Annotated in this window: 56 protein-coding genes and 1 other RNA gene (2 of these 57 only partly in view); 23 read left to right on the top strand and 34 right to left on the bottom strand. The window is 69.1% G+C overall.

The window, feature by feature from the left end; all coding sequences use genetic code 11:
• Positions 1-548, top strand: the 3' portion of a protein-coding gene (locus LPC10_RS12060) for an SDR family oxidoreductase (RefSeq protein WP_231346876.1). Its footprint begins 322 nt before the window's first position; the window shows 548 of its 870 coding nt (coding positions 323-870); the start codon falls outside the window, past its left edge; the stop codon is at positions 546-548.
• Between the two features lie 177 nt (positions 549-725).
• Here the strand turns inward: LPC10_RS12060 and LPC10_RS12055 are convergent, their stop codons facing one another.
• The 7 genes from LPC10_RS12055 to glnA all read right to left on the bottom strand — a co-directional run bounded on the left by LPC10_RS12055 (position 726) and on the right by glnA (position 9,199).
• Positions 726-2,690, bottom strand: coding sequence for a PAS domain-containing methyl-accepting chemotaxis protein (locus LPC10_RS12055; RefSeq protein WP_231346875.1), 1,965 nt, complete (start codon positions 2,688-2,690; stop codon positions 726-728).
• 128 nt (positions 2,691-2,818) lie between these two features.
• Positions 2,819-3,592, bottom strand: a complete 774-nt coding sequence (locus tag LPC10_RS12050) for an NUDIX domain-containing protein (protein WP_370644705.1) — start codon at positions 3,590-3,592, stop codon at positions 2,819-2,821.
• Positions 3,543-4,046: a DUF983 domain-containing protein gene (locus LPC10_RS12045; protein WP_231346873.1), complete on the bottom strand. Its 504-nt coding sequence runs from the start codon at positions 4,044-4,046 to the stop codon at positions 3,543-3,545. The genes LPC10_RS12050 and LPC10_RS12045 overlap by 50 nt, the downstream gene beginning before the upstream one ends.
• 23 nt (positions 4,047-4,069) lie before the next feature.
• A complete protein-coding gene (rnr, locus tag LPC10_RS12040; RefSeq protein WP_231346872.1) occupies positions 4,070-6,415 on the bottom strand; it encodes a ribonuclease R in 2,346 nt (781 codons plus the stop codon).
• A gap of 157 nt (positions 6,416-6,572) precedes the next feature.
• Complete coding sequence (locus tag LPC10_RS12035; protein ID WP_231346871.1) at positions 6,573-6,911, bottom strand: hypothetical protein; 339 nt, start codon at positions 6,909-6,911, stop codon at positions 6,573-6,575.
• Positions 6,912-7,055: 144 nt separating this feature from the next.
• Positions 7,056-7,634 carry an NADPH-dependent FMN reductase gene (locus LPC10_RS12030; RefSeq protein WP_231346870.1) on the bottom strand — a complete coding sequence of 193 codons (579 nt, stop codon included), beginning with the start codon at positions 7,632-7,634 and terminating at the stop codon, positions 7,056-7,058.
• Positions 7,635-7,789: 155 nt separating this feature from the next.
• On the bottom strand, positions 7,790-9,199 hold the full coding sequence (gene glnA / locus LPC10_RS12025) for a type I glutamate--ammonia ligase (RefSeq protein ID WP_108940274.1): 1,410 nt from the start codon (positions 9,197-9,199) through the stop codon (positions 7,790-7,792).
• A 589-nt stretch (positions 9,200-9,788) separates the two neighbouring features.
• On the opposite strand from glnA, the gene LPC10_RS12020 reads away from it, so the two are divergent.
• On the top strand, positions 9,789-10,835 hold the full coding sequence (locus LPC10_RS12020) for a glutamine synthetase beta-grasp domain-containing protein (protein WP_231346869.1): 1,047 nt from the start codon (positions 9,789-9,791) through the stop codon (positions 10,833-10,835).
• A gap of 185 nt (positions 10,836-11,020) precedes the next feature.
• On the opposite strand, the gene LPC10_RS12015 is transcribed toward LPC10_RS12020, so the two are convergent.
• A complete protein-coding gene (locus LPC10_RS12015; protein ID WP_231346868.1) occupies positions 11,021-11,950 on the bottom strand; it encodes a glutaminase in 930 nt (309 codons plus the stop codon).
• An 85-nt stretch (positions 11,951-12,035) separates the two neighbouring features.
• Positions 12,036-12,374, bottom strand: coding sequence for a P-II family nitrogen regulator (locus tag LPC10_RS12010; protein ID WP_009866062.1), 339 nt, complete (start codon positions 12,372-12,374; stop codon positions 12,036-12,038).
• 184 nt (positions 12,375-12,558) lie between these two features.
• Between LPC10_RS12010 and LPC10_RS12005 the strand changes: the two genes are divergently transcribed.
• Positions 12,559-14,094, top strand: a complete 1,536-nt coding sequence (locus tag LPC10_RS12005; protein ID WP_231346867.1) for an NAD(P)H-hydrate dehydratase — start codon at positions 12,559-12,561, stop codon at positions 14,092-14,094.
• Here the strand turns inward: LPC10_RS12005 and LPC10_RS12000 are convergent.
• From LPC10_RS12000 to gap, 7 genes are all read right to left on the bottom strand, one after another.
• The gene (locus LPC10_RS12000) at positions 14,091-15,494 is read right to left on the bottom strand and encodes an amino acid permease (RefSeq protein WP_231346866.1); all 1,404 of its coding nucleotides are present in this window, start codon (positions 15,492-15,494) and stop codon (positions 14,091-14,093) included. The two genes, LPC10_RS12005 and LPC10_RS12000, sit on opposite strands and share 4 nt — an antisense overlap.
• A 32-nt stretch (positions 15,495-15,526) precedes the next feature.
• Complete coding sequence (locus tag LPC10_RS11995) at positions 15,527-16,600, bottom strand: tetratricopeptide repeat protein (RefSeq protein ID WP_231346865.1); 1,074 nt, start codon at positions 16,598-16,600, stop codon at positions 15,527-15,529.
• 71 nt (positions 16,601-16,671) lie between these two features.
• Complete coding sequence (locus tag LPC10_RS11990; RefSeq protein WP_231346864.1) at positions 16,672-17,337, bottom strand: thiamine phosphate synthase; 666 nt, start codon at positions 17,335-17,337, stop codon at positions 16,672-16,674.
• A 7-nt stretch (positions 17,338-17,344) separates the two neighbouring features.
• Positions 17,345-18,412, bottom strand: a complete 1,068-nt coding sequence (gene fba / locus LPC10_RS11985; RefSeq protein WP_108940267.1) for a class II fructose-bisphosphate aldolase — start codon at positions 18,410-18,412, stop codon at positions 17,345-17,347.
• Between the two features lie 268 nt (positions 18,413-18,680).
• Entirely contained in the window at positions 18,681-19,883 is a 1,203-nt protein-coding gene (pgk, locus tag LPC10_RS11980; RefSeq protein ID WP_231346863.1) for a phosphoglycerate kinase, read from the bottom strand.
• 120 nt (positions 19,884-20,003) lie between these two features.
• Complete coding sequence (locus LPC10_RS11975; protein ID WP_231346862.1) at positions 20,004-20,516, bottom strand: hypothetical protein; 513 nt, start codon at positions 20,514-20,516, stop codon at positions 20,004-20,006.
• A gap of 113 nt (positions 20,517-20,629) precedes the next feature.
• Positions 20,630-21,637 (bottom strand): type I glyceraldehyde-3-phosphate dehydrogenase, encoded by a 1,008-nt coding sequence (gene gap / locus LPC10_RS11970; RefSeq protein ID WP_108940264.1) that lies wholly within the window; start codon positions 21,635-21,637, stop codon positions 20,630-20,632.
• A gap of 462 nt (positions 21,638-22,099) precedes the next feature.
• Between gap and LPC10_RS11965 the strand changes: the two genes are divergently transcribed.
• From LPC10_RS11965 to LPC10_RS11935, 7 genes are all read left to right on the top strand, one after another.
• Complete coding sequence (locus LPC10_RS11965) at positions 22,100-22,420, top strand: DUF4164 family protein (RefSeq protein ID WP_231346861.1); 321 nt, start codon at positions 22,100-22,102, stop codon at positions 22,418-22,420.
• A 23-nt stretch (positions 22,421-22,443) separates the two neighbouring features.
• Positions 22,444-22,812: a cell division protein ZapA gene (locus LPC10_RS11960; RefSeq protein ID WP_231346860.1), complete on the top strand. Its 369-nt coding sequence runs from the start codon at positions 22,444-22,446 to the stop codon at positions 22,810-22,812.
• 139 nt (positions 22,813-22,951) lie between these two features.
• A non-coding RNA gene (ssrS, locus tag LPC10_RS11955) (6S RNA) lies at positions 22,952-23,108 on the top strand.
• Complete coding sequence (locus LPC10_RS11950; RefSeq protein ID WP_231346859.1) at positions 23,098-23,688, top strand: 5-formyltetrahydrofolate cyclo-ligase; 591 nt, start codon at positions 23,098-23,100, stop codon at positions 23,686-23,688. The genes ssrS and LPC10_RS11950 overlap by 11 nt, the downstream gene beginning before the upstream one ends.
• 10 nt (positions 23,689-23,698) lie before the next feature.
• On the top strand, positions 23,699-24,520 hold the full coding sequence (locus LPC10_RS11945; protein ID WP_231346858.1) for a TIGR00282 family metallophosphoesterase: 822 nt from the start codon (positions 23,699-23,701) through the stop codon (positions 24,518-24,520).
• A 136-nt stretch (positions 24,521-24,656) separates the two neighbouring features.
• Positions 24,657-25,649 (top strand): MotA/TolQ/ExbB proton channel family protein, encoded by a 993-nt coding sequence (locus LPC10_RS11940; RefSeq protein ID WP_231346857.1) that lies wholly within the window; start codon positions 24,657-24,659, stop codon positions 25,647-25,649.
• Between the two features lie 94 nt (positions 25,650-25,743).
• Entirely contained in the window at positions 25,744-26,757 is a 1,014-nt protein-coding gene (locus LPC10_RS11935; protein ID WP_231346856.1) for a peptidoglycan -binding protein, read from the top strand.
• Positions 26,758-26,904: 147 nt separating this feature from the next.
• On the opposite strand, the gene LPC10_RS11930 is transcribed toward LPC10_RS11935, so the two are convergent.
• Entirely contained in the window at positions 26,905-27,912 is a 1,008-nt protein-coding gene (locus tag LPC10_RS11930) for a D-cysteine desulfhydrase family protein (protein ID WP_231346855.1), read from the bottom strand.
• 18 nt (positions 27,913-27,930) lie between these two features.
• Positions 27,931-29,811 (bottom strand): ABC transporter transmembrane domain-containing protein, encoded by a 1,881-nt coding sequence (locus LPC10_RS11925; RefSeq protein WP_370644704.1) that lies wholly within the window; start codon positions 29,809-29,811, stop codon positions 27,931-27,933.
• A gap of 292 nt (positions 29,812-30,103) precedes the next feature.
• On the opposite strand from LPC10_RS11925, the gene rpmE reads away from it, so the two are divergent.
• Positions 30,104-30,358, top strand: a complete 255-nt coding sequence (gene rpmE, locus LPC10_RS11920; protein WP_108940255.1) for a 50S ribosomal protein L31 — start codon at positions 30,104-30,106, stop codon at positions 30,356-30,358.
• 227 nt (positions 30,359-30,585) lie between these two features.
• Here the strand turns inward: rpmE and LPC10_RS11915 are convergent, their stop codons facing one another.
• Entirely contained in the window at positions 30,586-31,119 is a 534-nt protein-coding gene (locus LPC10_RS11915; RefSeq protein WP_231346853.1) for a DUF1465 family protein, read from the bottom strand.
• 630 nt (positions 31,120-31,749) lie between these two features.
• Between LPC10_RS11915 and rpmH the strand changes: the two genes are divergently transcribed.
• From rpmH to LPC10_RS11885, 6 genes are all read left to right on the top strand, one after another.
• Positions 31,750-31,884, top strand: a complete 135-nt coding sequence (gene rpmH, locus LPC10_RS11910) for a 50S ribosomal protein L34 (RefSeq protein WP_012253788.1) — start codon at positions 31,750-31,752, stop codon at positions 31,882-31,884.
• Positions 31,885-31,955: 71 nt separating this feature from the next.
• Positions 31,956-32,471, top strand: a complete 516-nt coding sequence (gene rnpA, locus LPC10_RS11905) for a ribonuclease P protein component (RefSeq protein WP_231346852.1) — start codon at positions 31,956-31,958, stop codon at positions 32,469-32,471.
• Positions 32,464-34,314, top strand: coding sequence for a membrane protein insertase YidC (gene yidC, locus LPC10_RS11900; RefSeq protein ID WP_231346851.1), 1,851 nt, complete (start codon positions 32,464-32,466; stop codon positions 34,312-34,314). Before rnpA ends, yidC begins: the two co-directional genes overlap by 8 nt.
• A gap of 118 nt (positions 34,315-34,432) precedes the next feature.
• Positions 34,433-35,092, top strand: coding sequence for a ribosome biogenesis GTP-binding protein YihA/YsxC (gene yihA / locus LPC10_RS11895; RefSeq protein ID WP_231346850.1), 660 nt, complete (start codon positions 34,433-34,435; stop codon positions 35,090-35,092).
• On the top strand, positions 35,089-35,460 hold the full coding sequence (locus LPC10_RS11890; protein ID WP_231346849.1) for a DUF423 domain-containing protein: 372 nt from the start codon (positions 35,089-35,091) through the stop codon (positions 35,458-35,460). The genes yihA and LPC10_RS11890 overlap by 4 nt, the downstream gene beginning before the upstream one ends.
• 35 nt (positions 35,461-35,495) lie before the next feature.
• Positions 35,496-36,083 carry a hypothetical protein gene (locus LPC10_RS11885; protein WP_231346848.1) on the top strand — a complete coding sequence of 196 codons (588 nt, stop codon included), beginning with the start codon at positions 35,496-35,498 and terminating at the stop codon, positions 36,081-36,083.
• A gap of 6 nt (positions 36,084-36,089) precedes the next feature.
• On the opposite strand, the gene LPC10_RS11880 is transcribed toward LPC10_RS11885, so the two are convergent.
• From LPC10_RS11880 to LPC10_RS11865, 4 genes are all read right to left on the bottom strand, one after another.
• Complete coding sequence (locus LPC10_RS11880; protein WP_231346847.1) at positions 36,090-37,529, bottom strand: short-chain fatty acid transporter; 1,440 nt, start codon at positions 37,527-37,529, stop codon at positions 36,090-36,092.
• A 142-nt stretch (positions 37,530-37,671) separates the two neighbouring features.
• Complete coding sequence (locus LPC10_RS11875) at positions 37,672-38,346, bottom strand: metallophosphoesterase family protein (RefSeq protein ID WP_231346846.1); 675 nt, start codon at positions 38,344-38,346, stop codon at positions 37,672-37,674.
• Between the two features lie 113 nt (positions 38,347-38,459).
• Positions 38,460-41,084, bottom strand: a complete 2,625-nt coding sequence (clpB, locus tag LPC10_RS11870; RefSeq protein ID WP_231346845.1) for an ATP-dependent chaperone ClpB — start codon at positions 41,082-41,084, stop codon at positions 38,460-38,462.
• 230 nt (positions 41,085-41,314) lie between these two features.
• Positions 41,315-42,112: an MOSC domain-containing protein gene (locus LPC10_RS11865; protein ID WP_231346844.1), complete on the bottom strand. Its 798-nt coding sequence runs from the start codon at positions 42,110-42,112 to the stop codon at positions 41,315-41,317.
• Between the two features lie 136 nt (positions 42,113-42,248).
• Between LPC10_RS11865 and LPC10_RS11860 the strand changes: the two genes are divergently transcribed.
• On the top strand, positions 42,249-43,028 hold the full coding sequence (locus LPC10_RS11860) for an MOSC domain-containing protein (RefSeq protein WP_231346843.1): 780 nt from the start codon (positions 42,249-42,251) through the stop codon (positions 43,026-43,028).
• 6 nt (positions 43,029-43,034) lie between these two features.
• Here LPC10_RS11860 and LPC10_RS11855 read toward each other — a convergent pair whose 3' ends face one another.
• A complete protein-coding gene (locus LPC10_RS11855; RefSeq protein WP_108940244.1) occupies positions 43,035-43,259 on the bottom strand; it encodes a hypothetical protein in 225 nt (74 codons plus the stop codon).
• A gap of 308 nt (positions 43,260-43,567) precedes the next feature.
• Here LPC10_RS11855 and argB point away from each other — a divergent pair, with 308 nt between their 5' ends.
• The 3 genes from argB to LPC10_RS11840 all read left to right on the top strand — a co-directional run bounded on the left by argB (position 43,568) and on the right by LPC10_RS11840 (position 45,728).
• Entirely contained in the window at positions 43,568-44,464 is an 897-nt protein-coding gene (gene argB, locus LPC10_RS11850) for an acetylglutamate kinase (protein WP_108940243.1), read from the top strand.
• An 89-nt stretch (positions 44,465-44,553) separates the two neighbouring features.
• Complete coding sequence (locus tag LPC10_RS11845; protein ID WP_231346842.1) at positions 44,554-45,300, top strand: pyrimidine 5'-nucleotidase; 747 nt, start codon at positions 44,554-44,556, stop codon at positions 45,298-45,300.
• Positions 45,297-45,728: a metallopeptidase family protein gene (locus LPC10_RS11840; protein WP_231346841.1), complete on the top strand. Its 432-nt coding sequence runs from the start codon at positions 45,297-45,299 to the stop codon at positions 45,726-45,728. The genes LPC10_RS11845 and LPC10_RS11840 overlap by 4 nt, the downstream gene beginning before the upstream one ends.
• A gap of 92 nt (positions 45,729-45,820) precedes the next feature.
• On the opposite strand, the gene LPC10_RS11835 is transcribed toward LPC10_RS11840, so the two are convergent.
• The 5 genes from LPC10_RS11835 to LPC10_RS11815 all read right to left on the bottom strand — a co-directional run bounded on the left by LPC10_RS11835 (position 45,821) and on the right by LPC10_RS11815 (position 49,749).
• On the bottom strand, positions 45,821-47,053 hold the full coding sequence (locus tag LPC10_RS11835) for a peptide ABC transporter permease (protein ID WP_231346840.1): 1,233 nt from the start codon (positions 47,051-47,053) through the stop codon (positions 45,821-45,823).
• A gap of 128 nt (positions 47,054-47,181) precedes the next feature.
• Positions 47,182-47,712: a DUF2937 family protein gene (locus tag LPC10_RS11830; protein WP_231346839.1), complete on the bottom strand. Its 531-nt coding sequence runs from the start codon at positions 47,710-47,712 to the stop codon at positions 47,182-47,184.
• Between the two features lie 67 nt (positions 47,713-47,779).
• Positions 47,780-48,040, bottom strand: a complete 261-nt coding sequence (locus LPC10_RS11825) for a hypothetical protein (RefSeq protein ID WP_231346838.1) — start codon at positions 48,038-48,040, stop codon at positions 47,780-47,782.
• A 10-nt stretch (positions 48,041-48,050) separates the two neighbouring features.
• Positions 48,051-49,058, bottom strand: coding sequence for a WD40 repeat domain-containing protein (locus tag LPC10_RS11820; protein ID WP_231346837.1), 1,008 nt, complete (start codon positions 49,056-49,058; stop codon positions 48,051-48,053).
• A gap of 16 nt (positions 49,059-49,074) precedes the next feature.
• Positions 49,075-49,749, bottom strand: a complete 675-nt coding sequence (locus LPC10_RS11815) for a YoaK family protein (RefSeq protein ID WP_231346836.1) — start codon at positions 49,747-49,749, stop codon at positions 49,075-49,077.
• A 267-nt stretch (positions 49,750-50,016) separates the two neighbouring features.
• On the opposite strand from LPC10_RS11815, the gene LPC10_RS11810 reads away from it, so the two are divergent.
• Positions 50,017-50,436: a response regulator gene (locus LPC10_RS11810; RefSeq protein WP_231346835.1), complete on the top strand. Its 420-nt coding sequence runs from the start codon at positions 50,017-50,019 to the stop codon at positions 50,434-50,436.
• 36 nt (positions 50,437-50,472) lie between these two features.
• Complete coding sequence (locus LPC10_RS11805) at positions 50,473-50,817, top strand: photosystem reaction center subunit H (RefSeq protein ID WP_231346834.1); 345 nt, start codon at positions 50,473-50,475, stop codon at positions 50,815-50,817.
• Here LPC10_RS11805 and LPC10_RS11800 read toward each other — a convergent pair whose 3' ends face one another.
• From LPC10_RS11800 to LPC10_RS11780, 5 genes are all read right to left on the bottom strand, one after another.
• Entirely contained in the window at positions 50,818-51,690 is an 873-nt protein-coding gene (locus LPC10_RS11800; protein ID WP_231346833.1) for a hypothetical protein, read from the bottom strand.
• Between the two features lie 81 nt (positions 51,691-51,771).
• Entirely contained in the window at positions 51,772-52,452 is a 681-nt protein-coding gene (bioD, locus tag LPC10_RS11795) for a dethiobiotin synthase (protein ID WP_231346832.1), read from the bottom strand.
• A gap of 237 nt (positions 52,453-52,689) precedes the next feature.
• Entirely contained in the window at positions 52,690-53,463 is a 774-nt protein-coding gene (locus LPC10_RS11790; RefSeq protein WP_108940231.1) for a ferredoxin--NADP reductase, read from the bottom strand.
• A gap of 168 nt (positions 53,464-53,631) precedes the next feature.
• Complete coding sequence (locus LPC10_RS11785) at positions 53,632-54,564, bottom strand: ring-cleaving dioxygenase (protein ID WP_231346831.1); 933 nt, start codon at positions 54,562-54,564, stop codon at positions 53,632-53,634.
• Positions 54,565-54,747: 183 nt separating this feature from the next.
• A protein-coding gene (locus LPC10_RS11780; RefSeq protein ID WP_108940229.1) for a pitrilysin family protein crosses the window boundary here: on the bottom strand, positions 54,748-55,604 show its 3' portion. 427 nt of this gene lie beyond the right edge of the window; only the last 857 of its 1,284 coding nucleotides appear in the window; the start codon falls outside the window, past its right edge; it ends in the stop codon at positions 54,748-54,750.

The raw sequence follows: 55,604 nt of genomic DNA, 5'->3' as shown, positions 1-55,604 counted from the left end.
GCGATCACGGCGGCGCCTGGATCGACGAAACGACGCCCGCGGCCCCGAAAAGCGCCCGCTCCCGCGGCCGCCTCGAAGTCGAGAACGCTTGGCTTGCACTCGGCGCCGAGACGGGCAAGGCGGTGCAGGTGTTTCGCCTCTCAGGCATCTACGGCCCCGGCCGCAACCCGATCGTGAAGCTGCGCGAGGGCCGCACCCAGCGCATCGTCAAGCCGGGTCAGGTGTTCAACCGCATTCACGTCGACGACATCGCCGCGACGCTCGCCGCCTCGATCGAGCGCCCGCGGCCCGGCGCGGTCTACAACGTCACCGACGACGAACCGGCCCCGCCGCAGACGGTGACCGAACACGCCGCCGCGCTGACGGGCCTGCCACTACCGCCCGAAATCGATTTCGAGACCGCAGACCTCAGCCCGATGGCGCGCAGCTTCTATGGTGAGAACAAGCGGGTGCGAAACCGCCTGATCCGCGAGGAGCTCGGCGTGCAGCTCGCCTTCCCAACCTATCGTGAAGGGCTGGCCGCACTGGTCGCCGACGCGCGCGGGTGAGCACGCTTCCAGAGGCTCTGGCATCCGTTTGACGGGTTCGGCGCGTTCATTCGTCCTCGCGAGGCGAAGCCGAAGCGATCCAGGGCGCGACATCTCCGAAAAGTGCGGAGCCCTCGATTGCCACGGCTTCGCCTCGCAAGGACGAAGAGACACCGAAGCGATCAACCGAACATTGGATCAGACGAACTGAACACCAATGTCCCCGGCGGCGCGACGCGTGACGCGACAGCGCCGGGACGGCTCACCGTCGATGTGGAGCGAGAAATTCTCCGGCAGGTCGGCGGCCTCGAGCGCCAGCTTGGCGCCGCCCTCCGAGATGTTGAGCACGGTGCAGGGCAGGCTCTGCGGCTCCCCCGCCCTCCGCCCCCGCTCCGCCACGAAGGCGACATGGCCTGAGATCGACGTGCGGAGGCGCTCTTCGCTCCGTCGCTCCTCCAAACCGACATTCCAGGCATCGAGACGGCTCGCGAAATCCGCCACGCTCGCGGCGGTGGCCTGCATGTCGGTGCTGACCTGACCGGAGGTCGCCTGCTGCCGCGCGCTGTCCGCCGTCGTCTGCGCGATGAAGCCCTGCACCGTATCGACCACGGCGGCGGTCGAGACCAGGGCCGTGCCCACGTCCCGCGAAACCGACTGCATGGCGCCGATCTCGCCGGTGATGCGGGCGGTGGCCGAGCGCGCCTGCTCGGCAAGGCTCTTCACCTCGGTGGCGACGACGGCGAAGCCGCGGCCGGCCGCCCCGGCGCGGGCTGCCTCGATCGTGGCGTTGAGGGCGAGCAGGTTGATCTGCTCGGCGATGCCCGTAATGATCTCGACCACGCCGGTCATCGCGGCCGCCGCATCGTCGAGCTTCGCCGAGAGCGCGCCGGCGGCGCTCATGCGGCTCTGGATGTCGCCGACCGCCTCGTGCGAGCGACTCATCTGTGCGGCGATCGAGGCCGAGATCCGGTGCATCTCCTCGGAGGCGTCCGCCACCGCCCGCACCCGGCCCAGCGTCTGCTCGGCCATGGCGAGGGCGCTGGCGCGTACCGCCATGCTCTGGCTGATGTCGAAGGCGTATTTCACCACCCTGAACGGGCGCCCGGCCGCGTCGAGAACCGGATTGTAGGACGCCTGGATCCAAACCTCGCGGCCGTTCTTGCCGACCCGCTGGTAGACGGCGGAGGTGAATTGTCCCGCCCGCAGCGTCGCCCAGAATTGAGCGTAGGCCGGGCTCGCGGCGTAATTGGGCGTGACGAACATCCGGTGATGCCGGCCCTGAACCTCGGGCAGGGTGTAGCCGAGCGCATCCAGGAAGTTGTCGTTGGCATCGAGGACGGTGCCGTCCATGTCGAACTCGATCACCGCCTGCGAGCGGCGGGCCGCCTCGACCTTGCCCGCCATGTCGGCGGCGGCGCGCTTGGCCTCCGTGATGTCCGAGGCGTACTTCACGACCTTGAACGGACGTCCGGAGGGATCGAGGATCGGGTTGTAGGTCGCCTGGATCCAGACCTCGCGACCGTCCTTGCCGACGCGCAGGAACTCACCGGCCCGGTACTCGCCGCGGGCGAGCGCCTCCCAGAAGGCGCGGTATTCGGCGGAGCCCGCCTCGTCCCGCGTCACGAACAGGCTGTGATGGCGCCCTTCCACCTCGTGCGCCGCGTAGCCGAGAGCGTCGAGGAAGTTGGCGTTGGCGCTGCGCACCGTCCCGTCGAGGTCGAACTGGATCACCGCCTGCGAGCGGCCGATGGCGGCGATCTGGCCCGCCGTTTCGGCGGCGGCGAGGCGTTCGGTCGTTACATCGAGGGCGAATTTGACGATCTTCTGGACCCGGCCGGCGGCATCGAGAACCGGGTTGTAGCTCGCGCGGATCCAGATTCTGCGCCCGTCCTTGGCGAGGCGGCCATAGGCCGCCGTCTGGAACGCGCCGCCCCGCAGGCTCTGCCAGAACGCCTCGTAGGCGGCGCTGCCCGCCTCCTGCGGGTCGACGAACAGCCGGTGATGACGCCCGCGGACTTCGGCGAGCGTATAACCCATCAGCTCGAGGAAATTGTCGTTGGCGTCGAGCACCGTCCCATCGACGGCGAAGGTGATCACCGCCTGCGAGCGTTTGAGCGCATCGAAGACGGATGCGGCATCGGAGCGACGAAAGGCATTGAGCATCGACAGTCAGGCTCCGACAATTATCCTAAACTGCCTGATCGGTCTTAAGAAACTCCTGTTCGTTTGCGCACAATCCAGTAGAGGCATGGGCTGCGGCGAGGCCCGCCTAGGGTGCAGACCGTCGCCGCTCAGATCTCCTCCCGCACCCCCTTCCCGTGGCGCTCGAAGTAGAACGGGATCGGCCGGTAGGGCGGGAAGCCCGCTTCCGCCGCCGCCTCCAGATCGTCGAGGATCACGCGGGTGATGCGCGGCAGGTCGAGCTTGCGCGCGGCCGTGAGATCGACCCAGGCGAGTTCGGTGAGTTCGGCGTCCAGGCCGACAATGCCGGGCCGCTCCATCGCCACCGCCTTGCGGTCCACGGCGAAGAAGCGGGTGTCGAAGCGGCGCACGCGCTTGGGCGGCGTGATCGCCCGCGCCACGAGATGCAGGGCTTCGAGGTCGGGCATCACGCCCGCCTCGCGAAAGGCCTGCCACGCCCCCTCCGGCGCCGTCTCCGGCGGACCGTAATCGCGGGTGCCGATGAGGAGGCCGGTCTCCTCGTAGGTCTCGCGGATTGCGGCCAGCGCGAGGGAGCGGCCGAGATGGTGCGGGGCTCGGGGCAGCTTAGCGCGCAGTGCGTCGTCAGCCCGCTGCGACAAGGCCCCGGCCACCGGCATCTGCCGGTCCGAGGCCTCGATGCGCCCGCCGGGAAACACGAACTTGCCGCCCATGAAGGCGAGGCCGGCATGGCGCCGGCCCATCAGCACCTTCAGCCGCTTCCGGGAGCGATCGAGGAGGATCAGCGTCGCGGCATCGCGGGGGCGTAAGGGCGCGGGGCGAACCGGAGCGTCGGACGGATCGGGCCTATCCGAGTCAGACCGTTCCAAGTCTTGGGGCGTCGCTCGCGCTGCTTCCTGCCTCACCGCCGCGTCTCTCCCCCGTGCCGGGTCCGCCAAGACTCCCACCAAGTGCCGGAGGCGCCTTGCCGAAACCGTGCATGCCGAACGTGTATTGCAGGCCGATCACCGCGCCCTTGACCGGCTGGAGCAGGCCCAGTGCCATAACGAGGGTGAGCAGCGGCCACACGGTCAGCGAGATCCAGAGCGGCACGTCGTAGCCCATCTCGATCTCGAGCACGAGGTAGCCGATGATGTGGCCCACGAGGAAGATCACGAGATAGGGCGGCAGATCGTCGGCCCGGTGCCCTTCCATCTCCAGGCCGCAGGCCTCGCAGGCCGGCCGCACCTTGAGGAAGCGCCCGAACACATGCCCCTGCCCGCAATGCGGGCAGCGGTTGAGGAAGCCGCGGGCCATGGCCGGGACCAGCCGCGTCCGCTCCTGGGGAGCCGGAGCCGGAGGGGAGACGTAGGTTTCCATGGCCGGACTCTAACCCCTTCCGCTCAGCGGCGCGAGCCGCGATGGCGCCGCGCCGCGTCGCCCTCGGACGCGGAAGCCTTGCCGGAGCGCGCCTTGCCCTTCGACGCCTTCACGCCGACTTTGCCCGGCTTCGCCTTGAACCCGCTCCGCTTGATCCCGCTGCCCTTGGCGCCGGAGCGACTGCGGCCCTCCGACAGGATTTCGAAGCGAAGCGCACCGGCCACCGCCGCCGCCTCGACGAGGCGGACCTCGACGGTGTCGCCGAGGCGGTAGGTCTCGCCGCTGCGGTCGCCGACGAGGGCGTGCAGGGCCTCGTCGTGGCGGTAGTATTCGTGGCCGATGGTGGAGACCGGCACGAAGCCGTCGGCCCCGGTTTCCGCGAGCTTCACGAACAAGCCCGAGCGCGTCACGCCGGAGATCCGCCCCGAGAAGGTCGCGCCGACCCGGTCGGCAAGGTAGCCGGCGATGAGCCGGTCGATGGTCTCGCGCTCGGCCGCCATCGCCCGGCGCTCGGCCGCCGAGATCTGCTCGGAGACGGCGTCGAGCATGCCCGGCGTGGTGTCGCCGGCCAAGCCGTCCTTGCCCAATCCGCAGGCACGCACGAGCGCGCGGTGGACGATAAGATCGGCGTAGCGGCGGATGGGCGAGGTGAAGTGGGCGTAGCGGCGCAGGTTGAGGCCGAAATGGCCTAAATTCTGTGCAGCGTAAATCGCTTGTGCCTGCGAACGCAGCACCACTTCGTTGATAAAGGGCGCGTGCTCACTCTCGGCCACCTGGGCGAGGATGCGATTGAATAGGTCGGGCCGCAGCGCCCCAGCCTTGGTCATCTTGATGCCGACGGAGGCGAGCACCTCCCCGAGCGCGCGCATCTTCTCCAGGGCCGGCTCGTCATGGACCCGGTAGATCAGCGGCGAGCCCGCCTTCTCCAGGGTCTCGGCCGCCGCGACATTGGCCTGGATCATGAACTCCTCGATCAGCCGGTGCGCCTCCAGACGCTCCGGCACGATCACCCGATCGACACCGCCCTCCGCATTGAGCAGCACCTTGCGCTCGGGCAGATCGAGGGCGAGCGGGCCGCGGGCATCGCGCGCCCGCTTCATCGCCTCGTAGGCGGCGTAGAGCGGGCGAAGCGCCGTCTCCAGGACCGGCCCGGACTTCTCGTCCGGCTGGCCATCGATCGCCGCTTGCGCCTGCGCATAGGCGAGCTTGGCGTGGGAGCGCATCAGGATGCGGTGGAAGCTGTGGCTCCGCTTCACCCCGTCCGCGCCGATGATCATTCGCACGGCCAGCGCCGGGCGGTCCTCGCCCTCGCGCAGCGAACAGAGATCGTTCGAAATGCGTTCGGGCAGCATCGGCACCACCCGGTCGGGAAAATAGACCGAGTTGCCTCGCAGCAGCGCCTCGCGGTCGAGGGCCGAATCCGGCCGGACATAGGCGGCGACATCCGCGATCGCGACGGTGACGATGAAGCCGCCCGCATTGGCCGGATCGGGATCGACCTCGGCCATCACCGCGTCGTCGTGGTCCTTGGCGTCGGGCGGGTCGATGGTCACGAGCGGCGCCTCGCGCCAATCCTCGCGGCCGCGCTTGGTCGCGCGTTTGGCCGCATCCGCCTCCGCCAGCGCCGCGGCGGGGAAGACGTGCGGGATGTTGTGGAGATGGAGCGCGATCAGGCTCACCGCCTTCTCGGAGCCGAGGGTTCCGAGCCGCTCGGTCACGCGCCCGCGGGGCAGGCCGAAGCGGGTCTCGCGCTCCACCGCGACGCTGACGAGATCGCCGTCGCGCGCTTCGCCCTCCTCGCCTGCGGGAATCGCAATCTCTTTCCCTTGCGACTTCTTCTCGACGGGCAGCAGGCGCCCGCCGTCGCGGCCGGCTCGGTAGATGCCGATCACCTCCGCGCGGTTCTTGCCGATCACCTTGATGACGCGGCCGGTGTAGCGGCCGGGCGCCTCGGGGTCCGGCGCAACGCGGATCAGGGCCCGGTCGCCGAGGCCGGGGGCCGGGCGATGGCCCTTGCGGCCGGCGCGCGGGATCTCGACGGCGATCTTCGGCGCCTCGCCTTCGCCCTCCCACTGCGCCGGGCGGGCGATCAGGTCGCCGTCGCGGTCGCGGGAGACGATGTCGGCGAGGACGACGGGCGGCAGGCTGCCGCCTTTTCGCAACCCGCCGCGGTCGCGCTCCAGGGCGCCGTCGGCCTCGATTTCCTTCAGGATCGCCTTGAGGCCGATCTTGTCGGCGCCCGAGATGCCGAAGGCTTTGGCGATCTCGCGCTTGCCGACCTTTCCGGGCGTCTCGGCCACAAAAGCGAGGATCTGCTCGCGGGAGGGAAGAGCGGGGGCACCCGCCTTCGGATTGATGCGTCTGGCCAAGGAGTCGGGCTCGCCGCGCCGGCCCGGAAGGGCCCGACGCGCTGAAAGATCGAGAATCGGAGAGACCGTGAAGGGTCCCGATGTCCGGTAAAGATGGGCTCTCGCAGCGCGCAGGACAACGTTTCGGCGTGACCCGTGAACAGGTTCGGCCCCGCGCTCAGCCGGTCGAGGCCGATTTTCGGATCGTTTCGACGGCCGCGTCTACGTCGAATCCTTCGCTCGTTAGGTCTTTGAGAGTGAAGGGCGCGGTCTGCGGCAGGGTCAGATTGACCCGCCCCTCCTCCGGTCGAAGCTCGGGCGCCTCCGCCGCGCCGACCGCGAGGGTCCAGGCGCCGTCGATCCGCACGGCCTCCGCTCGCGGCGGATCGGCGGTGAGCGCCGCGAGCTTTTCGGCGGCCGCCTGCCGGAACGCGAGGCTCCTTCCGTCATCGGAGACGAGCGCCGCCTTGATCAACTCGGCCAGCGCGTCCCTGACCCTGTCCACACTCGCGTTCATGCGCTCTTCGTCTCCCGGTTGATGCCTTTCGAGGAGAGCAAACGGAGTGCCGCGTGCGCGGTTCAGAGTGACCCACACAACGCACGACCTCTGACCGTCGTTGGTCTGGCAATCACGGCTCAACGCGAGTTTTATGAGAGACACTCAGTACGGCGTACCGCCCTCGCGCTTCGCCTGCAGCGCCTCGGCATACCACGTCAACTCGTCGAGGAACTTCTTGGCGGCCCGTCCGAGCCAGTCCTCGGCCGGCTCGCCCGCCTCGCTCAACGCCTTCTGGATGCGCGGGATCGGCAAGAGCGAGGGAATGCTCGGCGTGCCGAGTTCGGCCAGCATCGCTCGCAACTGCATCGCGGCGCGCACACCGCCGTACTGCCCGGCCGAGTAGCAGCAGATGGCCGAAGGCCGCCAGAAATACTCTTCCAGAAAGTGGTCGAGGGTGTTCGACAGCGCGGGTGGGATCGAGTGGTTGTACTCGGCCGAGACCACGACGAAGGCATCCGCCTCGCGAAACAGCGTCGCCAGCCGCTCCAGAGGCTCGGGCGCCTCGCCCTTGGGATACTCCTTGTACATCCGGTCGAGGAGCGGGAGCTTCAGCTCGGCCGGATCGACCAGCGGCGCCGCGTGGCCGCTGGCTTCGAGTTGCCCGATGAGGAAGCGGGCGGCACGGATGCCGGCGCGGTCCGCACGCACGGAGCCGAGGATCACGGGGATTGTGAGAGGCATGGGCAGAGCTCCCGATTCAAGCGAGCCTACTCGCTCTCCTCCGTCCGCTGTCGTCAAGCATTCACGCGCGCCGCCGCCGTATGCTCACCGCATAAAAAAGGCACCGGAGCCTCGAAAGCTCCGGTGCCGAATGCACAACGCTGCGCAAAAAAATCTTACAGCGAGTAGTAGTTCACGAATTCGATCGGGTGCGGGGTCATCTCGTAGCGCAGCACCTCGGTCATCTTCAGCTCGATGAACGAGTCGATCTGATCGTCCGAGAAGACGCCGCCGGCTTTGAGGAAGGCGCGGTCCTTGTCGAGGTTCTGCAGCGCCTCACGAAGCGAGCCGCAGACGGTCGGGATCTTCTTCAGTTCGCGCGGCGGCAGGTCGTAGAGATCCTTGTCCATGGCGGGACCCGGATCGATCTTGTTGATGATGCCGTCGAGGCCGGCCATCAGCAGCGCCGAGAAGGCGAGGTAGGGGTTGGCCATCGGATCGGGGAAGCGGACCTCGACGCGCTTGGCCTTCGGGTTCGTCGTCCACGGAATCCGGCAGGAGGCCGAGCGGTTGCGGGCCGAGTAGGCCAGCAGCACCGGGGCCTCGTAGCCCGGCACCAGACGCTTATAGGAGTTGGTCGACGGGTTGGTGAAGGCGTTCAGCGCCTTGGCGTGCTTGATGATGCCGCCGATGTACCACAGGCATTCCTGGCTGAGGTCGGCATACTTGTCGCCGGCGAAGAGCGGCTTGCCGTCCTTCCAGATCGACTGGTGCACGTGCATGCCCGAGCCGTTGTCGCCGTAGACGGGCTTCGGCATGAAGGTGGCGGACTTGCCGTAGCTCTGCGCCACGTTGTGGATGCAGTACTTGTAGATCTGCATGTGGTCGGCGAGCAGCGTCAGCGTGTCGAACTTCATGCCGAGTTCGTGCTGGGCCGAGGCCACCTCGTGGTGGTGCTTCTCGACCTTGACGCCCATCGACTGCATCGCGGCCAGCATCTCGCCGCGCATGTCCTGGGCCGAATCCTGCGGCGGCACGGGGAAGTAGCCGCCCTTGGTCTGCACCCGGTGGCCGAGGTTACCGCCCTCGTAATCGGTGAAGCCGTTGGTCGGCAGCTCGGTCGAGTCGAGCTGGAAGCCGGTATGGTAGGGATCGGCGCCGAACTTCACGTCGTCGAACACGAAGAACTCGGCCTCGGGGCCGACATAGATGGTGTCGCCGATGCCGGTGGAGCGCAGATAGGCCTCGGCGAGCTTGGCGGTCGAGCGCGGGTCGCGGGCGTAGGGCTCACCGGTCGAGGGCTCCAGCACGTCGCAGACGATCGACATGGTGGAGGCCGAGAAGAACGGGTCCATGCAGGCCGTGACCGGATCGGGCATCAGCAGCATGTCGGACTCGTTGATCGCCTTCCAGCCGGCGATCGACGAGCCGTCGAACATGGTGCCGTCGGTGAACATCTCCTCGTCGATCAGGGAGACGTCGAAGGTCACGTGCTGCCACTTTCCGCGCGGGTCGGTGAAGCGGAAGTCGACGTACTTGACGTCGTTGTCCTTGATGGCCTTCAGCACATCGGCGGCCGTAGTCATGCTGTACGTCTCCTCGGCAAAATCTCAGAGCGGGCGGTGAGCCATCCGCCGGGTTCGGGCGCGGGTCTAGCCGGTCCGTACCTGCGGCGCGAGGGGCTGATCGGGAAAGCGGCGGGAAAGAAGAACCTCTCGAAGGAGCGGCGCGGCGTCCGCGGCTTCGTTCCTGATCCGGATACCGCCCCCTCTCGTGCCCTGGCCGGTCCCGCCGACCGGCGCGGACGATATCGTTCGCGCTTCCCCGTTGCCACCCGTCAGAGGGGAAAAAATCCACGTGATCGCGGGACGTTCGGGACGTTTCGTTCCCGATCGTGCCGCTGCGGCGGTCAAATGTGCCGCACCGAGGTATGTGACGATACGGCGACGATTGGCACGCGACATGCTTGGGGCTGGCCGGAGCGTCCGCCTGCACAGCGGGCGCTCGGGGGTCGGGCTGGCGCCCTGCTCGCTCGATGGATCGGCGTTTCGGATGCGGCGGGGGAGGACACCCGCCGGACGCTAGGGGTCCAGCGGGGGTTCAGGCTCTCAATGGCGCCGGTTCCGGAAAAAGGTTTCGTCAGGACACGGATCCTCAAGGTACGAGAGACTCGGAATGACCAAGTTTAAGCTCGAGTACATCTGGCTCGACGGCTACACGCCCACTCCGAACCTGCGCGGCAAGACGCAGATCAAAGAGTACGACAGCTTCCCGACCTTCGAGCAGCTCCCGCTCTGGGGCTTCGACGGCAGCTCGACCCAGCAGGCCGAGGGCTCCTCCTCCGATTGCGTGCTGAAGCCCGTGCGCCACTTCCCCGACCCGGCCCGCACCAACGGCGTGCTCGTGCTGTGCGAAGTGATGATGCCGGACGGCAAGACCCCGCACCCGTCGAACAAGCGCGCGACCGTGCTCGACGATGCCGGCGCGTGGTTCGGCTTCGAGCAGGAGTACTTCCTCTACAAAAACGGCCGCCCGCTCGGCTTCCCCGAGACCGGCTACCCCGCCCCGCAGGGCCCGTACTATTGCGGCGTCGGCGCCTCGAATGTCGGTCCCGTGGCCCGCAAGATCGTCGAGGAGCATCTCGACCTGTGCCTGGCCGCCGGCATCAACCACGAGGGCATCAACGCCGAGGTGGCCAAGGGCCAGTGGGAATTCCAGATCTTCGGCAAGGGCTCCAAGAAGGCCGCCGACGAGATGTGGATGGCGCGCTACCTGCTCCAGCGCCTGTGCGAAACCTACGAGATCGACATCGAGTACCACTGCAAGCCACTCGGCGACACCGACTGGAACGGCTCGGGCATGCACTGCAACTTCTCGACGACGTTCATGCGCGAGACCGGCGGCAAGGATTACTTCGAGGCCATGATGGCGGCCTTCGAGCGCAACCTCGACGACCACATCGCCGTCTACGGCCCCGACAACCACATGCGCCTGACCGGCAAGCACGAGACGGCGCCGTGGAACAAGTTCTCCTACGGCGTGGCCGACCGGGGCGCCTCGGTGCGCGTGCCCCATTCCTTCGTCAACAACGGCTACAAGGGGTACCTTGAGGACCGCCGCCCGAACTCCATGGGCGACCCCTACCAGATCGCCTCGCAGGTGCTGAAGACGATCTCCGAAGTTCCGCTTCCCGCCGAAGCGGTGCAGAAGGCCGTCGCGTAAGGACTTTCGACGCCGAATATCGAAGTTTGAGACAGGCCGCTCCCGCCGCAAGGCGGGGGCGGTTTTTTGTTGCAGCGCTTCGCACCGTCATGGCGAGCGACAGCGAAGCCATCCAGGGCGCGACTTGCCCGGACGATACGGAGCGCTGGATTGCTTCGGCTACGCCTCGCAACGAGAGCCGCGGCTCAAACGCCGAAGATCGACCAACCCGTCCGTTTCACCAGCATCTCCAGGGCGATGCGCCCGAGATGCGAATTGCCTGCGGCGTCCAGCCCCGGCGACCAGACGCAGATCGCGGCCTTACCCGGCGCGACGGCCAGAATACCGCCGCCGACGCCGCTCTTGCCCGGCAGGCCGACACGGTAGGCGAAGTCACCCGAGCCGTCGTAATGGCCGCAGGTGAGCATGATGGCGTTGATGCGCCGTGCCCGCTCGGCCGAGATCACCGAGTGCCCGGCCAGCGGATGATGCCCGGAATAGGCGAGGAACAGCCCGGCGGTCGCGAGCTGGCGGCAGCTCATCGCAATGGCGCAGTGATGGAAGTAGACGCCCAGCGTGTAATCGACCGGGTTCTCGATCACGCCGAACGAGCGCATGTAGTTGGCGAGCGCGGCGTTGCGGAAGCCCGTGCGCTTCTCGGAGGCCGCCACGCGCTCGTCGATGGTGATGCTGTCGTCCTGCGCCAGGAACTGCATGAAGCGCAGGATCTCGCCCAGCGCCTCCCGCGGCTGGTGGCCCGAGAGGATCACGTCGGTGACGGCGATGGCGCCGGCATTGATGAAGGGATTGCGCGGGATGCCGTTCTCCCGCTCCAACTGGACGATCGAGTTGAACGGGCTGCCCGAGGGCTCGCGGCCGACCCGGCGCCAGAGCCGGTCGCCGACCATGCCGAGCGCCAGCGTCAGCGTGAAGACCTTGGAAATACTCTGGATCGAGAAGGGGATGTCGGCATCGCCCCCGGCGGCGACCCGGCCGTCGCCGTCGATCACGACGAGGCCGAAGGCTTGGGCGTCGGCGCGGGCGAGTTCGGGAATGTAGCTCGCCACCGTGCCGCGGTCGGGCCGCGCCCGCATCTCCTCGGCGATGTCTTGGACGATGGTGTCGAGATCGGGCACGGCGTCACTCGGCTACGGCGCTTCATGGCGAGCGCGGACGAGCTCGGCCCTTCACGAAGCGGGCCACATAACGAGGCCGTTCGGATCAGATCGCGTCGGAGCCGGTCTCGCCGGTGCGGATGCGGATGGCTTCCTCGATCGTCGAGACGAAGATCTTGCCGTCGCCGATGCGGCCGGTCTGGGCCGACTTGCGGATCGCCTCGACGGCTCCTTCGACGAGCGCGTCCGAAAGCACGATCTCCAGCTTCACCTTGGGGAGGAAGTCCACGACATACTCGGCGCCGCGGTAGAGTTCGGTGTGGCCCTTCTGCCGGCCGAAGCCCTTCGCCTCGATCACGGTGATGCCCTGGAGGCCGACCTCTTGGAGGGCTTCCTTCACCTCGTCGAGCTTGAACGGCTTGATGATCGCCTCGATCTTCTTCATCCGGAAAAGCCCGATCCGCCTCGTCTCTCAGTCAGCCAATTATGTACCATCGCCACCGCGTCACCGCCACGGCGATTTGGATGACGAGGCCGGTAAGTTGCGCAGGCAATGTGCAAACAAAGCGGAATATGTAGGCAATGACGCCGAAATCGATGAATTTTCGGGCAGAGCGTGAGCCAGTTGCATGCATGAGCCGGTGAAACACCCGAAGGCCGCGGAGCGGCTGCTCACCGTTGAGGCGGTGCGCCGGGTCGATGCTGCGGCGATCGCCGCCGGCACGCCCGGCCTGACCCTGATGCAGGCGGCCGGCGCCGCGGTCGCCAGACGCGCCCGTGCCCTGGCGCCGGATGGCGGCCGGATCCTCGTCCTGTGCGGCCCCGGCAACAATGGCGGCGACGGCTTCGTGGCCGCCCACCTGCTGGCAGAGGCTAACTACCGCATCGATCTGCGCCTGCTCGGCGAGCGTGCCGCGCTCAAGGGCGACGCGGCCCTCGCCGCCGAGGCCTGGACCGGCCCGATCGGTACCGCGGAAGCGGACATTCCGCTGGTCGATCTCATCATCGATGCCCTGTTCGGCGCCGGCCTGTGCCGCGATCTGGAAGGGGCCGCTCGCGCCCTGGTCGAGGCCGTCAACCGCTCCGGCATCCCCGTGGTGGCGGTCGATGTGCCGAGCGGCATCGACGGGGACAGCGGCGCGGTGCGCGGCCTCGCGATCGAGGCGACCGAGACGGTGACCTTCGTCGCGCTCAAGCCCGGCCACCTTCTGGAACCGGGGCGGACGCATTGCGGCGCGCTGCACGTCGCTCAGATCGGCACGGGCGAGGCCGCCCTCGCCGCCGGGCTCGCCGGGGAGGCGCGGGCGCTCTATCGCAACGCGCCCGGTCTGTGGCGGCTGCCGCGGCTCACCGCAGGCAGCCACAAATACACCCGCGGCCATGCCCTCGTGCTGTCGGGCCCGGCCCACCGCACCGGTGCGGCCCGGCTCGCCGCCCGCGGTGCGTTGCGGATCGGCGCGGGCCTCGTCACTGTGGCCTCGCCCGCCGCGGCGCTGGCGGAGAACGCCGCGCACCTCACCGCGATCATGCTGCGCGCTTGCGAGAGCGCCGACGACCTCGACGATATGCTGGCCGATGAACGGCTGAACGCGCTGTTGCTCGGGCCCGGACTCGGCACCGGCCCGGCCACCTGTGACCTCGTCGCGGTCGCGGCGGGGGCCGGGCGTGCCCTGGTGCTCGACGCCGACGCGCTCACGAGCTTCCGCAGCGAAGTGCGCACGCTGTCCCGCCATATCCGGGACGGCGAAGCGCGGGCGGTGCTCACGCCCCACGAGGGCGAGTTCGCCCGGTTGTTCTCCGGCACGGACGCTGTGGCGGAGGGGCTCAGCAAGTCCGAGCGGACGGCGCGGGCAGCCGCGATCGCCGGGGCGGTGGTGGTGCTGAAAGGGGCCGACACGGTGATCGCCGCCCCCGACGGGCGCGCGGCGATCAACGATCACGGCACGCCGCATCTTGGCACCGCCGGCTCCGGCGACGTGCTCGGCGGCATCATCGCCGGGTTGCTGGCGCAGGGCATGGAGCCGTTCGAAGCGGCCTGCGCCGCCGTCTGGCTGCACGGCGATGCGGGCCTGCGGTTCGGGCCGGGGCTGATCTCCGAGGATCTTCCGGAGTTGCTCCCGGCGGTCCTGCGCGATCTCGTGGGCGTCGGCTCGCCCGCCGGCTAACCGGCCGCGGCCACCGCGTGCCTGCGGCCGTAGAGGGCGTAGAACATCAACCCGAACACGTTCCAGACCGCGAACCAGAGCTGGGTCGTCGTGGGCAGGCTGAAGAACAGGTATCCGCAGCCGAGAATCGTGATGCTGCCGATCAGCCAGGGCATCGGGGCGCGGAAGGTGCGCGGCGCCTTGGGCGCGCGGACGCGCATCACCAGCATGCAGGCCGCGACCGCGATAAAGGCTGCCAGCGTCCCGGCATTGGCGAGTGCCGCGAGTTCGCCCAGCGGAACGAGCCCGGCGAGGACGGTCACGACGGCGGCGGTGAAGAGGGTGATCCGCACCGGCGTTCCGGCCGGCGAGACCTGAGCCAGGCCCTGCGGCAGCATCCCGTCGCGGGCCATGGTGAAGAAGATGCGGCTCTGCCCGTAGAAGAAGGCGAGGATGACGGTGGGCAGAGCGATCACGGCGGAGGCCGCGAGGTACTGCGCCACCAGCGGCCGGCCGAGTTCGCGCAGGATCAGCGCCAGTGGCTCCGGACTGCCGGCGAAGCGGGTGTAGGAGACGGCCCCCACCGCGGCGACGGCCACCGCGACGTAGATCAGGACGCAGGCCGCCATCGACCCGACGATGCCGATCATCAGGTCGCGGCCGGGATTGCGCGTCTCCTCCGCGGCGGTGGCGATCGCGTCGAAGCCGTAGAAAGCGAAGAAGATGATCGCGGCCGCGGCCATGATGCCGCGCTCGACCCCGTCGGCGCCCACGCCCTTGGAGAAGCCGAACGGATTGAACGGCTCGAGATGGGTGGCCTCGAAAGCCGGCAGGGCGAAGGCCACAAAGACGATCAGCGCGGCGATCTTCACCAGAACCAGGGCGGCGTTGAGCGTGGCGCTCTCGCGGGTGCCGCGCAGAAGCAGCACGGCGACCAGGACGATGATCGCGACGGCCGGAAGATTGACGATGCCGCCCGCCTCCGGTCCCTGCATCAGCGGCTTGGGAAAACCGAACAGGCTTTCGAGGAGCGGTGCGGCGTAGCCGGACCAGCCGACCGCCACCGCACTCACCACGAGCGAGTATTCGAGGATCAGGCTCCAGCCGATGATCCAGGCCAGCAACTCGCCGAGCACGACGTAGCTGTAGGTATAGGCGCTGCCCGAGACCGGGATCATCGTCGCCATCTCGGCGTAAGCCAGTGCGGCGCAGGCGCAGATCGCGCCGGCGATGGCGAAGGAGAAGATGACCGCCGGCCCGGCCTTGGCCGCCCCGACGCCGATCAGCGTGAGAATGCCGGTTCCGACGATCGCGCCGACACCGAGCGCCACGAGGTGGGGCCAGCTCAGCGTCCGAGCCAGCCGTCGCTCCCCGTCGGGCTCCCGGCGCAAGGGCTTGCGGCGAAGGAGGCTGGACGTCATTCGGACTCCTGTCGCGCGGGTGCCGCCGGGCGCTACGGTGAAAGGCCCGTCCGGTCCGCCGCCAGCAACTCGGCGCGCTTGCGCTCGTCCGGGGTGAGGCCGGCGGTCGCCTGATCGAGCCCGGCATCGGACCGACCCTGCGACGCCGCGGCGAGGTTCCAGGCCGCGGCCTCGACGAGGTTCTTCGGCACGCCGCGGCCGAAGAGGAAGAGCTTGGCGATCCGGTTCTGGGCGATGGCGTTGCCGCGCTGCGCCGCGTGCAGGAAGTAGCGGGCGGCGCGCGCCTCGTCCTTGGGCACGCCGTCACCGTTGAACAGCCGGATCGCGAACTCGACCTCGGCCCCGAGATCGCCGTTGTCGGCGGCGCGTCGGAACCATTGCGCGGCCTGGGTCGTGTCCTTGGGAACGCCCTTGCCCTGCAGATAGAGCACGCCGAGCGCGTATTGCGCGGCGGGAACCTCGGCCTCGGCGGCTGTGCGGAAATTGGCGACGGCGGCGGCGAGATCGGCCGGCTTGTCGCTGGCGAGCTGGATCAGCGCGAGGTTGTAGCTGGCGGTGGGCTGACCCTTGCGCGCCGCCTGTTCGAGCCAGGCGCGGCCGGCCTTCTCGTCCTTCGGCTGCCCGCGCCCGTCCATCGCCATCATGCCGAGGGAGGCCATGGCGTTGGCATCGTTCTGGAGGGCGGCGAGCCGGTACCATTCGTGGGCCCGCTTGGGGTCCTGCTTCACCCCGAGGCCCTGATTGTAGAGTTCGCCGAGCAGCGTCATCGCCGCGGCGTCCTTCGGGTTCGCCTCGATACGCCGCGTCGCCTCGCGAAAGGCCGTGACGTAGCGTCCGCGCTGGTAGGCGCCGTAGGCCACGTCGGCATTCGGGTTCGCGGCGGCCGGCTTCGCCCCCTCGGCATTGGGCGAGTAGGGCGAGGGCAGCTCGCGCTTCAGATCGAGCTGGTTCGGTTTGGCCGGCGTCTGCGCAGCGGGCGCCTTCGCCGTCGGCTGGTTCGGGGCGGCGTGCAGCCCGCCGATGCCGAGGATGGCGCAAGCGCTCAAGGTCGAGAGGGACCGAGCCCCGGCTCCGAAGAGGGCTGTCCCCGCACGCCCGAGAGCCATTCTGCCCCTCCCCCGCAGCAGCAGGAGGGCCTTTGAGCGCCTCGCCCCATTCCTCTCATTAAAAAAGATCATCACACCTGATCGAGCTGCGCCTGCGCGGCCCGCACACCTTCGGGATCGTCGCGCCACAGGCCGCTTTCCAGCCCGACGAACTCCGCCCCCGCTCGCGCCAGCGCCGCAACATCCCCGGCGGCGGTCGCGACCGCGATGCACGGGGTCTCGAAGATCTCGGCCCACCACGTCGCGCGCTCGCGCACCTCCTCCGCGTCGGGGGCAACCCCATCGGGGAAGAGCCCGCCGAACATCAGGTAATCGACGCCGGTCTCGCCCGCGACCATCGCCGCATCCCGCGAGCCGAGCACGCCGCCCGTCCCGAGGATGCGCCCGTCGCGCAGGCGCCCGCGCCAATCGCGCAGGGTGTCCTCGTCCGCACGGTCGAGATGCACGCCGTCCGCTCCGCCGCGGGCGGCGACGGAGACGATATCGCCGGAAAATCCCGGCACGCAGACCAGCACCGCCGCGCCGCGCGCCTGTGCCGACGGCGCCAGTTTCTTGACGAGGCCGACGAGGCTGCGCTCGTCGGCGGCCGCCAGCCTCAGGATCACCGCCGCCACGTCGCCCGCGGCGCAGGCCGCGTCGAGCGCCGCGGCGGTCGCCTCGGCTTCGGCTGGACCGAGGCTGTAGGGGGTGAGGAGGGCGAGGCGGGGCCGCGGCGCCGCCGAGTCTTTCTCGGCCATGATCGGATTAGGCGTCGATCTTCGGGTCGAGGGAGCCGTTGGCGTAGCGCTTGGCCATCTCGGCCACCGAGATCGGGCGGATCTTCGAGCCCTGGCCGGCGGTGTTGAACTCCTCGAAGCGCTGCTTGCACAGCTTGGTCATCGCCTCCATGGCCGGCTTGAGGTACTTGCGCGGATCGAACTCGGAGGGGTTCTCGGTCAGCACCTTCCGGATCTGACCGGTCATCGCCATGCGGTTGTCGGTGTCGATGTTGATCTTGCGCACGCCGTGCTTGATGCCGCGCTGGATCTCCTCCACCGGCACGCCCCAGGTCGGCTTCATCTGGCCGCCATACTGGTTGATGATGTCCTGAAGATCCTGCGGCACCGAGGACGAGCCGTGCATGACGAGGTGGGTCGTCGGCAGGCGGCGATGGATCTCCTCGATCACGCCCATGGCGAGCACGTCGCCGTCCGGCTTGCGGGTAAACTTGTAGGCGCCGTGGCTGGTGCCCATGGCGACGGCCAGCGCATCGACCTTGGTGGCGGCCACGAACTTCACCGCCTCGTCCGGATCGGTCAGGAGCTGGTCATGGGACAGGACGCCCTCGGCGCCGTGGCCGTCCTCGGCCTCGCCCTGGCCGCTCTCCAGCGAGCCGAGCACGCCCAGCTCGCCCTCGACCGAGACGCCGGCCCAGTGGGCCATCTTGGTGACGTTGCGGGTGATCTCAACGTTGTAATTGTAGTCGGCCGGGGTCTTGCCGTCGGCCTTGAGCGAGCCGTCCATCATCACCGAGGTGAAGCCGTACTGGATCGCCGTGGCGCAGGTGGCTTCGTTGTTGCCGTGGTCGAGATGCATGCACACCGGGATGTGCGGGTAGATCTCGACGAGGCCGTCGATCAGCTTGGCCAGCACCACGTCGTTGGCGTAGGCGCGCGCACCCCGGCTCGCCTGCAGGATCACTGGCGAGTCGGTGGCATCCGCCGCCGCCATGATGGCGAGCCCCTGCTCCATGTTGTTCAGGTTGAACGCGGGCACGCCGTAGCCGTACTCGGCGGCGTGATCGAGGAGCTGCCGGAGGGTGATGCGTGCCATGGTTCGATCCTCGTGCGATGCGGCCTCAGCCGGGCTTGTCCCGTGTTGAGGCCAATATAGGTGCCGCCGCGCCGCAAGCCGGTGCCGCGGCGTGAAAAACTTGGACTTACTCCGCGCCGTTCTCCCTCTCCCCTCTGCAGGAGAAGTTGGGCTCCGAAGGGGGGTCGGGTGAGCGGCCGGCTCAGGCCCTTCCGGAAGGCGTCGCCTCCCTCTCCCGCCTGCTCCGCGGGCCCCTTCTCCGCAGAGGGAGGAGGGTTACGGCGCGGCGCTAACCCTTCGCGCGCAACGCCTCGACGCCGGGCAGTTCCTTGCCCTCGAGCCATTCGAGGAAGGCGCCGCCGGCCGTCGAGACGTAGGAGAAATCCTCGCCGACGCCCGCATGGTTGAGCGCCGCCACCGTGTCGCCACCGCCCGCCACACTGACGAGCTGACCGGCCTTGGTTCGGGCCGCCGCGTGCCGGGCCACCGCCACCGTGCCGGTGTCGAACGGCGTCAGTTCGAAGGCACCGAGCGGGCCGTTCCAGACCAGCGTGCGCGCCTCGTCGATGGCGCCGTCGATCGTGGCGATCGAGGAGGCGCCGACATCGAGGATCATCGCGTCGGAGGGCACGGCATCGACCGTCACGGTCTCGTTCTCGGCGTTGGCCTTGAACTCGCGCGCGACCAGCGCGTCGGCCGGCAGAATGATGGTGCAGTTCTTCTCCTTGGCCGCGGCCAGAATGCGCTGGGCGGTCTCGGCGAGATCCTTCTCGCACAGCGACTTGCCGACATCCTTGCCCTGCGCGTGCAGGAAGGTGTTGGCCATGCCGCCGCCGATCACCAGCATGTCGACCTTGGCGACGAGGTTTTCGAGAAGGTCGATCTTGGTCGAGACCTTGGCGCCGCCGACGATGGCGATGACCGGGCGGGCCGGGGATTCAAGGCCCTTGGTGAGCGCGTCGAGTTCGGCCTGCATCAGGCGGCCGGCATAGGCCGGCAACAAACGGGCGAGTCCCTCGGTCGAGGCATGCGCGCGGTGGGCGGCAGAGAACGCCTCGTTGACGTAGAGGTCGCCGTTGGCGGCCAGCGCCTGCGCGAACTCGGCGTCGTTCTTCTCCTCACCCGCGTGGTAGCGGGTGTTTTCGAGGAGCAGCACGTCGCCGTCGTTCAGCGCCGCGACTGCCTTGGCGGCGGCCTCGCCGACGCAATCCTCACCGAAGGCCACCGGACGGCCGAGCTTTTCGGACAGCGTCGGCAGGATCGGCTTCAATGAATCCTTCGGGTCCGGCTTGCCCTTGGGGCGGCCGAAATGCGCGAGCAGGATCACCCGTCCGCCCGCGTCGGCGATCTCGCGGATCGTCGGCACCACGCGCTCGATCCGGGTCGCGTCGGTGACGCGGCTGCCCTCCATCGGCACGTTGAGATCGACGCGCAGCAGCACGCGCTTGCCCTTAAGCGGGCCGGCATCGTCGAGGGTGCGGAAATCCGTCATGGCGGCGTCGGGTTCTTCTCAGATCGCTCTCCGCCGAAGTGGATACCGGTTCGGCGTGAGAGAGCGCGGCAAAACAGGAGCTTATGGCCGGGCATGATCGTGGCGCGATCGTGCCTGGTCCTAAGGGTTGGAGGCCGGGGGAGTGGCGGGCGTGGTCTGGCTCTGGCCACCAACGCCGTGCGGCAGCATCCGGTCGAGGTTCAGCCGCTGCACGGCCACCATCAGCGCGACGGTCAGCACGGCCGTGATGATCGCGGTCAGAACGAGGGCACCGGTGCCGGGCAGGCGGCCGACCCGGTCGGACAGGGTGCGGACTTCGCTGCGAAGCGACGAGAGGTCAGCCTGACGGGCCGCATCGTTCATCCGGGCCGAGGCCGACTCGACCTTCTCCTCGACGCGCGAGAGCAGCGCCTCGGAGCGGGCGTACTTGTCCTCGATGCGCGCGGTCTTGTCCTCGATGCGGGCAAGCTGGTCGGCGTGATGGCCGGCGCCGGAGGCGGGCAGCTCGGCCTTGCCGACGCTCGGCGAAGGGGCCGCGGCAACAGGCGTCGCGGCGGACGGCGCGGAGGAGGAGGAAGAGGTCGGGGGAATGAAGGCGCCCCCGGAAGGCTTGGCCGGCGAAGTCTCGGTCATCGCATACGCACCTTGGATCTTCGGCGAGCCGGGCTCGCCTAAGGAAACTCGAAGGCAGTCCGGAGCGGCCGACGCAGACGGCCGGCCGCTCCCATGGAAGCGTAGCTAGAGCGTCAGATCAGCTTGGCCATGGCCACGGCGGTGTCGGCCATGCGGTTCGAGAAGCCCCACTCGTTGTCGTACCAGGACAGGATGCGCACGAAGGTGCCGTCCATGACCTTGGTCTGGTCGAGGTGGAAGGTGGACGAGTGCGGATCGTGGTTGAAGTCGATCGACACGTTCGGCCGGTCGGTCACGCCGAGCACGCCCTTGAGCGGGCCCGCGGCCGCCGCCTTGATCGCGTCGTTGATCTCCTGGACCGAGGTCTCGCGCTTGGCGGTGAAGACGAGATCGACCGCCGAGACGTTCGGGGTCGGCACGCGGATCGCGGTGCCGTCGAGCTTGCCCTTCAGCTCCGGCAGGACGAGGCCGACGGCCTTGGCGGCACCGGTCGAGGTCGGGATCATCGACAGCGCGGCGGCGCGCGCCCGGTAGAGATCCTTGTGCATTTGATCCAGCGACGGCTGGTCGTTGGTGTAGGAGTGGATCGTGGTCATGAAGCCGCGCTCGATGCCCACCGTCTCGTGGAGGATTTTGGCGACCGGCGCGAGGCAGTTCGTGGTGCAGGAGGCGTTGGAGACGACGAGGTGCTCGCCCGTGAGCCGGTCGTGGTTGACGCCGTAGACCACCGTCAGGTCGGCGCCGTCGGCAGGTGCCGAGACGAGGACGCGCTTGGCGCCGGCGTCGAGGTGGGCCTTCGCCTTGTCCTTCGAGGTGAAGATGCCGGTGCACTCCATCGCGATGTCGACACCGAGATCGCGGTGCGGCAGCTCGGCCGGGTTGCGCACGGCGGTGACTCGGATGCGCTTGCCGTTGATGACGATGTCGTCGCCCTCGACCGCGACCTCGGCCGGGAACCGGCCATGCACGGAATCGTAGCGCAGCAGATGGGCGTTGGTCTCGACCGGGCCGAGATCGTTGATCGCGACGACCTCGATATCGGTGCGGCCGGCCTCGACGATGGCACGCAGCACGTTGCGGCCGATGCGCCCGAATCCGTTAATGGCAACCTTGACGGTCACGGCGTGACTCCTTCGTGATGGGGCGCACCCGCGCGCCGATGGGAAGCAGGTCGGGCCCGCCGGAGGCATTCGCGCGCGGCGCCCGAAGACGATGAGACCGCTCCAAACGGGGCGGGACTGAACCGGGGATGAACCGTGACGCGGCCCGCACCCGTCCGGTCGGCGGACGGTCTGAGCGGAGAGCCGGAAAAGATCACGGTTTTGGGAATCCGTTGGGCGGCCCCGCGCCGGGGGATCGGGGCCGGGCGCCGGCTCTCTAACATGGCCCTCCGGACTGTCAAAGATCGTGGGTAGGCCTGTGAATTGTCTGGAATTTCGAATGCTCTTGGCTGAAACCTGTTGGCCGCGAAGGTTCGGAGTACCGCGAAAGTTCGTCCGCGGTCGGCCGTTTGCGTTCTGGCCGCCGCGGCGCCGGGCGCGTTCCGTGGCAGGCTCCGGCGAAACGGCAACCGACGGGTGATTATGGCGCGAGCGGATTCAAGGGCGGCGCAGGCGCGAGAGCAGCAGGGCGGCAGCCTGGAAGAGGCGCTGCACCGACTCGACACGGCGCTCGCGCTGCTGGAGACGGCGGTGGCCCGTAAGCTCGAAGCCGAGCGCAGCCGCGGCGACCGGGAGACGGAATTCGCCCTGCTCGAAGAGGACCGGGTGCGGCTCGCCGCCGAACTCGACGCGGCGGGCGCGCGGCTCGCGCGGATGACGAGCACCACCGGCGAGGTCAACCGCCGCCTCGATCGTGCCATCGAGACCGTGGAAGACGTCCTGTCCGGCCCGACCGGGCGCTGAGTTCGAGTCAGGTTCAAACGCGGATGCCGCACGTCAACGTCACCATCGCGGGCAAGAGCTATCGGATGGCCTGCGGCCCCGGCGAGGAGGACCATCTCGCGGCGCTCGCCAAGAGCTTCGACGACCGGGTCACCGAGATGCGCGGCACCTTCGGCGAGATCGGCGACATGCGCCTGCACGTGATGGCCTCGTTGACGCTGGCCGACGAGCTGCACGAGGCCCGCCGCCGCATCGCCGATCTGGAGCGCAACGCGGCCCAGGGCGCCGCAGAGCAGGCGCGGCTCGCGGGGGGCGTCGGCGTCGCCGCCGAGCGCATCGACCGACTCGCGCGGGCGCTGTCGGGCCAATCGGTCGGGCCCTCGGGCGGCAAGGGCGAGCAAGGACGAGATTGAACGTGGCGGTCGAGAGGGGCCGGACGACCGGCCGCGAGACGAAGATGCCGCAGCTGGATCATGGTGCCGGCTTCGAATTTCTGGAGCGCAACGCGATCGCCCCCTGGCGCCCGAGCCCCGGCAGGTCTATCTCTGGCAGGCGGGGCTGCAGAGTTCGTCAGGAGAACTTTCCCCGGGGCCTTATCGACTCCCTCGGGAGCTGTCACTGGCCTCGTCCGTGGACTTGGCCAACACGGCGCCCACCTACTCTGTAGGTTTCCCGGGATCGACACTCCAACGGCTCAAGTGGCTCCGCACTCTTCCCCTGAACGCTCGCTCAAGGCGAGCCTCCGCGCCGAGGCGCTCAAGCGCCGCGATGCGCTCTCGCCCGAGGCCCGTGCCGCCGGCTCGCTCGCCGCCGCCGAGACGATCGCGGGCCTTCCCGAACTCGCGCAGGCGCCGCTGGTCGGCGCCTTCTGGCCGATCCGCTCCGAGATCGACCCGCGCCCGCTGATCGAGCGCCTGTTCGCCCGCGGCCAGCGGGTGGCCCTGCCGAAGGTCACCAAGCAGGGCCTCGTCTTCCGCGAATGGCGGGCGGGCGAGGAACTGGTTCAGGGTGGCTTCGGCCTCAGCGAGCCGCGCGACGATCTTCCGCCCCTCGACCCCACCGCCCTGATCGTGCCGCTCGCTGCCTTCGACCGCGCGGGCCAGCGCATCGGCTACGGCGCGGGCTACTATGATCAGGCGATCGAGCGGCTCTCGAAGAACGGTCCGGTGCTGACGGTGGGCATCGCCTTCTCCGTCCAGGAGATCGAGCGCGTCCCGGCCGAGCCGCACGACCGTCCCCTCGACCATCTCGTCACCGAGACCGGACCCGTCCCGCTCCGGCAAGGCTGAACCGTTTACGATGCGCATCCTCTTCCTCGGCGACATCGTCGGACGCCCCGGCCGCCACGCCGTCACCGAACGTCTTCCCGGTCTTCGCGAGCGCTGGCGGCTCGATTGCGTGGTCATCAACGGCGAGAACGCGGCCGGCGGTTTCGGCATCACCGAATCGATCTGCGACGAGATCCTCCAGGCCGGCGCCGACGCGGTGACGCTCGGCAACCATTCCTTCGACCAGCGCGAGGCGCTCGTCTTCATCGCCCGCCAGCCCCGGCTGATCCGGCCCGCGAACTACCCGCCCGGAACGCCGGGCCGGGGCGCGACGGTGATCGAGACGGCGCGCGGCGCCCGCGTCCTCGTCGTCAACGTCATGGGCCGGATCTATCTCGACCCCCTCGACGACCCCTTCACCGCGGCTGACCGGGAACTCGATGCGTGCCCGCTCGGGGCCGCGGCGGATGCGGTCATCGTCGACATGCACGCCGAGGCGACCAGCGAGAAGCAGGCCATGGCGCATTTCCTCGACGGCCGCGCCAGCCTTGTCGTCGGCACCCACACCCACGCGCCCACCGGCGACCACCGCATCCTGCCCGGCGGCACGGCCTATTTGTCCGACGCCGGCATGTGCGGCGACTACGACTCGATCCTCGGCATGCAGAAGGACGAGCCTGTGCGCCGCTTCCTGCAGAAGACGCCGGGCTCGCGGCTCGAAGCGGCCACCGGCGAGGGCACGCTGTGCGGGGTCGCGGTCGAGACCGACGACGCGACGGGACTGGCCAAGCAGGTCTGGGCGGTGCGGCTCGGGCCGCATCTGGAAGAGACTTGGCCGCGCGCCTGGGACTGAGTTCCCGCGTCAGGGCGCGTTGAACGAGCGCGCGCCGCGACTTGATCGCGGCCGGCCGAGCCGCCAGAGTGCCGCCGATTTCGTCACAGCGGTGCCGCCGGTCCCGGCGTCAGGCCCCAACTCGAGTATGGACCCGATGGCGGCCCGTTCCGCGTCCCCCGATACGCCCCCCGTGGCCAAGCCCGGCATGACGCTGGTGCGGATGCTGGTGTTCCTGGCGCTCGCGGGCTTCCTCGCCTTCGTCCTCTACAAGCAGATCACCCCGGCCTTCCTCGCCAATCCGGGCCTGAACGGCCTGATCCTCGGCGTTCTGCTGATCGCGGTGCTGCTCGCCTTCGGGCAGGTGACACGGCTGTTTCGCGAGGTGCGCTACGTCAACGCGGTCGCCGCCGGGCAGAACCCGAAGGAGAGGCCGACCCTGCTGGTGCCCCTGCTGCCGGCCATCGCGGCTCGGCGCGAGGGCGTGACGCTGACCTCCACCCGCGCCCATCTCGACACCACCGCTGTGCGGCTCGACGAGGGCCGCGAGATCCTGCGCTACATCGCCGGCATCCTGATCCTGCTCGGCCTGCTCGGCACCTTCTGGGGCCTGATCGAGACGCTCTCGGCGGTGGGTTCGGTGATCGGCGGCATGCGCGGCGGCGGAGACGCGGCCGTCATGTTCGACGAATTGAAGAGCGGGCTCGCGGTTCCGCTCTCCGGCATCGGCCTCGCCTTCTCCGCCTCGCTGTTCGGCCTCGCCTCCTCGCTGATCGTCGGCTTCCTCGATCTGCAGGCAGGCCAAGCCCATTCGCGCTTCCACAACGAACTGGAAGACTGGCTCTTCTCCGGCGAGGAGCAGGCGGTCGCCACGACCACCGTCGCCGCCCGGCCGGCGCCGGAACACAACCCGGCCATCGCCCGCGAGCTTCAGGCCGCGGTGGATCGGCTCAGCGGCGTCATCGCCGAGGGAGCGGGGGGCCGGGGCGCGACCCAGGCCATGACCAATCTCGCCGAGGGCATCCAGGGGCTGGTGCAGCATATGCGCGCCGAGCAGCAGATGATCCGCGATTGGGTCGAGGCCCAGGCCGCCCGCGAGCGCGAGCTGAAGCAGGTGCTCGACCGGCTGGCGCGCGAGAAGGTCAATTAAGAGCATGGTCGAGCGAAGTGGAGGCCGGTTCGCGTGAAGACCATGCGCCCTCAAATATCAGAGCCGCTCTCGCGGCAGCGGGAGGGGTGCTGAGATGGCTTCCGCCCGCGCGCGCTCGCAGCGCAGCCTGAATGTCTGGCCGGGCTACGTCGATGCGCTCGCCACCCTTCTGCTCGCGGTCGTGTTCCTGCTCACCGTCTTCGTGGTCGGGCAGTTCTTCCTGTCGCAGGAGCTGACCGGACGCGACGCGGTGCTCAACCGCCTCAACCGTCAGATCGCCGACCTCACCGACCTGCTGGCGCTGGAGCGCTCCAGCCGCCGCGCCCAGGAGGAGGCCGCCTCGGGCCTGCGCAACACGCTGACCGCCACGGAGGCCGAGCGCGACCGCCTCCGGGCGCTCGCCGATGCCAGCGAGGCGGCACAGGGCAAGAGCGCCGACGTCGACGCGCAACTCGCCGCCGAGCGCGGGGCGACGCAGCGGGCGCAGAACCAGGTCGAGTTGCTCAACGAGCAGATCCGGGCGCTTCGCCGCCAGCTCGCGGCGCTGGAGGACGCGCTGGCGGCGTCCGAGACCCGCGACCGTGAGAGCCAGGCCCGCATCGCCGAACTCGGCAGCCGCCTCAACGTCGCGCTCGCCCAGCGGGTGCAGGAACTCGCCCGCTACCGCTCCGACTTCTTCGGACGCCTGCGCCAAGTCATCGGGAGCCGCACGGATGTGCGCATCGTCGGCGATCGCTTCGTCCTGCAATCCGAGGTGCTGTTCGCGGCGGGCTCCGCGGCGCTGAAGCCGGAGGCCGGGCCGGAACTCGACCGGATCGCCGGGGCGATCCTCGACATCGCCAAAGAAATCCCCGCCGACATCCCCTGGGTGCTGCGCGTCGACGGCCACACCGACGCGCGACCAATCCAGTCGGCGCAGTTTCCCTCGAACTGGGCGCTCTCGGCGGCGCGCGCCATCGCGGTCGTACAGTATCTGCGGAGCAAGGGGCTTCCGCCGCAGCGACTGCTCGCGGGCGCTTTCGGCGAGTTCCAGCCGCTCGATTCGGGAACGAGCGAGGAGGCTTATTCGCGCAACCGCCGGATCGAGATGAAGCTGACCGAGCGGTGAGAGCAATCCCTCTCCCCTCTGCGGGAGTGGGTGACCCTTAAAGGAGGGTCGGGTGGGAGCCGGTTAAGGTTCCTCCGGAAGCGTCGTCCCCTCTCTCACCTCGCATCCACGAGGCACCCTACCCCGCAGAGGGTGAGGGTTGGGCCGCTAAAACTCGCTCCGATACGCAAACAATCCTGGCACCCCGCCGGTCATCACGAACAGCACCGCCGCGCCGCGCTCGTAGGCGCCCGTGCGTACATCGTGGAGCAAGCCGGCAAACGCCTTTCCGCTGTAGACCGGATCGAGCAGCAGCCCTTCGGTCCGCGCCATCAGCCGCACGGCCTCGCGCATGCCCTCGGTCGGGATGCCGTAGCCCGGCCCGCGATGGGCGCCGTCCACGCGGATGGCATCGTCGGAAAGAGTCAGGCCGCCGTCGATCAGCGCGAGGGTCTCGCGGGCTTTGGCCAGCGTCGCCGCCCGGGCCTCGGGCTCCGGTGCCAGCACCGTGTAGGACTGGGCCAGATGCGGGTCCCGGCCGGCGGCGGCGAGGCCTGCGGCGAGGCCGGCATGGGTGCCGGAGCTGCCGTTCGGCACGACGATGCGGGCGAAGCCGAGGCCGAGATTGGCCGATTGCTCCAGGATCTCGGCAGCGCAGGCGGCATAGCCGAGGCAGCCGAGCGGGCTCGACCCACCGGAGGGAAAGACGAAGACGCGCCGCCCCTCCCCTCTCAGCTCGTCCGCGCGTGCCTCGGCCTGCGACCATGAATCGGCCTCACCCGGCAGCAGGTGGACGCGGGCGCCGAACAGATCCTGCAGCAGCCGGTTGCCGTTGGCCGTGTAGTCGGCGTCATCCCGCGGGACGCTGCGGGTGAGGAACAGCTCGCAGGCGAGCCCCATCCGCGCGGCGGAGGCGGCGGCGAGCCGGGCGTGATTCGACTGCAGCGCACCGACGGTGATCACCGTGTCGGCCCGCTCCGCCAGGGCTTGGCCGAGCAGGAATTCGAGCTTGCGCAGCTTGTTGCCGCCCAGGCCCACCGGGCCGACATCATCGCGCTTCACGAACAGGCGCACGCCGTTCAGCTCAAGCCCGAGATGGGTCGAGAGCCGGTCGAGGGAGCGGATCGGCGTCGGCCCGTCGGTGAGCGCCACGCGGGGAAAGCGGGTGAGGTCCATCGATCTCCTTTGCGCCCGCTATTCCGCCGCGTGCTTCGGGCGCGGGTCGCGGGATCGGGCACTCTCGTCGAAGCTGTCGGCGAATTGCAGGCTCGCGAGCTGCGCGTAGAGGGCGCCGTGGGCGAGCAGGCTCTCATGCGTGCCCTCCTCGACGATCTTGCCCCCGTCGAAGACGAGGATGCGGTCGGCGGCGCGGATGGTCGCGAGCCGGTGGGCGATCACCAGGGTGGTGCGCCCCTGCATCAGCCGGTCGAGGGCGTTCTGCACCGCGCGCTCGCTCTCGGCGTCCAGCGCCGAGGTCGCCTCGTCGAGAAGCAGGATCGGCGCGTCCTTGAGGATCGCGCGGGCGATGGCGACGCGCTGGCGCTGCCCGCCCGAGAGCGTGGTGCCGCGCTCGCCGAGCAGCGTCATGTAGCTCTGCGGCAGGGCGCGGATGAAGCCGTCGGCATTGGCGAGCCGGGCGGCCTCCTCCACCTCCGCCTCGCTGGCGCCGGGACGGCCGTAGCGGATATTTTCGAGAACCGTGCCGGAGAACACCACCGGGTCCTGCGGCACCAGAGAGAGGCGCTGGCGCAGCGCGTCGAGATCGGCCTGCGGCAGGGGTACGCCGTCGATCGTCACGCGTCCCTCATCGGGATCGTAGAAGCGCAGCAGCAGTTGCAGCACCGTGGTCTTGCCGGCGCCGGAGGGACCGACCAGGGCGATGCGCTCGCCCGGTGCCGCCGTAAACGAGATGCCGTCGAGGGCCGCGTGCTCGGGCCGGGTCGGGTAGCGGAAGCGCACCGACTCGAACGCGACGGCGCCGCGCGCCGGGCTCGGCAGGGCGACCGGGTGCTCGGGCGAGCGGATCGCCGGCTCCGCGGCCAGGATCTCGCCGAGCCGCTCGGCGGCACCCGCCGCCTGGGCAAGTTCACCGTAGACCTCGGAGAGCTGGCCCAGCGCACTGGCGCCGAACACGGCGTAGAGCACGAACTGCGAGAGCTGGCCGGCGGTGGTGGTGCCGGCGAGCACCTCCTTGGCGCCGTACCACATGACGCCGACCACCGAGGCCGAGATCAGGAAGATCGCCACGCCGGTGAGCAAGGCGCGCGCGGTGATCGAGGCGCGCGCCGCCCGGTAGGCGTTCTCGGAGGCGCCCGCGAAGCGCTCGGCGGTGGCGCGGCCCATGCCGAAGGCCTGCATCGTGCGCACGGCCCCGACGGCTTCGGCCGCGTAGGCGGACGCGTCCGCGAGCCGGTCCTGCGCCGCGCGCGACCGGCGGCGCACACCGCGCCCCGACAGGATCAGCGGGAAGACGATCAGCGGGATTGCGGCAAGCACGAGGATCGACAAGCCGGGGCTGGTCCAGACCATCAGGGCGACGGCGCCGACGAACAGGAACAGGTTGCGCAGCAGGATCGAGATCGAGACCCCGAACACCGCCTTGACCTGCGTCGCGTCGGCCGTCAGCCGCGAGACGATCTCGCCGGACTGCGACTTGTCGAAAAAGGTCGGATCGAGGCTCGTCAGACGGGCGAAGACCGCCGAGCGCAGATCCGCCACGACGCGCTCACCCAGCGTTACCACCGAATAATAGCGCCCGGCGCTCGACACCGCGAGCACCGCCACGACGCCGAGCAGAGCCACGAAGTAGGAGTTGATGAGGGCCTGCCCCTCCGGCGAGAAGCCGTGGTCGATCACGCGGCGAATCGCGATCGGCACGACCAGCGTCGCGCCCGACGCCGCGATCAGCGAGATCAGCGCCGCGAGGATGCGGCCCCGATAGCGGCTCGCGAAGGGGATCAGAGGTTTGAGCGCCCCGAGCGGCGCCCGCCCCCGGAGCGCCGCCCCCGGATCGCCCCCCATATCGTTCCCTCTGTCGCTCCTCGCGCCGGACGACGCGTCACGCCTGCGGGCCATCATTCCTCGACATCGTTTCGTCCCGTTCCTTGCCGCTTCTGTCTTATCGTTCTCGGCTCAGGCCATCGCATAAGCAGCACGCGCCGCGATTTCCAGTTCGGGCCGGACCTCGCGAGACGGCATGACCGATGGCCGTGCCGCGATTTCGCCTGCGACCGCCGATCCGTCCTCTCTTGTCCGTCGCCCGAGGCTGAGGTATAGGCGCGCCTTCATCGGAATGCGCGCGATGTTTTGCCCCTGGCTCCTCCCCTGAGTGGCGGGGCCGGTCGGCGTGCTACCTCAGGAATTCGTCATGGCAAAGAACGAGGCCGCCAAGGCCAAGGGGACCGAGCACCCCGACTACCACTTCATCAAGGTCGTGATGACCGACGGCACCGAGTACAAGACCCGCTCGACCTACGGCAAGGAAGGCGACGTCCTCAACCTGGACATCGACCCGACCACGCACCCGGCCTGGACCGGCGGCGAGCAGAAGATGCTCGATCGCGGCGGGCGCGTCTCGCGCTTCAACTCGCGCTTCGGCGGCCTCGGCTTCGGCAAGAAGTGATTCTTTTCGGGACGGACTCCGGTCCGGTTCGTTGAAACGGCGCCGCTCGCGGCGCCGTTTTCGTTTGTGCGCGAGGGACAACGCGCCGTTCGCATGAGTCCGCCGAGGGGCGGTGCCGGAACAGACACTTTTTCCCGAATCGAACGGGCGCGGCCATCGGCTGATGGCACGCGCCCGATCCGGCCCCGGCCTCGATCACCGGGAACGGCGTTTCGCGTCCGAACGCCTCACTCCCCGCCGAACGCGGCCCGCAGGCGACCGAACTGCGCGGTCACCGGGCTCTCCCGCGGCACCGGCACGGGACGGTCCTCGCTGATCAGCGCATCGAGGTGAAGGATGCGCGCGTGCAGCCGGCGCGAGCGGCGCACGAGATCCTGGAGCCGGACCGGCAGGGCGGCGAAGGCCTCACCGGCCTCCGGCAGGGCGCGCTCCGATTCGGCGAGCTTGACGCGGGTCTTCTCCTCCTGCGCCTGGCTCAACGAGAGTTCGCCCTCGGAGACCGCCCGCTGCACCAGCAGCCAGGAGGCGATCTGCATCAGCCGCGTGGTGAGGCGCATGCTTTCGCTGGCATAGGCGAGCGTGGCATCGCGCGAGATCAGCCGCGATTCGGCCCTGCCCTCCCCGTCGAGATAGGCCGCGGTCTCCTCGACCAGCAACATACCCTCGCGGAACAGGGTCTTGAAGGCCTCCGACGAAACGTAGGACTCGCCGAAGCTCACCCACTCACGGTCGTCCCGGAACGTGACGTCGAACTCGGTCATCCTGCCTCCTGTGCCGCCGGCGAACCATCTGTCCCGCCTCGGGACGATCTCGGTGCGAATGCAGCCAGTGGGGCAAGTGTAGCGCCGAACGCGAGCCGGGAGAGGGTTCACCTCTTTTTAACGTTAACGGGGCCGGCGCAACGGCGGGCGCGATGCCCGGCAGGGGCGTCGGCGCCAAAAAAGAAGCCGCTCCAGGGGAGCGGCTGTGACGAGTCTTACAGGGAGGCATCAAACAGACTGGACGGGGATCCCAATCAGGATCCAGACAATCTGGATGTGCCTCTTTGTACAACGGAAAGGTTAACGCAGCGTTAAACGCTCGATATGCCCTCGAAAAAGCTGCATGCCGGCCGCTTCGAAGGCTGAAAACGCGGTCGAATGCGATGCTGCGCCACCAGTACGCATGAGGACGATGCGCTTGGGTCGCAGCACCCTCCCGAGCCCTGCATCCGCATCGCCATGGCGTCATTGACTTGCGGCGCCCCCTCCGCCATAAGCCGCGCCATTGCGAAGCGGCGCCCTGTTCGGGGCGCCCTTCGCGTTTGCAGATCCCATTTCGAGGTCCACGCACGGTCCGCGCGCTGAATACAAGCGCCGCCGGGTCGATACCTCGACCGCCGGAGACCGATCATGAAGAGAACCTACCAGCCCAGCAAGCTCGTCCGTAAGCGCCGTCACGGCTTCCGCGCCCGCATGGCGACCGCCGGCGGCCGCAAGGTCATCGCCGCCCGTCGCGCGCACGGCCGCAAGCGCCTCTCGGCCTGATACAATCCGTGGCGCCGCACGCCGGCGCCACGTTTCGCAACACGAGCCCGCGAATCGGGATCGGAGCGCCCGTGCCGACGATCGGACGTCTCCGGCGGCGCCCGGACTTCCTGGCAGCCGCCCAGGGCCGGCGCTTCCACACGGAACGCATGAGCGCCCAGGGGCGCCTGCGTACGCCCGACGAGACCCGCGACGGCGTGACCGCCGAGGGGCTCTTCCTCGGCTTCACCATCACCAAGCGCGTAGGGCATGCGACCGAACGCAACCGGATCCGGCGTCGCCTGCGTAGCGCCGTCGCTGCCGTGGCGGCGGACGCCCCCGCGATCGGAGCGGATGTCGTGGTGATCGCCCGACGCCCCGCCCTCGACGCACCCTTCGAGAGTCTCGTCGCGGATCTGCGCCGGGCCCTCCACACGGTGACGCGCCCGGCCTCGCCCCGTTCCGGCGACGCTTCCAGACCATCCCCCTCTCCATCGCGACGCGGCGGCTCACGCTCCGGCCGCGGTGCGAACGCGGGTGGCACTCCGCCCTTTTCCTCCACATCGCCCTCCACATCGAAGGCGCCTGACGGATCGACCGATGGGTAACGACAAGACGAACATGTTCGTCGCCATCGCCTTGTCGCTGGTGGTCCTGCTTGGCTGGCATTACTTCGTCACCGGGCCGGCCAGCGAGCGGCAGCGACAGGCGGCGCAGAGCCAGACCACGCAGCAATCCGGCGCGCCGCAAACGGCCGACGGCATCCCCGCCCCGAGCCCGCGGGAGGGCAGCCCCAACGCGCCCGTTCCCGGCACGGTGCCGGGCACCGCTGCGCAGGGCCCCGTCTCCCGCGAGGACGCGCTGGCCCGCTCGGCCCGCGTGCGCATCGACACACCCGCCCTCTACGGCTCGATCGCGCTCAAGGGTGCGCGCATCGACGACGTGAGCCTGAAGAACTACCACGAGACCGTCAGCGACGAGAGCCCGCGCATCGTGCTGCTCTCGCCCATCGGCAGCGCTAACCCCTATTATGCCGAGTTCGGCTGGGTCGGCGCCAATGCCGGGCCGCTGCCCACCAGCGAGACGGTGTGGAAGGCCGACGGCGAGTTGCTCGCCCCCGGCAAGCCGCTGACGCTGAGCTGGGACAACGGCCAGGGCCTCGTGTTCAAACGCATCGTCGCGGTCGACGACAAGTTCATGTTCACGGTCCGCGACGAGGTGGAGAACACCTCGGCCAATCCCGTGACGCTCTATCCCTACAGCCTCGTCTCGCGCTGGGGTAAGCCGCACACTCAGGGCTACTTCGTGCTGCACGAGGGCCTGATCGGCGTGCTCGGCAACGACGGCCTGCAGGAATACACCTACGACAAGGTCGCCAAGGAGCCGGCCTATGGCGGCCCCGGCACCCTGGGCAAGGCCTGGACGAACGTGACCGGCGGTTGGGTCGGCATCACCGACAAGTATTGGGCCGCCGCGGCCATTCCGGAGCAGGACAAGCCATTCACCGGCGCGTTCACCGAGCGCACCGACGGCGCGACCAAGGTCTACCAGACCTCCGTGCGCGGCGACGCCGTGACGGTGGCGCCGAACGCGTCCTCGACCACGACCCAGCGCCTGTTCGCGGGCGCCAAGGAGGTCAACCAGATCAACGCCTACGAGCGCGAGCTCAACATCAAGCAGTTCGACCTGATGATCGACTGGGGCTGGTTCTGGTTCCTGACCAAGCCGATGTTCCGGGCGCTCGACTTCTTCTTCCATCTCGCCGGGAATTTCGGCGTCTCGATCCTGCTCGTGACGCTGATCCTGAAGATCTTCTTCCTGCCGATTGCCAATCGCTCCTACGTCTCCATGGCCAAGATGAAGGCCGTGCAGCCGGAGATGACCTCCATCCGGGAGCGCTACAAAGACGACCGGACGAAGCAGCAACAGGCAATGATGGAGCTGTACAAGAAGGAGAAGATCAACCCGGTGGCCGGCTGCTGGCCGGTGCTGATCCAGATCCCGGTCTTCTTCGCGCTCTACAAGGTCCTGTTCATCACCATCGAGATGCGGCACGCGCCGTTCTTCGGCTGGATCCAGGACCTCGCCGCGCCCGATCCGACGAGCATCGTCAACCTGTTCGGCCTCCTGCCGTTCGCCGCGCCCGACTTCATCCATCTGGGCGTGTGGCCGATCATCATGGGCATCACGATGTTCGTGCAGATGAAGATGAACCCCGCGCCGCCGGACCCGGTCCAGGCGCAGGTCTTCGCCTTCATGCCGATCGTGTTCACCTTCATGCTCGGCTCATTCCCGGCCGGACTGGTGATCTACTGGGCCTGGAACAACACCCTCTCGGTGATCCAGCAATACATCATCATGCGCCGGAACGGCGTGAAGGTGGAATTGTGGGACAACATGAGGGGCATGTTCAAACGCGGCGACAAGAAAGCCGCGGCCACCAAGAGCTGAGCCCCACGGCTCTCTCTTCCCTGGATCCCGGGCCTGCCCGGGATCCGCTGCGTTCCGGCCCGGGCCGCGCCCGCCCGGCCTCATCGGGACGGCGTCGCTAGGCGAGGCGATATCCGCGATGCTTGAAGCCGAGACCGACTCCCCCTCCCCCGAGCTTTTGGAAGCCGGCCGCCTGCTGTTCGCGGGCGAGGCCGAGTTCACCGCCGCCGCTCCGGCGCTCGGCGCCCTGCCGCCGATGGAAGGCATCGAGATCGCGTTCGCCGGGCGTTCCAACGTCGGCAAGTCGAGCCTCGTCAACGCGCTGACCGGCCGCAACACGCTGGCGCGCACCTCGCACACGCCGGGCCGCACCCAGCAGCTCAACTTCTTCCGCATCGGCGGGCGCTTGATGCTCGTCGACATGCCGGGCTACGGCTACGCCGCCGTCGAGAAGGCCAAGGTCGAGGCCTGGACCCAGCTGATCCACGCCTACCTGAAGGGCCGCTCGAACCTCGCGCGGGTCTACGTCCTGATCGATTCCCGGCACGGCCTGAAGTCGATCGACACCGATCTGCTCGACGGGCTCGACAAGGCGGCGGTCTCCTATCAGATCGTGCTGACCAAGGGCGACGCCCTCAAGAAGGCCGAGATCGACCGGCGCATCGCCGGCATCCAGGCGGCGCTCGCCAAGCGCCCGGCGGCCTATCCGGAAGTTCTGCTGACTTCGAGCCGCGACGACAGCGGCGTGGCGGAGCTGCGCGCCAGCATCGCCCGGCTGCTGCAGGAGCGCGGCGCGTGACCGGCCTCGACCGCCTCCTCGCCGCCCTGGCAGCGTTCGCCGGCGGGCTCGGCGTGGCGGCGAGCGCGGCGGCCGCTCATACCAGCGGCGGCGAGACGCTGAAGACCGCCGCGCAGTTCCTGCTGTTCCACGCGCCGGCCATCCTCGCCCTGACCGGCTTCGCCGCCGCCGGCTTGACCCGCGGCGCCCTCACCCGCCTCGCCGCGGCGGCTTTGCTCATCGGGCTCGCACTGTTCTCGGGGGATCTCGCCCTGCGGGCGCTGACCAGCCAAGCACTGTTCCCGATGGCGGCGCCGATCGGAGGAACGGTGCTGATGGCGGGATGGGTGCTCGCGGCCGTCGCCGCGCTGGTGCCGGCGCGGCGCTGATACGGTCAATGCGGCCGAGCCTGCAGGAGGGACGCGTGCCGAGCCCCTGGCTTCTGCTCGCCGCCTGCCTCGCGGCTTGTCCCGCCCGCGCCGGTGCGATCGAGGAGAACGAGCCGCTGGTCATGCGGCTGATCTTCGAGGATTGCCTCGGCTATATCCGCCATGGCCGCACCCCGTTCGAGGGTCTCGCGACGCGCCCCGCTTCGAAGGAGGCGATCGATCAGATTCCCTCCCGCGCCCCGGATCGGGAGAAGGCGGTCGAGCTGCTGTCGCCGCGCTACGTCGCGTCCTGGGGACGGGATGCCGACGGCCGGCACTGCTTCCTCCAGACCGTGTGGTGGGCCGAGCGCGACGGCCTGCCGGCGCGGCTCGGTGTGCGGGCGAAGGATTTCCTCGGACGCGTCACCGAGCGGGCGCGCTCTGCGGGCTTCGAGGACGCCTTTCCGGCCGACACCTTCTCACCGCTGGCCACGAGCCTCTGGTCGGAGAAGAGCACCGGACACGATGCCGGCCCCCTGCGCCCCGTCAGCTTCACGACTCTCCCCACCGGCAGCGATGAGGCGACCGGCCTGATGGATGCCGGACTCATCGTAATGGGCGGCCCACCCCAGGGCCGCCCGTAGGCTGCCTCAGCTCGGCATCACCGGCGGGTGGTATTCCAGCGTGAAGGCGAGCGCCCAGAGCAGGAACAGCACCACCGGCAGGTGGACGATGAGCTGGAGGAAGCTGAAGCCGACGATGTCGCGCGCCTTCAGCCCCAGAATGCCGAGCAGCGGCAGCATGAAGAACGGGTTGATCAGGTTCGGAAGCGCTTCCGCCGCGTTGTAGACCTGCACCGCCCAGCCGAGATGCACCTTCAGCTCGTTGGCCGCCTGCATCACGTAGGGCGCCTCCAAGAGCCACTTGCCGCCCCCCGACGGAATGAAGAAGCCGAGCAGCGCCGAGTAGACGCCCATGGCCAGCGGGAACGACCCTTGCGTGTTCAGCGCCACGAAGGCGTGGGCGATGACGTCCGACAGGCTGTGGCCGGCGGCGTTCTTGGCGCCCGTCAGGATCGCGGCGATGGCGGCGTAGAACGGGAACTGGATTAGGATGCCGGCGGTAGCCGGCACCGCCTTGCTGAGCGCGGCGAGGAAGCGCTTGGGCCGCCAATGCAGGACGAGGCCCGCCATCAGGAACAGGAAATTATAGGTGTTGAGGCTGGAGATCGCGATCATCCAGTCCTGGCGCGCGAATTCCTGAATCAGCCAGCCCGCCGCGAGCAGGCCGATCAGCACCGTCAGGACGGGGGCATGCTCCAGCCACTCGCCCGGCTGCTTCGGCGGGGGCAGGCTGGTGTCCTCCTTCGACACGTCGACGCCAAGATCCTGGGCCGTCACCGCCGTCTCGCGGCCCGGTGCGGACGCGACCGCGATCACCGCCGAGAGCACGACGAGGATCGCCGTGATCAGCATCGACTGCCAGAGGAAGATCGTCTCGCTGAACGGGATCACGCCGGTGATCGGCAAGAGGCCCGGCGGCAGGCTTTTCGGGTTTGCCTGGAGCTGCGCCGCGGAGGAGGACAGGCCCATGGCCCAGGTGGCGCCGAGGCCGAGATAGGCCGCCGCGCCGGCCGCGCGATAATCCATCCGCAATTCGGGCCGCCGGGCCAGCGCGCGGGCCAGCAGGCCGCCGAAGATCAGGCTGAGGCCCCAGCTCAGGAGCGAGGAGAGCATGGTGGCGAGCGCGACGTATCCGATGGCGCCGCGACCGGTCTTCGGCACCAGCGCCATGCGGTCGATCAGCGCCTGGACCGGCGCGGAGGTCGCCACGACGTAGCCACCGATGGTGACGAAGACCATCTGCATGGTGAAGGGGATCAGGCTCCAGAAGCCGTCGCCGAAGCTCTTCGTCACGGCCTGGACCGGCGCGCCGTTGATGAGGGCAGCGCCGGCCACGATGACGACGGCGATGGCCACGAACACGAAGGCGTCCGGAAACCACTTCTCGGCCCAATCGGTGAAGCGCAGGGCCAGACGGGCCATAGCCCTCTCCTCGGTCCGGTCGCGGGGCTTGGCGGGCGCATCCATGGACGTCGTCTCCTGATCCGCGGCGCGGGCGGCCGCTTATCCTCCGTTAGAGGGGGAGCCGATGCCGGGTTCAAGCGGGTCCCGTTACGAAACCTCAGCGCTCACAGAAATTGAGGTTGGCCGGTCGTGCGGCCCCCGCCGCTCACCGGACCGTCACCCGCAGGAATTCCAGCGCCGGCCCCTGCGCCTGCGAAAAGACACCCGCCGTCAGCGCATTGCCATAGACCGCACCCGTATCGAGGTTAGTGCGGAAGCGGCGGCAATCCGGCCCGCCGCGGGTCTGCGGCGTGTGCCCGTGGACGACGTGGCGGCCGAAATCGTGATCCTCGGACAGGAACGGCTCGCGGATCCAGAGCCGGTTGTGCGGGTCGGGATCCGGCACCTTGGATTCGGGGCGAAAACCGGCATGAACGTACCAGCGCTGCGCGTCCTCGTGCAGGGTCGGCAGGGCCTCGATCCAGTCGAGCACCTCGCCGGACAGCTCTTCCGGTCCCGAGACGCCGAACGAGGCCAGCGTCTCGGCCCCGCCATTGTAGACCCAATGATCGAGGGCGCCGGGCTCGCGCAGGCTCTTGAGCAGCATCTCCTCGTGGTTGCCTATCAGGCAGACCACGTCGTCCGGCTCGCGCCATTGCAAGCGGCGCAGCGTCTCGATCACCCGCGCGCTGTCGGGCCCGCGATCGATGTAGTCGCCGAGGAAGACGAGCTGTTTTCTGCGCTCCCCCGCATGAGCTTCGATGCGCTCCAGCATACGGTCGAGCAGGTCGGCGCAGCCGTGGATGTCGCCGATAGCGTAGGTGAGCGTTTCCGCCGTCATCTGCTGGTTGTCGAGGGTATTCTTGTGCAGCGCAAGAGCCGGCGTCGCCGCAAAGTGAAACGCCCCGACACCTCGCGGCGCCGGGGCGTTTCACATGGCCGCTTCGCGGCGGATCAGTTCAGCAGCACCCCCGCCGGCCGGCGCTCGGCGGCGACGTCGCCGATCATCAGCCCGGCCGGACCGACGCGCACCGGCACCGTCTCGCCGTCGTGGATCACGCCCGAGAGGATCGCTTCCGCGAGCGGGTCCTGCACGTTCTTCTGGATCACCCGCTTCAGCGGCCGCGCCCCGTAGGCCGGGTCGTAGCCCTTGTCGGCGAGCCAGGTGCGGGCCTCGTCGTCCACGTCGAGGGAGATCTTGCGATCTTCCAAGAGCTTGGCAAGACGCCCGAGCTGGATGTCGACGATCGCCCCCATCTCGGACCGCGCGAGGCGGTGGAACAGGATGATCTCGTCGACCCGGTTCAGGAATTCGGGCCGGAAGTGGCTCCGCACCACGCCCATCACCTCGTCGCGCACCGCGTCGGTGTCCTGGCCGGCCGGCTGGTTGACCAGATACTCGGCGCCCAGGTTCGAGGTCATGATGAGCAGCGTGTTGCGGAAATCGACCGTACGGCCCTGCCCGTCCGTCAGACGCCCGTCGTCGAGCACCTGCAGCAGGACGTTGAACACGTCCGGATGCGCCTTCTCGACCTCGTCGAACAGCACGACCTGATAGGGCCGGCGCCGCACGGCCTCGGTGAGCGCGCCGCCCTCTTCGTAGCCGACATAGCCCGGAGGCGCGCCGATCAGGCGGGCGACCGCGTGCTTCTCCATGTACTCGGACATGTCGATGCGCACGAGCGCGGTGTCGTCGTCGAACAGGAAGCCGGCCAGCGCCTTGGTCAGCTCGGTTTTGCCGACGCCCGTCGGTCCGAGGAACATGAACGAGCCGATCGGCCGGTTCGGGTCCTGCAGGCCGGCCCGCGCCCGGCGGACCGCGGTCGAAACCGCCTCCACCGCCTCGCGCTGGCCCACGACGCGCTTTCCGAGCGCCTCCTCCATCGCGAGCAGCTTTTCGCGCTCACCCTCCAGCATCTTGTCCACTGGCACGCCGGTCCAGCGGGAGACGACGCCTGCGATATGGGCGGGCGTCACCGCCTCCTCGACCATGCCGTCGCGCGCGACCGCATTCTCGGCCGCCGCCTCGATCTCGGCGAGCTGCTTCTCCAGGCCGGGGATCACGCCGTAGGCGAGTTCGCCCGCGCGCTGATACTGACCCTGGCGCTGCGCCCCGGCCAACTCGTTGCGCGCCTCGTCGAGCTTCTTCTTGAGTTCGGCGGCCGCACCCAGCTTGTCCTTCTCGGCCTTCCAGCGCGCCGTGATGGTGGCGGACTGTTCCTCGAGATCGGCCAGCTCCTTCTCCAGGCGCTGCAGCCGATCGCGGGAGGCGGAATCCGTCTCCTTCTTCAGCGCCTCGCCCTCGATCTTCAGCCGCACGATCTCGCGATCGACGTTGTCGAGTTCCTCGGGCTTCGAATCGACCTGCATGCGCAGCCGCGAGCCCGCCTCGTCAACGAGGTCGATCGCCTTGTCGGGCAGGAAGCGGTCGGTGATGTAGCGGTTCGACAGGGTCGCCGCCGCAACCAGCGCCGAGTCCTGGATGCGCACGCCGTGGTGCTGCTCGTACTTTTCCTTGATGCCGCGCAGGATCGAGACCGTATCCTCGACGGTCGGCTCGGACACGAAGACGGGTTGGAAGCGGCGGGCGAGCGCGGCGTCCTTCTCGACATGCTTGCGGTACTCGTCGAGCGTGGTCGCGCCGACGCAATGCAGCTCACCGCGGGCGAGCGCGGGCTTCAGCAGGTTCGAGGCGTCCATGGCGCCATCCGCCTTTCCGGCGCCGACCAGCGTGTGCATCTCGTCGATGAACAGGATGATCTGGCCTTCCGCCGCGGTCACCTCGGAGAGCACGCCCTTCAGCCGCTCCTCGAACTCGCCGCGATACTTCGCACCGGCGATCAGAGCCCCCATGTCGAGCGCCAGCAGGCTCTTTTCCTTCAGGGATTCCGGCACGTCGCCGTTGACGATGCGCAGGGCCAGACCCTCGACGATGGCGGTCTTGCCGACGCCGGGCTCGCCGATCAGCACGGGATTGTTCTTCGTGCGCCGCGACAGAACCTGGATGGTGCGGCGGATCTCCTCATCGCGGCCGATCACCGGATCGAGCTTGCCCTCGCGGGCAGCCTCGGTGAGGTCGCGGGCATATTTCTTCAGCGCGTCGTAGGCGTTCTCGGCGCTCGCGTTGTCGGCAGTGCGGCCCTTGCGCAGGGCATTGATCGCCGCGTTGAGCGAGGCCGCGGTGACGCCCGCCGCGGTCAGGATGCGGCCGGCCTCCGAGTCCTTCTCGACGGCGAAGGCGATCAGCAGGCGCTCGACGGTGACGTAGGAATCGCCCGCCTTCTCGGCGGCTTGCTCGGCCGTGTCGAGCAGGCGCACGAGTTCGCGGGTCGCCTGCGGCTGCGCGGCGTTGCCCGAGACCTTCGGCTGCTTGGTGAGCCACTGTTCGACCTGGGCATGGGCGACCCGCGACTGGCCGCCGGCCCGGTCGATGAGACCGGCGCACAGGCCCTCGGGATCGTCGAGCAGGACCTTCAGGAGATGGCCGGGTGCGAGCTGCGGATTGCCCTCGCGGACGGCGAGATTCTGCGCGGCCTGGACGAAGCCACGGGCTCGCTCGGTGTACTTTTCGAAATTCATGCGTGTTGCCCTTCCCCGGATCGGATGGGTCATCCGCCCGCTTTCCGCGGCACGAAGCCCCCGATGCGTCGCCCCGCGGGGTCTTCCCCGCCAGGACACCGGCGCTGTTTTGCGAGCCGCCGGCAGGGATGATCTGGTGTTGCGTTTACGTAACACAAGGGGGTAAGGGAGCCGGAAATGCAGGCTCTGCGGGCATTCGGAGCCGCTGAGCCGGCTCGAACGCAAGCCGGTCAGCCAATGGCGTCTTCGGCTTGCGCAGCCACCGCCATCCGGTCACCGACCGCGACGGCACCGTCGGCGAGGACTTCGAGATAGATGCCGAGATCGACATGGCCGAAATGGCGCTTGAGCGCCTTCGGCAGGTGGGTGTCGCGCTCGGCCGTCTCCGGATTGACGTCCACAGCGGCGCAGCGCGGTGTACGGGCGAGCCCTCGCAGGCGCAGGCTCCCGATCGTCACCTCGCGATCGATCCAATCCATCTCCGACCAGGGCTCCAGCCCATCGACGTAGATGTTGGCGCGGAAGCGCAAGGGGTGGATCGTTTCTCCGGTCCGCTCCTCCAGAGCACGGACCGAGGCGAGGTTGATGAGCGAGACCGCGCGCATGAAGGCCGGCGAGATCACGCTACCGTCGGTGAACTTGTGATCCCTCGCCCGCACGAGGCGCGGACGTCCCTTGGCGGCCGGGCCGACATAGGCCTCGAAGAAGCGCTCGACCGCCTCACGGCCCTCGGGGTGGGTCAGATCCTCGGTGAGCAGGGGCTCACCCCCGCGCGTGATCGTGAGCTGCCCGGTTTCGGGATCGAACCGCGTCGAGAGCGCCGCCAGCACCTCGTTGCTGCGCAGCATCAGGAAATAGCCCTTATCGAGCGGCTCCGGATTCTGCGGATCGAAGGCCGTGGTGCCGAGGGCAAGCGCGTATTCGCGGTCGAAGGCGAGGCCGGAGGCACGCGCCAGCGTCAGGGCGGGAAGCGGCTCGGCCGACAGGCCCTTGACCGGATATCTGTAGAGCGCGGTGACTTCGGCCATCTGTCCTCATCCTCATGCCGGAGCCGGCACGCTGACCCAGACCGCAGCCGCCGACCATGCGGAATTCTTCGTAGATGAGGCGTGGGGGGCGTCGGCCCGGTTGCCAAAAGCGCAGGGCCGGCCTTAGCGCTGGGGCATGAGTCAGAGCCCCACGATCCGCATCGCCGCCCTCTACCGCTATCCGGTCAAGGGCCTCTCGCCCGAGGCGCTGGAGACGGCGGAACTCGAAACCAGCGGCTACTTCCCCGGTGACCGGCTCTACGCCATCGAGAACGGTCCTTCCGGCTTCAACGAGACGGTGCCGCGCCACCTGCCGAAGGTCGCCTATCTGATGCTGATGCGCAACGAAGCATTGGCGCGGCTGCGCACCCGGTTCGACGACACCACGCATCGCCTCACCGTCGAGGAGAACGGCGTGCAGGCGGTCGATGCAGATCTCGGCACGGCGGAGGGCCGCGCAGCGCTCGCCGACTTCATGAAGGGGTTCCTGCCGCAGGAGCTGCGCGGCGCGCCGCGGGTGCTGGCGGCGCCGTCCGGCTACCGCTTCACCGATTCGCGCACCGGCTACGTCTCGCTCATCAACCGGGCGAGCGTGGCGGCAACCGAGGATCTCGTCGGCGCCCCCGTCGATCCCCTGCGCTTTCGCGGCAACCTCTATCTCGACGGGCTGGAGCCTTGGGCCGAACTCGACATGGTCGGTCGCGTGCTGGAGGCGGAGGGCGGTGTCCGTCTGAAGATCACCAGCCGAACCGTGCGGTGCGCCGCCACCAACGTCGATCCGCAGACGGGTCTGCGCGACCTGTCGCTCCCGAAGGCCCTGATGGACGAGCTCGGCCACGCCGATTGCGGCGTCTATGCCGAGGTTTTGGCCGGGGGCGCGCTGCGGGCGGGCGACAGCTTGCGCGTGATCGGCTGAGGCGGATCAGCGCTTGCGAGTCTGGGCGCGGGCGGTCAGCCAGAGCGGCTCGGGCTCGGCGCAGGGCAAGAGAGCGGCCACGGCATCGAGATCGACCGCGTAGTTCTCGGTGAGCTGACGCCAGACATCGGCCGAAGAGCCCGCACCCTGCCCGAGACGCTCGACGACGCGCGCAAGCAGACCGGGATGGGTGAGACTGGGACGCGGCGTCACCAGATCGGCGTTCGGCATGATCGGCCCCTTCGTTCGAGGAGGGGATGATTGATGGCGATGGTTAATGGCCGATTAAGTTGTTCGACCGTCTCTGCACAGACGCGTGATGAACGGCCGAACCTCGACCGTGGGATCGCCGCGCCTGTCCATTGAAGCTGCACAGGCAGCGATCCGCGCTCGGACGGCCCCAGGTCCGCCACCGCATGATGACGATTGCGGGATCGCGAACCGGCAATGTCTTCGTGGTGTCTTCGCTCTGCACAAAGCCTGCGCTAGAACCCCGCCGAATCCGCCCGTGACTCGAGTGAGAGAGCCAGGACGACCCGATGACCGATCCACTGCCGAACGTGCATGTGCGCGCTGAGATCCTGACCCAGGCGCTGCCGCACATGCAGCGCTATGATCAGGAAATCGTGGTCATCAAGTATGGCGGCCACGCCATGGGCGACCCGGCGGCGGCGGAGGACTTCGCCGAGGACATCGTGCTCTTGGAGCAATCCGGGCTGAAGCCGATCGTCGTGCACGGCGGCGGACCGCAGATCGGTAAGATGCTGGCTCGGCTCGGCATCGAATCGGAGTTCCGCGGCGGGCTTCGCGTCACCGACGAGGCCACCGTCGAGGTGGTCGAGATGGTGCTGGCCGGCTCGATCAACAAACAGATCGTCGGCTGGATCGCCGCCGAGGGCGGTCGGGCGATCGGCCTGTGCGGCAAGGACGGCAACATGGTCCGCGCCAAGCGGGCGATGCGCACGATCAAGGACCCCGACAGCAACATCGAGCAGGCGATCGATCTCGGCCTCGTCGGCGAGCCCGAGCATGTCGAGCGCGGCGTGCTCGACGCGGTGCTGAAGGCCGAGCTGATCCCGGTGCTCGCGCCCGTGGCCTATGGCGAGGACGGCAAGACCTACAACGTCAACGCCGACACCTTCGCCGGGGCCATCGCCGGTGCGCTGCGGGCCAAGCGCCTGCTGCTGCTCACCGACGTGCCCGGCGTGCTCGACAAGGACAAGAACCTGATTCAGGAGCTCTCGGTGGAAGATTGCCGGCGCCTGATCGCCGACGGCACCATCACCGGCGGCATGATCCCGAAGGTCGAGACCTGCATCTACGCCCTCGAACAGGGTGTCGAGGCGGTGGTCATCCTCAACGGCAAGGTGGCGCACGCGGCGCTGCTGGAGCTGTTCACCGATTTCGGTGCGGGCACCCTGATCCGGCGCACCTGACGGCAGCGCTTCCCTGAGAGGCGCAAACGCCTACATTACGGGACGGGGCACCCTCGTCCCGTTTCTCCTGATCAAGCGTCACCTTCCCCTTGCTTCTTCCCGGCGAGAGCCACTTCACCACCCCCGACGCCCGCGGCTTCTCCGAAGTCGATACCTGGGTGTTCGACCTCGACAACACGCTCTACCCGAGCGACGCGCGGGTCTGGCCGCAGGTGGACGAGCGGATCACGCTCTACGTGATGCGGCTCTACGGACTCGACGCGATCTCGGCCCGCGCCCTGCAGAAGCATTTCTACCACCACTACGGCACCACCCTGAAGGCGCTGATGGTGGAGGAAGCGGTCGATCCGCACGACTTCCTCGACTTCGCCCACGACATCGACCACTCGACGATCAAGCTCGACGAATCCCTCGGCACTGCGATCGAGCATCTGCCGGGTCGCAAGCTGATCCTCACCAACGGCTCGCGCCGCCACGCCGAGCGCGTCGCGGACAAGCTCGGCATCCTCAGCCATTTCGAGGACGTGTTTGACATCGCGGCGGCCGACTTCGTGCCGAAGCCCGATCGCGGCACCTACGAGCGCTTCCTCCTGCGCCACGGCGTCGATCCCCGGCGCTCGGCCCTGTTCGAGGACATTGCCCGCAACCTCGTGGTACCGCACGACCTCGGCATGGCGACCGTGCTTGTGGTGCCGCAGACGCCCGACCCGTTCCGCGAGCGGTTCGAGCAGGAAGCGGTGAAGGAGCCGCATATCGACCACATCACCAGCGATCTGGCCGCCTTCCTGACGCGCTGCGTGCTGCCCGTCGTTCCGACGGAGCCCTCCGCGCCGTGAGCGAGGGTGATCCGGGCCGCTGGGCCGAGGCCAGGGCGCCGAGTCTGGCCGAGATCGAGGCCCTGGCCGACGCCGCCTTCGCCGCCCTGCCGGAGGAATTCCGAGCCCTGTGCGCGGGCGTGCGCATCCACGTCGATGACTTCCCCGACGACGAGACGTTGACCGAGATGGGCTGCGAATCGGAATTCGACCTGCTTGGTCTGTTCCGCGGCGTCGGGCTGGCGCAGTCCGGCGAGGTCGCCACGGGGCAGATGCCCAACGCCGTCTGGCTCTACCGCCGGCCGCTGCTTGACTACTGGGCCGAGCACGACGAGACGCTGGGCCACCTCGTCACCCACGTCCTCGTCCACGAGATCGGCCACCATTTCGGTCTCTCGGACGACGACATGGCCGGGATCGAGGCCGCGGCGGACGCAATCGAGGGCTGAGGCTGTCTCGGTCCGCGTGCCTCCGCTCCCACCGCCCTCGCGGGGCGAGGACGCCAGAAGTCTCGAACGGGCAGTGAGGACGCGGCCGGTCCTCAGCCCCGCGCGGGTAGGCGCGGGATCAGCCCGACCTTCGGCCGGCGGGAGCGGAACTGCCCGCGCTCAATCGCGACGAAGGTCAGGATCACCAGGGCGAGCGTCGTGAGCCACCAGATCGTGGTGAGGCCGACGCCGACGCAGCCGATGGCAAACGCCGTGGCGAAGGCCGCCATGGCGCAGGGCGCCAGCACCGTGGCATCGCGGCCGGCGCGGTGGATGGCGCTGTAGAGGGCGAACGCCGCGGCGAAGGCGCCGACGATGCCGAGTTCGTACCAGAACTCGAACAGCATCGTCGTCGGCGCATTGATCGGCAGGATGCCGAAGAGCTTTCCGCGCAGGGCCGTCTCGAGACCGTGGCCGGTCACAAGCCGCACCGGCTCCAGGGTGACGACCTTCTGCCACGCCTTGAGCGCCAGCACGCCCGGCGCCACCGGACCGAATAGGGCGATGCCGATGGGACGAGCGAGGAACGGCAGCAGCGGCGCCACCACGAGCAGGCCCGCGGCGGCCAGCGCTGTGACCCGCACGCCGAGCGACAGGCGCCAATGGGTCAGCGCGAAGGCGAGCGCCCCGACCGCCAGCGCGAACAGCGCGGTGAGGCCGGGCGCCAGCAGCAGCGCGCCCGCGACGAGCACGACCACGACGAGAGAGCCCAGGTCGCGGCGGCGCGAGCGCAGCCAAGCCACGGCGGGCCATGCGAGCAACGCCAGCAGCACCGCGCCGCGCTCCAGGGCGCTATCGCCGTCCGGGTTGTCCTTGAGCATCGCGTCGCCGACGAGATTGATCAGGATCGCGACGATGGCGGCGGCGCCGACGCCGAGCGGCAGCAGGTAGAGGTTGGCGGAGCGCATCCGGTCGGGCAGCGCGAGATAGGCGAGCAGCGTCATCACCACGGTGGCGACGAGGTTGGCCAGCCGCTCGCTCGCGGGTCCCGGAAACGGGGTCCAGACCAGCGACAGCCCCGACCAGAACACCACCAGCATGCCGGCGAGGAAGGAGGGTGCGGTCAGCAGCCGCTTCAGGGCCGGCCCGATGGCGCGCTGATGCTGGTCTATGGCGCTCGCGGTGATCAGCAGCACGACGGCGATCGGGGCGAGCACCACGGTGGCGCGGCGCGAGACTTGCGCGGCCACCGGCAGCACCACGAACAGGCCGAAGAAGCCGATGCGGCGCAGCAAGGCCGCCGCGTCGAGGGCGGGATCGACCGTCGTGTTCGGGGGACGCGGCATGATCGAGGGAGAACCGGATCCGGCGCCCCTGCGGAGTGCGGGCGCGTGCCTACACCTAGTGCAGGCAGGTGGGCCGGGCTGTAGAGGCGCTGCAACACCTCCGCCCGCGCATCAGTCGAAATTTTGCGTCAAACTGGCGTGGTTTCCGGCCGCGCGCGCCGACGACGGCGGGCGAGGTGGCGGCCGACATCGCTGGTGACGCGCCAGCCGCCCCAGGCGGCGAGGAAGCCGAGCAGGCCGGCGACGAGGCCGTCCGCTGTCGTCGGCACTGCCGGCTGGTAGTCGCGATAGGTGGCCCGCGCGATGTCCATGTCGGGGTCGCGCGCCATCACGGTGAGGCGTCCGAGCGGGCTCGCCGCCGTGTCGAGCGCGAGCTTCTGCGCCTCCAGCCGCTTCAGCCGCTCGACATCGGTGCGGGCCGACTCGCCACGGCGGGCGATGAAGGCGTCCGGGTTGGTGCGCAGCAGCGTCAGCGCCTCGTCGCGGCTTCGGCCGGTGGCCCTGGCGTCGGCATCGAGGGAGGCGATGGCGCGGCGCAGTTCGTCCAGGGCCCCGCCGAGACGCTGGGTGTATTGCTGGGCGAATTCCGGCGCCTGCGCGGCGATGACCGCGGCGAGCAATCCGAAGGCGAGGCCGAGCGTTCGCACGACACGGAACATCAAGGTCTTCCTTCGGCGGTGCCTGCCGGGTTGTAGGGCGACCCGCCCGCCCGGGGAGGGTCGCGATTCAATCTTGCCCGAGAGCCGCCGCCACATCCGCCTCGGTCAAGGCGTCGAGCGCCCCGGCGATCTTGATCGCCCGCGTCTTCTCGCCGGGCGGGAACAACAGGACGACCGTCTCGGTGCCGGGGCAGGACGGGTCGGTGCAGACGATTTCGCTCACGCTCATCGCCGTGTCCAGGCCGTAGCCGCCCGCCTTCCGCAGCCATGCCTCGACCCGCCGCCGGGCGGCGGCGTCGGGCTTCGGCCGGCGTCCGAACAGGGCCATGGCGGAGGTGTCAGGCCGGCAGGGTGAGCAGGCCGGCTCGGCCGTCGGCACAGCCGAAGGCGAGGCGGGCGCCAGTGGTGTCCCAGGCGAGCGCCGAGACCGCGCTGCCCCGCACCGCCGGGCGCACCAGCAGTTCCGAGGCGTCGGAGAAGCGCACCAGCAGCACGCAGCCATCCTCGTAGCCGATCGCCAGGACCGGCGCCTTGGGGTGGAACGCAACCTGCGAAACCCGCGCTGGCCGCACGCCGCATTCTCGCGGCGCCTTGCCGGTGGGGCCTTCCTTCGAATCGAACGGCCAGACGATGGCGGCCTCGGCGCCGCTGGTGGCGAGCCACTTTCCGTCCGCCGACCAAGAGAGCGAGCGCACCTTGGCGGGGTAGCCCGACATCCGCATGTGCCCGCGATCGGGCTGGAGGCGCCAGCCGTGCAGCGCGTTCTCCTGCATGGTCGAGACGACGAAGCGGCCATCGGGCGACCACGTCACGTCGAGATGCGAGCCCTTCCACTCGATGAATTCCGGCGGCGTCTCAAGGTTGGGGTACCAGAGGCTGACGCCGTTGTAGTGCGCCACCGCCAGCCGGTAGCCCTTCGGCGCGAAGGCGAGGCCGCGCGCGGTGGTGGGCGCCGTGAAGGTCTTCTCCCGGCCCTTGGCGTCGCGGGCGACGACCATGCGGCCCGAGGCGAAGGCGACCGAGCCGTCGCCGTGAAGTGCCAGCGCGTCGATCCAGCCGCCGTTCTTGGCCCGCGCCAGCTCGCTCGACCGGCCGTCCGCGTCGATGGCGACCACGCGGCCGTCATCCCCCCCGCTCACCAGACGGGTGCCGTCGCCCGCCGCGACGAGGATGCCGCTGTCCGGGTGGACAGGAACGGTCTCGGCAGCGCCGTCGCGGGCCAGCAGCACGCCGCCGTCGGCGAGCGCCAGGGCGAGCGTGCCCTTGAGCCAGCGGGCCGCGGTGACGTGCGCGCCGGCCGCGATGTCGGCGACATGGTCGGTGAGGGAGGGAGCGGAGACGCTCATGCCGGAGGGCCTTCCTTCAGATCTTGGTCAGCGTCACCGGCGCCTGCCGGGTGACCAGGGTGAACAGGCTCGCGGCGAGGCATAGGCCGGCCGTGATGATGGCGGGGATCGCCAGGGCCGCGATCCCGAGATGCATATGGGCGAAGGTCCCGACAATCGCCCCGACGAGGAGCGAGAGCCAGACCGAGCCGTCGCCGACCCAGCCCAGCCGCGGCCCCCGTCCGGCCAGCGCGAGCGCCGCCTTCTGCCCGAACGCGAACAGCGCGCCCGTAACGAAGGTGGTTCCGGCACGAAAGCCCTGGACATGGGCGAGCACCGCATTCTGTCCGCCCATGGCGAGCGCCAAGAACAGCGAGGCGACCCCGACATGGGCGTGCTCGGCCGCCAGCGCCACCGCGGCGCTCAGCGCTGCGGCCTCCAGGCCAAGCACCGTTGGCGTGATCCAGCGCGGCGGGCACAGGGCCGAAATCGCCCCGCCGGAGACCGCGCCGACGAGGAAGGCGGCGATCAGCAGCGCCGGCAGCACGGCGCCGAGCGGCTGGCCATGGCCGAGTGCGACGGCGAGCTGTGTCGTGTTCCCGCTCATGAGCGAGGTGTAGAGGCCGCCGAGCCGGATGAAGCCGAGCGCGTCCACAAAGCCGGCGAGTGCGGTGAGCACGATGCCGAAGCCGATCTGCCAGGGGCGGGTCACAGGGCGGACACGGTCGTTAAGGCGCTCTTCGCGGGGCAGGACGCGGCCTGCGACAAACTCGGCCTCGTCCGACAAGGCGTTAGGCCCATCGTCGCGCCCGATGCGGGCGAATGCAGTTCTTGCCACCTGCCGTCAAGGTTAACCGATCGGTTACCAAATGCGCGCAAATCGAAGCAATCACGGTGAACGCGGCCTCTCACGGCCCCGTTGGTCCGGCGATCCGCAAGCTCGACCGTTGTCCGAGCGCGGGTGAGTTGGAGTGCTGCCATGATCCCCTTCGCTTGCGCCCCTGCCTTCCTGCCCCCGTTCTCCCTGGCGCCGCATGCCGACACGATCCTCGTGGTCGAGGACGAGTCCTTCGTCTGCGAGCTGGCCGCCGAGGCCCTGCTCGACGAAGGCTACCGGGTGCTGACGGCGGCCGACGCGGACGAGGCGGAGGCGATCCTGTCGAGCGAGCACGTGGACCTGCTCTTCACCGATATCGATCTGGCCCGCAACACGAACGGTCTTGCGCTCGCCCACCGCGCCCGGCGCAGCCTGCCGCGTCTGCCCGTGGTCTACACTTCGGGCGGCCGCGAGGGACTCTCCGCCGCCGAGGCGGTGAACGAATCGGTGTTCATGCCCAAGCCCTACCGCGCCGCGCAGCTTGTGGCCGTGACCAACGACCTGCTGCGCCACCGCGGCTGATCCACAGCCCCTCTCCAACCGGAACGAGACGTGACCATGCGTCGCCTGATCGCCTGCGCCTTCCTGATGCTCGCCGCGATGCCGGCAGCCCGAGCCGAATGCGATGTCGAGGATACCGGGCTGGAACCGGCCATCGCGGCGAAGAAGGAGCTTCAGGAGGCCAAGAACGCGCAGATCGTGCGCGACCTGCGCACCCTGCGCGACGCGGCGATCGTGCTCGAATCCTACGGCTTCCCGGACGAGTGCAAGCGCCTCGTCGCCATCGTGAAAGGGCTGGCCGCCAAGCCGGACGACACGATCAAGCGCAGCAGCGACACCGACGAGGAGAAAGCCGAGGAGATCCAGGAATCCCGCGAGCCGAAGGCGCCGCGCGGCCGGTAATCACCGTTTCACCGGGTCCGTCCCGCCGCCCTGACGGCAGCGCGGATCGTAGCTCGACACCGCCGGATCGTCGGCATCGCCGACGGTCACGAGCGACAGCGTCGCCTCCGGGCGTTCGTAACCGTAGCTGCAGAAGCCGAAGCCGGTGCCAGAGCAGGCATCGACCTCGATGACGCCGCGCGCGATCAGTGCCGCCTCGCGGGAAGCCGGATGCTCCGGAGGCAGCCCCTTCACCGGCTTCCATCCGAGCTGCCGCAACGCCTCCCGCGCACGGGTCACCGGCTGGCCGTAGACGTTCGGGACAAGACTCCGGCCGTCGCAGAACGCTTCGATGGGTGCGAGCGGCACGATACTCAGCCCCCTCTCGCCCTCCACATGCAGATCGGCCAGGGGCTGCGGAAGCAGGTCGCCGTCCCACAGGCGGAGAGCCTCGGCGCCGAAAGGGACGACGCGGCCGATTGAGCGGGCCGCGTCCTTGCGGGTGTAGACGACCGCCCGCAACGCGTCGCCCTCGAACAGGCCGACATTGCCGGCGGCGATCTCGCAGGAGCCGCTGGTGCCCTGCGTGAAGCGGCCGGCGAAGCTGACCGCCTGAAACCGTCCGGCCCGCGCCTCGCCGGTCACCGCCCAGCCGGCCGCGGCCACCTGCCGGCCCGCATTCGAGCGCGGTGTCACGACGAACTGGGAGCAGAGATCACGCTCGCCGGCCTCGGGCGGCGCCTTCGGCAGGACCGAGAGCGGCGTGACCGAGACCGCCTTGACCGATGACGACACTGGGAGCCGCGCCGGGTCCCCCTGCGGATAGGCGGGGACCGCCGCGACACCGACGAGGAGGCCGGCGATCAGGAAAGGGGTGGTGGGACAGAGGTTCATGCACTCCCTCGGAAGCGGGACCGGCAGCAAAAGCACGGTGACCGGCGCGGGAGCGTCCGGCAAGGCGGAACCGGCGGTCCGTCAGTCGAGGCCGGTGAACCCGTCCGGAAAGGCGCCGCCCCGCGGCAGGCAACCGACCGGCACGCCGGCATGCCGCGCGATCTGCCCGGCCACCGTCTCCCGGGGGATCGGTGCGCCCTCGCTCTCGCTCACCACGATTCCAACCAGCGGGACGCCGTGCGCCCGCAGCGTCTCGACCGCGGTGAGCGCGTGGCTGATCGCCCCGAGATAGCTGCCGGAGACGAGCAGGGCCGGAATCTCCTGCCGTTTCACCCAATCGAGGCCGGTCGCGGCCTCGGTGATCGGGCTCATCAGCCCGCCGACCCCCTCGATCACCACCGTTTCGTCGTCCGCGGCCTCGGCCAAACGCGCGCCGCACCACTCGACCAGTTCGGACAGGGTGAGGCTGCGTCCCTCGCGGGCGGCGGCAAGGTCGGGCGCCAGCGGCGCGGCGAAGCGCCAGGGCGAGCAGGCCGCGACGGTCTCGGGCGTCACAGGAAGTCCCTGGGCGGCGAGCAGCCGGCCGGTGTCACTCGCAGCGAAATCGGGATGGTCGAGCGGAGGAACGCCGCTGGCGAGCGGCTTCAAGGCCCGCACCCGCCGGCTCTGCCCGCGCAACCGGCGGACGAGGGCGGCGGTGGTGTAGGTCTTGCCGATCTCGGTGCCGGCGCCGACGACGAACAGGGCGGGAAGAGGCGGCATATCGCTTGCGGTGGCTGTGAACCCGGCCTCGTCGCGGCTCCCTGGATTGCTTCGCTTCGCTCGCAATGACGCGGCGGAAGTCCATCACCGTCATTGCAAGGCGGAGCCGAAGCAATCCCGTGCGCGACGTTCACCGGACCGGGCAGGCCCATGGTCCGAGGCCGACGCCGGCCGTCTCCGCCAGCGAACCGACCGAGGGCGCGACGTCTGCCATTCAGCAACGAGGCGTCGAACGCCTCACTTCTCGACGAAGGCCTTCTCGATCACGTAGTGGGCCGCCTCGCCGTGGTTGCCCTCCTCGTAGCCCAGCCCGGTCAGCATCTCACGGGTGTCCTTGATCATCTCAGGGCTTCCGCAGAGCATGAAGCGGTCGTTCTCGATCGACATCGGCGGCAGGCCGATATCCTCGAACAGCTTGCCAGAGGTCATCAGGTCGGTGATCCGGCCGCGGTTGCGGAACGGCTCGCGCGTCACGGTCGGGTAGTAGATGAGCTGATTGGCGATCATCTCGCCCAGGAATTCGTGCTTCGGCAGGGTCTCGGTGATGGTCTCACCGTAGGCCAGCTCCTGCACCTGTCGGCAGCCATGGACCAGCACGACCTTCTCGAAGCGGTCGTAGGTCTCCGGATCCTTGATGATCGACAGGAACGGCGCGAGACCGGTGCCGGTGCCGAGCAGGTAGAGGTGCTTACCCGGCAGGAGGTTGTCGAGCACCAGCGTACCGGTCGGCTTCTTGCCGATCATGATCGGATCGCCGACCTTGAGGTGCTGCAGCTTCGAGGTGAGCGGGCCGTTGGGCACCTTGATGGAGAAGAATTCCAGCTCTTCCTCGTAATTGGCCGAGACGACCGAGTAGGCGCGCAGGAGCGGGCGGCCCTCGACCTCGATGCCGATCATCGTGAACTCGCCGTTGCGGAAGCGGAACGAGGGATCGCGCGTCGTGCGGAAGGAGAAGAGCGTGTCGGTCCAGTGATGGACGGAGAGGACGCGCTCCTCGTTGTACTTGCTCATCGGCCGCAGGTTTCCCGATTCTCGAAGCGTCGAAACCGGGCTCTTCTCGCAGTTGCAGCATCCGCGTCAAGACGCAGGGCCGCCACAGCGCACGGAATGTGGGTTTGTCTGGAACTGTTCTTGAAGCCGGCGCATGCCTGCCCCGGCCCAAGCGCAATGCAGGTCGGCCTACAGCGGCTTCAGCCCCGCCTCGATCTCCGCCCGGCGCGGTTCGAGGAAGGGCGGCAGGGCGAGCCCCTCGCCGAGCCGCTCCATCGGCTCGTCGGTGGCAAAGCCCGGCCCGTCGGTGGCGATCTCGAACAGGATGCCGTTCGGCTCGCGGAAATACAGGCTGCGAAAGTAGTAGCGATCGACGGGGCCGCTGGAGGGCACGCGCCGCTGCTTCAGGCGGTCGGCCCAAGCCTCGTAATCAGCATCCGGGATGCGGAAGGCGACGTGGTGGACCGCGCCGGCCCCCTGGCGGGCTTGCGGGCCCGAACCTTTGAGGAGCTGCACCTCCGCGGACGGACCGCCCGCGCCGGTCTCGAACACGCTCACCTCGCCCTCGGGCAGTTCGAAGGTTCTCGCGCGACGGAAGCCGAGGATCTGTGTCAGCACCGCTTCGGTGCGCTCCGGCTGGGAGACCGTGAGACGGATCGGCCCGAGCCCACGGATCTGGTGCTCGGGCGGCACGGGGCTGCCCGCCCAGGGATGAGCCTCGCCGGTGCCGCCGTCATCGACGAGGCTGAGGCGCTGGCCTTCGCCGTCCTCGAAATCGAGGGTGAGGCGGCCGTCCCGCTCGATCGCCGGATGGTGGCTCACGCCCTGGCGGCCGAAATGCTCGCGCCACCAGTCGAAGCTCGCCGCGCCGCCGACCCGCAACAGGGTGCGCGAGATGCTGTCGGTGCCGCGCTGCTCGGCCGGCGCCGGCCAATCGAAGAAAGTGATGTCGGTGCCGGGCGAGGCGCGGCCGTCGGCGTAGAACAGGTGATAGGCCGAGACGTCGTCCTGATTGACGGTCTTCTTGACGAGGCGAAGCCCCAGCACGCGGGTGTAGAAGGCGAGGTTGTCGGCCGCCTGCGCCGTGATGGCGGTGACGTGGTGGAGTCCAGTGAGCTGCATCGCTTGGGCCCTCGCGCGGGAAGCGGGTTCGAGCTCACCAGATAGGGATTTTGGGCCTGAGCCCAAGGCGCCGGTCTCGCGTCATCATTCGCCGGCACGGCAGGCCACCGATCAGGCATGAAAAAGGCCGGCAACGCGTCTCCGCGTCCCGGCCTTGTTCAACCCCGAATCGGGGAGAGACGCTTACAGCCCCGTCGGCCGCCCGGCCGCGACCACCAGCATCCGGCCATCGCCCAGTGTGCGCGCCCCGGCCCGGCGGATATCGTCCTGGGTCACGCTCGCCACAAGGTCGTTGCGGCGGGCAATGTAGTCCATGCCGAGCCCCTCGAAGGCGATCTGCACGAGCTGGTTCGCGATCTTGGTCGAGGTGTCGAAGCCCAGCGCGTAGGAACCGGTGAGGTAATCCTTGGCCTTCTGCAGCTCCTCGTCGGACGGGCCATCGGCGATGAGGCGGTGGATTTCCTCGCCGATCACGTCGAGGGCCTCGACCACGCGCTCGTTCTTGGTGGCGGTGTAGCCCCAGGTCATGGCCACGCCCCGGTGCGAGGTGAGCGAGGTGCCGACCGAGTAGGCCAGACCGCGCTTCTCACGCACTTCCTGGAACAGGCGCGAGGTGAAGGCGCCGCCGCCCAGAATGTGGTTGAGCACGTAGGCCGGGATGAAGTCGGGGTCGCGCCACGCCACGCCCGGCAGACCGAAGCGGATCACCGATTGCGGCACGTCGAGATCGACGACGATGCGCCGGCCGAGTTCGTTGATCGCGGTCGGCGGCACGGGCTTGAGCGGGCCGGCCTCGGGCAGGCTGCCGAAGGCGCGGGCGACCATGCCGGTGATCTCCGCCTCGTCGAAGGCGCCCACAGCCGCGACCTTCAGACTGCCGCGGCCGACCACGGCGCGGTGGAGCGCCACGAGGTCGTCGCGGGTGATCGCCGACAGGGTCTCGACGGTACCGGCGGAGGGGCGGCCGTAGGCGTGGCCGGGGAAGGCCTCGCGGAAGTAGCGGCGGGAGGCCAACACGCCGGGATCGTTCTGCTGGTAGC

Source organism: Methylorubrum sp. B1-46 (assembly GCF_021117295.1).
In the GTDB taxonomy this organism is placed as follows: domain Bacteria; phylum Pseudomonadota; class Alphaproteobacteria; order Rhizobiales; family Beijerinckiaceae; genus Methylobacterium.
Note: the sequence above shows the minus strand (reverse complement) of the source record. Positions and strands in the feature narration are given on the sequence as shown.

Coding starts and splice junctions, on each gene's coding strand:
- LPC10_RS12055 (WP_231346875.1), bottom strand. CDS start 2,690: ATGCTCAATGCCTTTCGTCGCTCCGATGCCGCATCCGTCTTCGATGCG.
- LPC10_RS12045 (WP_231346873.1), bottom strand. CDS start 4,046: ATGGAAACCTACGTCTCCCCTCCGGCTCCGGCTCCCCAGGAGCGGACG.
- LPC10_RS12035 (WP_231346871.1), bottom strand. CDS start 6,911: ATGAACGCGAGTGTGGACAGGGTCAGGGACGCGCTGGCCGAGTTGATC.
- LPC10_RS12030 (WP_231346870.1), bottom strand. CDS start 7,634: ATGCCTCTCACAATCCCCGTGATCCTCGGCTCCGTGCGTGCGGACCGC.
- glnA (WP_108940274.1), bottom strand. CDS start 9,199: ATGACTACGGCCGCCGATGTGCTGAAGGCCATCAAGGACAACGACGTC.
- LPC10_RS12020 (WP_231346869.1), top strand. CDS start 9,789: ATGACCAAGTTTAAGCTCGAGTACATCTGGCTCGACGGCTACACGCCC.
- LPC10_RS12010 (WP_009866062.1), bottom strand. CDS start 12,374: ATGAAGAAGATCGAGGCGATCATCAAGCCGTTCAAGCTCGACGAGGTG.
- LPC10_RS12005 (WP_231346867.1), top strand. CDS start 12,559: ATGCATGAGCCGGTGAAACACCCGAAGGCCGCGGAGCGGCTGCTCACC.
- LPC10_RS12000 (WP_231346866.1), bottom strand. CDS start 15,494: ATGACGTCCAGCCTCCTTCGCCGCAAGCCCTTGCGCCGGGAGCCCGAC.
- LPC10_RS11995 (WP_231346865.1), bottom strand. CDS start 16,600: ATGGCTCTCGGGCGTGCGGGGACAGCCCTCTTCGGAGCCGGGGCTCGG.
- LPC10_RS11990 (WP_231346864.1), bottom strand. CDS start 17,337: ATGGCCGAGAAAGACTCGGCGGCGCCGCGGCCCCGCCTCGCCCTCCTC.
- fba (WP_108940267.1), bottom strand. CDS start 18,412: ATGGCACGCATCACCCTCCGGCAGCTCCTCGATCACGCCGCCGAGTAC.
- pgk (WP_231346863.1), bottom strand. CDS start 19,883: ATGACGGATTTCCGCACCCTCGACGATGCCGGCCCGCTTAAGGGCAAG.
- LPC10_RS11975 (WP_231346862.1), bottom strand. CDS start 20,516: ATGACCGAGACTTCGCCGGCCAAGCCTTCCGGGGGCGCCTTCATTCCC.
- LPC10_RS11965 (WP_231346861.1), top strand. CDS start 22,100: ATGGCGCGAGCGGATTCAAGGGCGGCGCAGGCGCGAGAGCAGCAGGGC.
- LPC10_RS11960 (WP_231346860.1), top strand. CDS start 22,444: ATGCCGCACGTCAACGTCACCATCGCGGGCAAGAGCTATCGGATGGCC.
- LPC10_RS11945 (WP_231346858.1), top strand. CDS start 23,699: ATGCGCATCCTCTTCCTCGGCGACATCGTCGGACGCCCCGGCCGCCAC.
- LPC10_RS11940 (WP_231346857.1), top strand. CDS start 24,657: ATGGCGGCCCGTTCCGCGTCCCCCGATACGCCCCCCGTGGCCAAGCCC.
- LPC10_RS11935 (WP_231346856.1), top strand. CDS start 25,744: ATGGCTTCCGCCCGCGCGCGCTCGCAGCGCAGCCTGAATGTCTGGCCG.
- LPC10_RS11930 (WP_231346855.1), bottom strand. CDS start 27,912: ATGGACCTCACCCGCTTTCCCCGCGTGGCGCTCACCGACGGGCCGACG.
- LPC10_RS11925 (WP_370644704.1), bottom strand. CDS start 29,811: ATGGCCCGCAGGCGTGACGCGTCGTCCGGCGCGAGGAGCGACAGAGGG.
- rpmE (WP_108940255.1), top strand. CDS start 30,104: ATGGCAAAGAACGAGGCCGCCAAGGCCAAGGGGACCGAGCACCCCGAC.
- LPC10_RS11915 (WP_231346853.1), bottom strand. CDS start 31,119: ATGACCGAGTTCGACGTCACGTTCCGGGACGACCGTGAGTGGGTGAGC.
- rpmH (WP_012253788.1), top strand. CDS start 31,750: ATGAAGAGAACCTACCAGCCCAGCAAGCTCGTCCGTAAGCGCCGTCAC.
- yidC (WP_231346851.1), top strand. CDS start 32,464: ATGGGTAACGACAAGACGAACATGTTCGTCGCCATCGCCTTGTCGCTG.
- yihA (WP_231346850.1), top strand. CDS start 34,433: ATGCTTGAAGCCGAGACCGACTCCCCCTCCCCCGAGCTTTTGGAAGCC.
- LPC10_RS11880 (WP_231346847.1), bottom strand. CDS start 37,529: ATGGATGCGCCCGCCAAGCCCCGCGACCGGACCGAGGAGAGGGCTATG.
- LPC10_RS11875 (WP_231346846.1), bottom strand. CDS start 38,346: ATGACGGCGGAAACGCTCACCTACGCTATCGGCGACATCCACGGCTGC.
- clpB (WP_231346845.1), bottom strand. CDS start 41,084: ATGAATTTCGAAAAGTACACCGAGCGAGCCCGTGGCTTCGTCCAGGCC.
- LPC10_RS11865 (WP_231346844.1), bottom strand. CDS start 42,112: ATGGCCGAAGTCACCGCGCTCTACAGATATCCGGTCAAGGGCCTGTCG.
- LPC10_RS11860 (WP_231346843.1), top strand. CDS start 42,249: ATGAGTCAGAGCCCCACGATCCGCATCGCCGCCCTCTACCGCTATCCG.
- LPC10_RS11855 (WP_108940244.1), bottom strand. CDS start 43,259: ATGCCGAACGCCGATCTGGTGACGCCGCGTCCCAGTCTCACCCATCCC.
- argB (WP_108940243.1), top strand. CDS start 43,568: ATGACCGATCCACTGCCGAACGTGCATGTGCGCGCTGAGATCCTGACC.
- LPC10_RS11835 (WP_231346840.1), bottom strand. CDS start 47,053: ATGCCGCGTCCCCCGAACACGACGGTCGATCCCGCCCTCGACGCGGCG.
- LPC10_RS11830 (WP_231346839.1), bottom strand. CDS start 47,712: ATGTTCCGTGTCGTGCGAACGCTCGGCCTCGCCTTCGGATTGCTCGCC.
- LPC10_RS11825 (WP_231346838.1), bottom strand. CDS start 48,040: ATGGCCCTGTTCGGACGCCGGCCGAAGCCCGACGCCGCCGCCCGGCGG.
- LPC10_RS11820 (WP_231346837.1), bottom strand. CDS start 49,058: ATGAGCGTCTCCGCTCCCTCCCTCACCGACCATGTCGCCGACATCGCG.
- LPC10_RS11810 (WP_231346835.1), top strand. CDS start 50,017: ATGATCCCCTTCGCTTGCGCCCCTGCCTTCCTGCCCCCGTTCTCCCTG.
- LPC10_RS11805 (WP_231346834.1), top strand. CDS start 50,473: ATGCGTCGCCTGATCGCCTGCGCCTTCCTGATGCTCGCCGCGATGCCG.
- LPC10_RS11800 (WP_231346833.1), bottom strand. CDS start 51,690: ATGAACCTCTGTCCCACCACCCCTTTCCTGATCGCCGGCCTCCTCGTC.
- bioD (WP_231346832.1), bottom strand. CDS start 52,452: ATGCCGCCTCTTCCCGCCCTGTTCGTCGTCGGCGCCGGCACCGAGATC.
- LPC10_RS11790 (WP_108940231.1), bottom strand. CDS start 53,463: ATGAGCAAGTACAACGAGGAGCGCGTCCTCTCCGTCCATCACTGGACC.
- LPC10_RS11785 (WP_231346831.1), bottom strand. CDS start 54,564: ATGCAGCTCACTGGACTCCACCACGTCACCGCCATCACGGCGCAGGCG.